General features: G+C 63.4%; 52 protein-coding genes and 1 pseudogene (1 of these 53 cut by a window edge). 20 read left to right on the top strand and 33 right to left on the bottom strand.

Annotated features, from left to right (window positions below; genetic code table 11):
• Positions 1-6: 6 nt before the first annotated feature.
• Genes rimP through infB form a run of 4 tightly spaced genes read left to right on the top strand, consistent with a single transcriptional unit; the run spans position 7 to position 5488 of the window.
• Positions 7-612: a ribosome maturation factor RimP gene (rimP, locus tag EI545_RS10575; RefSeq protein ID WP_125325443.1), complete on the top strand. Its 606-nt coding sequence runs from the start codon at positions 7-9 to the stop codon at positions 610-612.
• A gap of 17 nt (positions 613-629) precedes the next feature.
• Positions 630-2240, top strand: coding sequence for a transcription termination factor NusA (gene nusA, locus EI545_RS10570; protein WP_125325442.1), 1611 nt, complete (start codon positions 630-632; stop codon positions 2238-2240).
• A 24-nt stretch (positions 2241-2264) separates the two neighbouring features.
• Positions 2265-2894: an RNA-binding protein gene (locus EI545_RS10565; protein WP_125325441.1), complete on the top strand. Its 630-nt coding sequence runs from the start codon at positions 2265-2267 to the stop codon at positions 2892-2894.
• 5 nt (positions 2895-2899) lie between these two features.
• Complete coding sequence (gene infB, locus EI545_RS10560; RefSeq protein ID WP_125325440.1) at positions 2900-5488, top strand: translation initiation factor IF-2; 2589 nt, start codon at positions 2900-2902, stop codon at positions 5486-5488.
• Between the two features lie 83 nt (positions 5489-5571).
• Here infB and EI545_RS10555 read toward each other — a convergent pair whose 3' ends face one another.
• The 3 genes from EI545_RS10555 to EI545_RS10545 form a co-directional block, all read right to left on the bottom strand.
• Positions 5572-5970: a (deoxy)nucleoside triphosphate pyrophosphohydrolase gene (locus EI545_RS10555; protein WP_125325439.1), complete on the bottom strand. Its 399-nt coding sequence runs from the start codon at positions 5968-5970 to the stop codon at positions 5572-5574.
• A gap of 86 nt (positions 5971-6056) precedes the next feature.
• Complete coding sequence (gene argJ / locus EI545_RS10550) at positions 6057-7286, bottom strand: bifunctional glutamate N-acetyltransferase/amino-acid acetyltransferase ArgJ (protein ID WP_425471647.1); 1230 nt, start codon at positions 7284-7286, stop codon at positions 6057-6059.
• Positions 7287-7475: 189 nt separating this feature from the next.
• Positions 7476-8318 carry a peptidylprolyl isomerase gene (locus tag EI545_RS10545; RefSeq protein ID WP_125325437.1) on the bottom strand — a complete coding sequence of 281 codons (843 nt, stop codon included), beginning with the start codon at positions 8316-8318 and terminating at the stop codon, positions 7476-7478.
• A gap of 189 nt (positions 8319-8507) precedes the next feature.
• Between EI545_RS10545 and secA the strand changes: the two genes are divergently transcribed.
• The 3 genes from secA (at position 8508) to EI545_RS10530 (ending at position 13775) form a co-directional block, all read left to right on the top strand.
• A complete protein-coding gene (gene secA / locus EI545_RS10540; protein WP_125325436.1) occupies positions 8508-11237 on the top strand; it encodes a preprotein translocase subunit SecA in 2730 nt (909 codons plus the stop codon).
• 153 nt (positions 11238-11390) lie between these two features.
• Positions 11391-12236, top strand: coding sequence for a hypothetical protein (locus EI545_RS10535; RefSeq protein ID WP_125325435.1), 846 nt, complete (start codon positions 11391-11393; stop codon positions 12234-12236).
• An 18-nt stretch (positions 12237-12254) separates the two neighbouring features.
• Positions 12255-13775, top strand: a complete 1521-nt coding sequence (locus EI545_RS10530) for a phosphate ABC transporter substrate-binding/OmpA family protein (RefSeq protein ID WP_125325434.1) — start codon at positions 12255-12257, stop codon at positions 13773-13775.
• Here the strand turns inward: EI545_RS10530 and radC are convergent.
• Complete coding sequence (radC, locus tag EI545_RS10525; protein WP_174258175.1) at positions 13772-14542, bottom strand: RadC family protein; 771 nt, start codon at positions 14540-14542, stop codon at positions 13772-13774. The genes EI545_RS10530 and radC overlap by 4 nt on opposite strands.
• A 108-nt stretch (positions 14543-14650) precedes the next feature.
• Between radC and EI545_RS10520 the strand changes: the two genes are divergently transcribed.
• Positions 14651-15721: a DUF475 domain-containing protein gene (locus EI545_RS10520; RefSeq protein WP_125325433.1), complete on the top strand. Its 1071-nt coding sequence runs from the start codon at positions 14651-14653 to the stop codon at positions 15719-15721.
• Positions 15722-15769: 48 nt separating this feature from the next.
• Here EI545_RS10520 and dnaJ read toward each other — a convergent pair whose 3' ends face one another.
• The 4 genes from dnaJ to EI545_RS10500 form a co-directional block, all read right to left on the bottom strand.
• The gene (gene dnaJ, locus EI545_RS10515; RefSeq protein WP_125325432.1) at positions 15770-16927 is read right to left on the bottom strand and encodes a molecular chaperone DnaJ; all 1158 of its coding nucleotides are present in this window, start codon (positions 16925-16927) and stop codon (positions 15770-15772) included.
• Positions 16928-17001: 74 nt separating this feature from the next.
• Positions 17002-18909: a molecular chaperone DnaK gene (gene dnaK, locus EI545_RS10510; protein ID WP_125325431.1), complete on the bottom strand. Its 1908-nt coding sequence runs from the start codon at positions 18907-18909 to the stop codon at positions 17002-17004.
• 196 nt (positions 18910-19105) lie between these two features.
• Positions 19106-19702, bottom strand: a complete 597-nt coding sequence (locus EI545_RS10505) for a COG3650 family protein (RefSeq protein WP_125325430.1) — start codon at positions 19700-19702, stop codon at positions 19106-19108.
• The gene (locus EI545_RS10500) at positions 19699-20523 is read right to left on the bottom strand and encodes an ABC transporter permease (RefSeq protein WP_125325429.1); all 825 of its coding nucleotides are present in this window, start codon (positions 20521-20523) and stop codon (positions 19699-19701) included. Before EI545_RS10500 ends, EI545_RS10505 begins: the two co-directional genes overlap by 4 nt.
• 118 nt (positions 20524-20641) lie before the next feature.
• On the opposite strand from EI545_RS10500, the gene cysQ reads away from it, so the two are divergent.
• From cysQ to EI545_RS10465, 7 genes are all read left to right on the top strand, one after another.
• Positions 20642-21433 carry a 3'(2'),5'-bisphosphate nucleotidase CysQ gene (cysQ, locus tag EI545_RS10495; RefSeq protein WP_125325428.1) on the top strand — a complete coding sequence of 264 codons (792 nt, stop codon included), beginning with the start codon at positions 20642-20644 and terminating at the stop codon, positions 21431-21433.
• Entirely contained in the window at positions 21430-22239 is an 810-nt protein-coding gene (locus tag EI545_RS10490) for a 3-deoxy-manno-octulosonate cytidylyltransferase (RefSeq protein ID WP_125325427.1), read from the top strand. Before cysQ ends, EI545_RS10490 begins: the two co-directional genes overlap by 4 nt.
• A 176-nt stretch (positions 22240-22415) precedes the next feature.
• Positions 22416-23312 (top strand): UTP--glucose-1-phosphate uridylyltransferase GalU, encoded by an 897-nt coding sequence (gene galU, locus EI545_RS10485; protein WP_125325426.1) that lies wholly within the window; start codon positions 22416-22418, stop codon positions 23310-23312.
• Positions 23313-23384: 72 nt separating this feature from the next.
• Positions 23385-24407 carry a glycosyltransferase family 2 protein gene (locus tag EI545_RS10480; protein ID WP_125325425.1) on the top strand — a complete coding sequence of 341 codons (1023 nt, stop codon included), beginning with the start codon at positions 23385-23387 and terminating at the stop codon, positions 24405-24407.
• A gap of 13 nt (positions 24408-24420) precedes the next feature.
• A complete protein-coding gene (locus EI545_RS10475; protein ID WP_125325424.1) occupies positions 24421-25431 on the top strand; it encodes a glycosyltransferase family 2 protein in 1011 nt (336 codons plus the stop codon).
• The gene (locus tag EI545_RS10470) at positions 25428-27125 is read left to right on the top strand and encodes a DUF5927 domain-containing protein (protein ID WP_484421909.1); all 1698 of its coding nucleotides are present in this window, start codon (positions 25428-25430) and stop codon (positions 27123-27125) included. The genes EI545_RS10475 and EI545_RS10470 overlap by 4 nt, the downstream gene beginning before the upstream one ends.
• Position 27126: 1 nt before the next feature.
• Positions 27127-28524 carry a nodulation protein NodH gene (locus EI545_RS10465; RefSeq protein WP_125325423.1) on the top strand — a complete coding sequence of 466 codons (1398 nt, stop codon included), beginning with the start codon at positions 27127-27129 and terminating at the stop codon, positions 28522-28524.
• A gap of 66 nt (positions 28525-28590) precedes the next feature.
• Here EI545_RS10465 and EI545_RS10460 read toward each other — a convergent pair whose 3' ends face one another.
• The 7 genes and pseudogenes from EI545_RS10460 to EI545_RS10430 all read right to left on the bottom strand — a co-directional run bounded on the left by EI545_RS10460 (position 28591) and on the right by EI545_RS10430 (position 33316).
• Complete coding sequence (locus EI545_RS10460; protein WP_125325422.1) at positions 28591-29055, bottom strand: PTS sugar transporter subunit IIA; 465 nt, start codon at positions 29053-29055, stop codon at positions 28591-28593.
• 32 nt (positions 29056-29087) lie between these two features.
• A complete protein-coding gene (hpf, locus tag EI545_RS10455) occupies positions 29088-29663 on the bottom strand; it encodes a ribosome hibernation-promoting factor, HPF/YfiA family (RefSeq protein ID WP_125325421.1) in 576 nt (191 codons plus the stop codon).
• A 224-nt stretch (positions 29664-29887) separates the two neighbouring features.
• Positions 29888-30648 (bottom strand): annotated as a pseudogene (lptB, locus tag EI545_RS10450) (LPS export ABC transporter ATP-binding protein).
• Complete coding sequence (locus EI545_RS10445) at positions 30648-31142, bottom strand: LptA/OstA family protein (RefSeq protein WP_125325419.1); 495 nt, start codon at positions 31140-31142, stop codon at positions 30648-30650. The pseudogene lptB and the gene EI545_RS10445 overlap by 1 nt, the downstream one beginning before the upstream one ends.
• 19 nt (positions 31143-31161) lie before the next feature.
• A complete protein-coding gene (lptC, locus tag EI545_RS10440) occupies positions 31162-31755 on the bottom strand; it encodes an LPS export ABC transporter periplasmic protein LptC (RefSeq protein WP_245989940.1) in 594 nt (197 codons plus the stop codon).
• Between the two features lie 9 nt (positions 31756-31764).
• Entirely contained in the window at positions 31765-32721 is a 957-nt protein-coding gene (locus EI545_RS10435; RefSeq protein ID WP_125325417.1) for a KpsF/GutQ family sugar-phosphate isomerase, read from the bottom strand.
• On the bottom strand, positions 32702-33316 hold the full coding sequence (locus tag EI545_RS10430) for a ribonuclease D (RefSeq protein WP_125325416.1): 615 nt from the start codon (positions 33314-33316) through the stop codon (positions 32702-32704). The genes EI545_RS10435 and EI545_RS10430 overlap by 20 nt, the downstream gene beginning before the upstream one ends.
• Positions 33317-33867: 551 nt before the next feature.
• Between EI545_RS10430 and EI545_RS10425 the strand changes: the two genes are divergently transcribed.
• Positions 33868-34695 (top strand): VOC family protein, encoded by an 828-nt coding sequence (locus tag EI545_RS10425; protein WP_125325415.1) that lies wholly within the window; start codon positions 33868-33870, stop codon positions 34693-34695.
• Between the two features lie 6 nt (positions 34696-34701).
• On the opposite strand, the gene EI545_RS10420 is transcribed toward EI545_RS10425, so the two are convergent.
• The 14 genes from EI545_RS10420 to EI545_RS10355 form a co-directional block, all read right to left on the bottom strand.
• Positions 34702-35796, bottom strand: coding sequence for a flagellar basal body P-ring protein FlgI (locus EI545_RS10420; protein ID WP_125325414.1), 1095 nt, complete (start codon positions 35794-35796; stop codon positions 34702-34704).
• Positions 35793-36794 (bottom strand): flagellin, encoded by a 1002-nt coding sequence (locus EI545_RS10415; protein WP_125325413.1) that lies wholly within the window; start codon positions 36792-36794, stop codon positions 35793-35795. Before EI545_RS10415 ends, EI545_RS10420 begins: the two co-directional genes overlap by 4 nt.
• A complete protein-coding gene (flgK, locus tag EI545_RS10410; protein WP_125325412.1) occupies positions 36791-38254 on the bottom strand; it encodes a flagellar hook-associated protein FlgK in 1464 nt (487 codons plus the stop codon). The genes EI545_RS10415 and flgK overlap by 4 nt, the downstream gene beginning before the upstream one ends.
• Before the next feature lie 6 nt (positions 38255-38260).
• A complete protein-coding gene (locus EI545_RS10405) occupies positions 38261-39583 on the bottom strand; it encodes a flagellar hook protein FlgE (RefSeq protein WP_125325411.1) in 1323 nt (440 codons plus the stop codon).
• A 110-nt stretch (positions 39584-39693) separates the two neighbouring features.
• On the bottom strand, positions 39694-40536 hold the full coding sequence (locus EI545_RS10400) for a flagellar motor protein MotB (protein ID WP_125325410.1): 843 nt from the start codon (positions 40534-40536) through the stop codon (positions 39694-39696).
• 124 nt (positions 40537-40660) lie between these two features.
• Entirely contained in the window at positions 40661-41776 is a 1116-nt protein-coding gene (nagA, locus tag EI545_RS10395) for an N-acetylglucosamine-6-phosphate deacetylase (protein ID WP_125325409.1), read from the bottom strand.
• A gap of 126 nt (positions 41777-41902) precedes the next feature.
• Positions 41903-42853, bottom strand: a complete 951-nt coding sequence (locus EI545_RS10390) for a hypothetical protein (protein ID WP_125325408.1) — start codon at positions 42851-42853, stop codon at positions 41903-41905.
• A 33-nt stretch (positions 42854-42886) separates the two neighbouring features.
• Positions 42887-43258 (bottom strand): hypothetical protein, encoded by a 372-nt coding sequence (locus tag EI545_RS10385; RefSeq protein ID WP_125325407.1) that lies wholly within the window; start codon positions 43256-43258, stop codon positions 42887-42889.
• A gap of 28 nt (positions 43259-43286) precedes the next feature.
• Complete coding sequence (locus EI545_RS10380; protein ID WP_125325406.1) at positions 43287-44243, bottom strand: dynamin family protein; 957 nt, start codon at positions 44241-44243, stop codon at positions 43287-43289.
• A gap of 30 nt (positions 44244-44273) precedes the next feature.
• On the bottom strand, positions 44274-46346 hold the full coding sequence (locus tag EI545_RS10375) for a dynamin family protein (RefSeq protein ID WP_125325405.1): 2073 nt from the start codon (positions 46344-46346) through the stop codon (positions 44274-44276).
• Between the two features lie 134 nt (positions 46347-46480).
• A complete protein-coding gene (locus EI545_RS21545) occupies positions 46481-48691 on the bottom strand; it encodes a hypothetical protein (protein ID WP_125325404.1) in 2211 nt (736 codons plus the stop codon).
• Between the two features lie 18 nt (positions 48692-48709).
• Positions 48710-49762 carry a PP2C family protein-serine/threonine phosphatase gene (locus EI545_RS10365; RefSeq protein ID WP_245989938.1) on the bottom strand — a complete coding sequence of 351 codons (1053 nt, stop codon included), beginning with the start codon at positions 49760-49762 and terminating at the stop codon, positions 48710-48712.
• Positions 49743-50567 (bottom strand): FHA domain-containing protein, encoded by an 825-nt coding sequence (locus EI545_RS10360; protein WP_125325403.1) that lies wholly within the window; start codon positions 50565-50567, stop codon positions 49743-49745. Before EI545_RS10360 ends, EI545_RS10365 begins: the two co-directional genes overlap by 20 nt.
• 279 nt (positions 50568-50846) lie before the next feature.
• Complete coding sequence (locus tag EI545_RS10355) at positions 50847-51854, bottom strand: polyprenyl synthetase family protein (protein ID WP_125325402.1); 1008 nt, start codon at positions 51852-51854, stop codon at positions 50847-50849.
• 54 nt (positions 51855-51908) lie between these two features.
• Here EI545_RS10355 and EI545_RS10350 point away from each other — a divergent pair, with 54 nt between their 5' ends.
• The 3 genes from EI545_RS10350 (at position 51909) to EI545_RS10340 (ending at position 53146) form a co-directional block, all read left to right on the top strand.
• Positions 51909-52124: a putative signal transducing protein gene (locus EI545_RS10350; RefSeq protein WP_125325401.1), complete on the top strand. Its 216-nt coding sequence runs from the start codon at positions 51909-51911 to the stop codon at positions 52122-52124.
• Positions 52124-52882: a tRNA1(Val) (adenine(37)-N6)-methyltransferase gene (locus EI545_RS10345; RefSeq protein WP_125325400.1), complete on the top strand. Its 759-nt coding sequence runs from the start codon at positions 52124-52126 to the stop codon at positions 52880-52882. The genes EI545_RS10350 and EI545_RS10345 overlap by 1 nt, the downstream gene beginning before the upstream one ends.
• Before the next feature lie 96 nt (positions 52883-52978).
• The gene (locus EI545_RS10340; RefSeq protein WP_125325399.1) at positions 52979-53146 is read left to right on the top strand and encodes a YdcH family protein; all 168 of its coding nucleotides are present in this window, start codon (positions 52979-52981) and stop codon (positions 53144-53146) included.
• Here EI545_RS10340 and yddG read toward each other — a convergent pair.
• The 4 genes from yddG to EI545_RS10320 form a co-directional block, all read right to left on the bottom strand.
• Positions 53143-54000, bottom strand: a complete 858-nt coding sequence (yddG, locus tag EI545_RS10335; protein ID WP_125325398.1) for an aromatic amino acid exporter YddG — start codon at positions 53998-54000, stop codon at positions 53143-53145. The genes EI545_RS10340 and yddG overlap by 4 nt on opposite strands.
• Before the next feature lie 187 nt (positions 54001-54187).
• Positions 54188-54913, bottom strand: coding sequence for an acetoacetyl-CoA reductase (gene phbB, locus EI545_RS10330; protein ID WP_125325397.1), 726 nt, complete (start codon positions 54911-54913; stop codon positions 54188-54190).
• A gap of 113 nt (positions 54914-55026) precedes the next feature.
• A complete protein-coding gene (locus EI545_RS10325) occupies positions 55027-56202 on the bottom strand; it encodes an acetyl-CoA C-acetyltransferase (protein WP_125325396.1) in 1176 nt (391 codons plus the stop codon).
• A gap of 181 nt (positions 56203-56383) precedes the next feature.
• Positions 56384-57256: an EAL domain-containing protein gene (locus EI545_RS10320; RefSeq protein ID WP_125325395.1), complete on the bottom strand. Its 873-nt coding sequence runs from the start codon at positions 57254-57256 to the stop codon at positions 56384-56386.
• Positions 57257-57378: 122 nt separating this feature from the next.
• On the opposite strand from EI545_RS10320, the gene EI545_RS10315 reads away from it, so the two are divergent.
• Positions 57379-57671, top strand: partial view of a DNA-3-methyladenine glycosylase I gene (locus EI545_RS10315; RefSeq protein WP_125325394.1) — the 5' portion only. It continues 283 nt past the right edge of the window; 293 of the gene's 576 nt are visible here — the first part of the coding sequence; its start codon is at positions 57379-57381; its stop codon lies off the right edge, out of view.

The following is a 57671-nucleotide window of genomic DNA, read 5'->3' as shown; positions in this document are numbered from 1 at the left end:
ACCTGCATGTCCGACCTGATCGCCAAGTCTGCCATTGACCGCCGCCTGGCCGAGATCATCACCCCCGCCATCGAAGGGCTGGGGTTTGAACTTGTGCGCGTGCGGCTTATGGGCGGCAAGACCCGGGTGCTGCAGATCATGGCAGACCGGCCTGACGGCGGCATTGGCGTGGATGAATGCGGCGATATCTCGACCGCCGTTTCTGCCGTTCTGGACGTGGAAGACCCGATCGAGGAAAACTATGTGCTGGAAGTCTCCAGCCCCGGGATCGACCGGCCGCTGACCCGGCTGAAGGATTTCGAGATGTGGAAGGGCTGGGAAGCCCGGGTTGAAACATCTGAACTGATCGACGGCCGCCGCCGCTTCAAGGGCGCGCTTGCGGGGGTGGAGGGGGATGAAGTCCTGATCACCATCGAAGAGGCCGGGGCAGAGCTGACCATCGGGCTTAAATTCGACTGGCTTAGCGATGCCAAGCTGATCCTCACGGATGAGTTGATCAGCGAAATGCTGCGCCAGAAGAAAGTGGCCGAACCGCAGGACGGCCAGTTCGACGAAATCGAAGAAATTGACGGGGACGAGGACGATGCGCCCACCCCGGAAACGAAACACTAGGGCGGGAGTTACGACCCATGGCAATCACGTCAGCCAACCAGCTTGAGCTTCTGCAGACCGCCGAAGCGGTGGCGCGCGAAAAGATGATCGACCCGGAACTGGTGATCCAGGCGATGGAAGACAGCCTCGCCCGGGCCGCCAAGTCGCGCTACGGCGCGGAAATGGACATTCGCGTCAAGATCGACCGGAAGACCGGCCGCGCCTCCTTCACCCGCGTCCGCACGGTGGTTGAGGATGAGGCTGTGGAAAACCACCATGCCCAGGTGACGGTAAAGCAGGCCAAGGGCTTTCTTGCCGACCCGCAGATCGGCGACGAGATCGTGGATGAGGTTCCCCCGGTGGACCTTGGCCGTATCGCCGCGCAATCGGCCAAGCAGGTGATCCTGCAAAAGGTCCGCGAAGCCGAGCGTGACCGCCAGTTCGAGGAATTCAAGGACCGCAAGGGCACGATCATCAACGGCGCCGTCAAGCGCGAGGAATACGGCAACGTCATCGTCGACATCGGGCGCGGCGAAGGCATCCTGCGCCGGAATGAAAAGATCGGCCGCGAAGCCTACCGCATCGGCGACCGCATCCGCTGCTTCATCAAGGACGTCCGCCGCGAACCGCGCGGTCCGCAGGTCTTCCTGTCGCGGACCGACCCGCAGTTCATGGCCGAACTGTTCAAGATGGAAGTGCCGGAAATCTACGACGGCATCATCGAAATCAAGGCCGTCGCCCGTGATCCGGGGTCGCGCGCCAAGATCGCCGTGATCAGCTATGACAACTCCATCGATCCCGTGGGTGCCTGCGTCGGTATGCGCGGCAGCCGCGTGCAGGCCGTGGTGAACGAACTGCAGGGCGAAAAGATCGACATCATTCCGTGGAACCAGGATCAGGCGACGTTCCTTGTGAACGCGCTGCAGCCTGCCGAAGTCTCCAAGGTAGTGATCGACGAAGAGGCCGGCAAGATCGAAGTCGTGGTGCCGGATGAGCAACTCTCCCTGGCCATCGGCCGCCGTGGCCAGAACGTCCGTCTGGCCAGCCAGCTGACGGGCCTTGATATCGACATCATGACCGAGGCCGAAGAATCCGCCCGCCGTCAGGCCGAATTCGCCGAACGCACCAAGCTGTTCATGGACACGCTGGACGTTGACGAGATGATGGCGCAACTGCTGGTCGCCGAAGGCTTCACCAACCTGGAAGAAGTCGCTTACGTCGATCTGGACGAACTTCTGTCGATCGACGGCTTCGATGAAGGCACCGCCGGCGAGCTTCAGGCCCGGGCGCGCGACTACCTTGAGGCTGCCAACGCCAAGGCCATGGAAAACGCCCGCGCCTTGGGTGTGGAAGACAGCCTTGTCGGCTTTGAAGGCCTGACCCCCCAGATGCTTGAGGCGCTTGGCCATGACGGTATCAAGACGCTGGAAGACTTCGCCACCTGCGCCGACTGGGAACTGGCTGGCGGCTGGACCACCGAAAACGGCGCGCGCAAGAAGGACGAAGGCGTGCTCGAAAAGTTCGACATGACGCTGGAAGAAGCGCAGCACCTGATCATGACCGCCCGGGTCATGCTGGGCTGGGTTGACCCCGCCGATCTGGAACAGCCCGCCGAAGACGTGGCCGAAGACGAGGAGGCCGAGGTCTGATTTCAGACCTCGGAAACCCAGCGCATGACGCGCGGCGGCCGGGAAAAAGATCAGGACGAACCGGAACGCAAGTGCATTGCGACCGGGGAAAGCCAACCAAAAGCGGGATTGATCCGCTTTTGCGTTGGCCCTGATGGCATGATCGTGCCCGATATCATGGGCAAGCTCCCGGGGCGGGGCATCTATGTCGCGGCTGACCGGGCGGCTTTGGCGCTTGCGGCGAAGAAAAACCTCTTCTCGCGCGCTGCGCGGCAAGCGGTCAAAGTGCCGGACAACCTGCCCGAACTGGTCGAACAGCTGGTTCGCAAGCGGGTGATCGACACGCTTAGTTTGGCCCGCAAGGCCGGCGATGCGGTGATGGGATATGAGAAGGTCAAGGACTGGCTGGCCAAGGGCACGGCGGCAACGCTGATCCAGGCCAGTGACGGGTCGGAACGCGGCAAGACCAAGCTGCACGCGCCCGAAGGAAAGAACGGCTTTATCGGTGTGCTGACAGCTGGGGAAATCGGTTTGGCATTCGGGCGCGAACGTGCGATACACGCCGCGCTTGCCGCTGGTGGACTCAGGACGCGTGTTGTAGAGGAAGCGGCAAAGCTTGCCGGCCTTCGGGCTGGTGGGCAGGACGGCGGCACGACCGCCATGAAGGATACGTAGGACGCATGAGCGATACAGACGGCAAGAAACCTCTTGGCCTCGGGGGCGCCCCCCGTTCCGGACAGGTGAAGCAAAGCTTCAGCCATGGCCGTACCAAGAGCGTTGTGGTCGAAACCAAACGGAAGCGCGTGGTGGTTCCCACCGCCGCACCCAAGCCGGGCACCCCCGGCGCGGGCCAATCGGCCACGCCCACCAACTACGGTGATCCTTCCAAGCGCCCCGCCGGCATCTCGGATGCCGAAATGGACCGCCGCATGGCCGCCCTGCGCGCCGCCAAAGCGCGTGAAGCTGAAGACGCGGTCCGCCGCGCCGAGGAAGACCGCCTGCGCGAAGAAGACCGCGCTCGCCGCCGCGAAGAGATTGAGACGAAAGAGCGGGAAGACCGCGAACGGATCGAAGCGCTCCGCGCCAAGGCTGAAGAGGAAGATCGCGCCGCCAAGGCCGAAGCTGCCGCCCGCGTGGCCGCTGCCGAAGCCCGTCGCGCCGATGTTCTGGGCACCCGGCCACGGTCGAATACGCCTGCACCGGCGGCGACCGAGGCTGCGGCTGCAAAGCCTGCCGCGAACCCGTCCACCCCCGGTGGCGATCCGCGCGGTCCGGCCAGTGCCAAGCCCGGCCTTGCCCCGCGCAAGACCGAACGTGAGCGTGACGCCGAACGCGACCGTGGCGCCAAGCGCACCACCGGCGAAGACGCACGCCGCACCGGCAAGCTGACGCTGAACGACGCGCTGGCAGGTGAGGGCGGACGTACCCGCAGCCTTGCCGCGATGAAGCGCAAGCAGGAAAAGGCCCGCGCCAAGGCGCTGGGTCTGGGCCAGAAGGCCGAAAAGCAGGTGCGCGACGTGCAGCTGCCGGAAACCATCGTGGTCAGCGAACTGGCCAACCGGATGGCCGAACGCGCGGCTGACGTGGTCAAATCGCTCATGAAGATGGGCATGATGGTCACGATGAACCAGCCCATCGACGCCGATACCGCCGAACTGGTGATCGAGGAATTTGGCCACAAGGCTGTCCGCGTGTCGGATGCGGACGTGGAACAGGTCATCGACACGGTCAAGGACTCGGACGAAAACCTGCTGTCGCGCCCGCCGATCGTTACGATCATGGGTCACGTCGACCACGGCAAGACCAGCCTGCTGGACGCAATCCGCAAGGCCAACGTCGTCTCGGGCGAGGCGGGTGGGATCACCCAGCACATCGGCGCTTATCAGGTGAACACCGATGCTGGTGCCAAGATCACCTTCCTTGACACGCCCGGCCACGCTGCCTTTACCTCGATGCGGTCACGCGGGGCCTCGGTGACGGATATCGTCGTGCTGGTCGTCGCGGCTGATGACGCCGTGATGCCCCAGACGGTCGAGGCGATTGCCCACGCGAAAGCGGCCAAGGTGCCGATGATCGTGGCGATCAACAAGATCGACAAGTACGACGCCGATCCGCAAAAGGTCCGCACGGACCTGCTGCAGCACGAAGTCGTCGTGGAAGCGATGTCCGGTGATGTGCAGGACGTCGAGGTGTCTGCCAAGACCGGCAAGGGCCTTGATAACCTGCTGGAGGCGATTGCCCTGCAGGCCGAACTTCTGGAACTTCGCGCCAACCCGAAGCGGGCGGCAAGCGGTGCCGTAATCGAGGCCAAGCTGGATGTGGGCCGTGGCCCCGTCGCGACGGTTCTGGTCCAGAACGGCACACTGCGCAAAGGCGATATCTTTGTTGTCGGCGAACAGTGGGGCAAGGTTCGCGCGCTGATCAACGATCAGGGCGAAACGGTGATGGAGGCTGGTCCGTCGGTTCCGGTGGAAGTGCTGGGCCTGTCCGGCACGCCCTCGGCCGGTGACACGCTGAACGTGGTCGAGACCGAGGCTCAGGCGCGTGAAATCGCCGACTACCGGATCAAGACCGCCAAGGACAAGCGCGCCGCAGCCGGTGCCGCGACCACGCTGGAACAGTTGATGGCCAAGGCCAAGGCCGACCAGTCGGTTGCCGAACTGCCGATCCTGATCAAGGCTGACGTGCAGGGCTCTGCTGAAGCCATCGTTCAAGCGATGGAAAAGATCGGCAACGATGAAGTCCGCGTCCGCGTGCTGCATTCGGGCGTCGGTGCGATCACCGATACGGATGTGGGTCTGGCCGAGGCGTCGAAGGCCCCGATCATCGGCTTCAACGTGCGGGCCAATGCGTCCGCCCGCCAGTCCGCCAACCAGAAGGGGGTCGAGATCCGCTATTACTCGATCATCTACGATCTGGTGGATGACATCAAAGCCGCTGCCTCGGGCCTGCTGAAGGCCGAAGTGCGTGAGACGTTCATTGGTTATGCGACGATCAAGGAAGTCTTCAAGGTCACGGGCGTCGGTCAGGTGGCAGGTTGCCTTGTCACCGAAGGCGTTGCGCGCCGGTCGGCTGGGGTGCGCCTGCTGCGCGACAGCGTCGTGATCCACGAGGGCACGCTGAAGACGCTGAAGCGCTTCAAGGACGAAGTGAAGGAAGTCCAGTCCGGTCAGGAATGCGGCATGGCCTTCGAACGCTACGAAGATATCCGTCCCGGCGACGTGATCGAAATCTTCGAACGGGAAGAGGTCCAGCGCACGCTGGCCTGAGGCGGGAACGCTCGTCGAGCACTTCGTGCACTCCTCGCGGACGGCAAGCGAGGAGTGCACGAAGTGCTCGACGAGCGTCTGTTCTACAGCCAATCGCGCAGGATCGGGATCAGCGGCAGGTCAGCCGGCGGCATCGGATAGTCCCGCAATGCGCTGGGCTTAACCCAGGCCAGCGTCTGCCCTTCGGTCGGTCGCGCGGTTCCCTGCCAGCGGCGGCAGGCAAAAAGCGGCATCAACAGGTGGAAGTCAGGGTAGCTGTGGCTGGCAAATGTCAGCGGCGCAAGGCAGCTGGACCAAGTGTCGATGTCCAGTTCCTCTTTCAACTCACGGATCAGGGCGGCTTCCGGCGTTTCCCCCGGTTCAACCTTGCCGCCGGGAAATTCCCACAGGCCGGCGAGCGACTTGCCCTCGGGCCGCTGGGCCAGAAGCACGCGGCCGTCAGGATCAATCAGCGCGACGGCGGAAACGAGGATGATCTTCATAGGTTGGCCTTGTTGAAACCTCGGGGGGTTTCACACCCCCCGAGCCCCCCGTGGGATATTTTTGCAAGGGAAAACGCAGACGTGGGTCAGGACCGATAGTCTGCGTTGATCTCGACATAGCGGGCAGTGAGGTCGCAGGTCCAGACCGACCGTTTTGCACGGCCAAGGCCAAGGTCAACGTGGATCAGCAGCTCTGGCCGAAGCATGTACTCCGCCCCGTCTTCTTCCTTGTAGTCGGGCGCGCGCCAGCCCTTTTCGGCAACGAGAATGTCACCGAAGCGGATGGAAAGCCGGTCACGCTCCGCCATAGCACCAGATTTGCCGATGGCGGCGACGATGCGGCCCCAGTTCGGGTCCTGCCCAGCAACGGCGGTCTTCACCAATGGTGAGTTCGCGATGGCGAATGCGGCTTTGGCGGCGTCTTCATCCGTGGCGGCACCGGTAACGCGCACTTCCACCAGTTTCGTGGCCCCCTCACCATCGCGGACCACTTGCAACGCCAGATCGCGCATCACGCCGTGCAGCGCGGTCTCAAACGCCTTGGCGACCGGGCCTTTCACTTCAGCCGCGTCAGACTGGCCCGTGGCGGCGACAAGCAGCGTGTCAGACGTGGACGTGTCGCTGTCCACGGTGATGGAGTTGAAGGTGCTGTCCACGTTCCGCGACACCATCCGTTGCAGCGCGGCGGGCGCAATCTTGGCGTCCGTGAAGATATAGACCAGCATCGTCGCCATATCCGGTGCGATCATGCCCGACCCCTTGGCGATGCCGGCGATATGGATCGTGCCGCCATCGCCTTGCACAGTGGCACCGGCACCTTTGGGGAAGGTGTCGGTGGTCATCATCGCATGGGCGGCCATCTCGATGGCGTCTTCCCGCAGGTCCGCCACAAGATCAGGGACTTTCGCAGTGATCCGGTCATGGGGAAGCGGCTCACCGATCACCCCGGTGGATGAGGAAAACACCCGCGACGGCGGCATGGCCAAGCCATCGGCCACTGCGCTGGTGATGGCGGCCACCGCCTCATCGCCAAGCTTGCCGGTGAAAGCGTTGGAGTTGCCAGAGTTCACGATGATCGCGGCCCCCGCCGTTCCGGCCTTGAGCGCCAACTTCGCCTGGCAATCCCGCACGCAGGCCGACCGGGTGGTGGAGCGGGTAAAGACCCCCGCCATCGCCGTGCCGGGGGCAAGGCGGACCAGCATCACGTCCTTGCGGTTCTGGTAGCGGACCGCGGCCTCGACCGCGGCGAATTCCACGCCACGGATCGCCGGAAGCGCGGGAAAGCTGGCGGGCGCAAGCGGTGACACCGGCTTCATCGCCTTCTTGGCAGCGGCGATGACATCGCCGACCGCATCCCCCACCGCTTCGGCGACGGGGCCTGCTGCCGCTGTCAGTCCGTCTTTCAGCTTGCGGACCTTCTTCTTCAGCGCCTTGGCTTCTGCCTTCCAATCGGTCTTGCCCATGTCAGCCCCCTGTTCCTTGTCAGCCCACGGTATCCAAGCGCGTCAGTCGATCAAGGTAGAGTTCTTCAGGATCGCCGGATCAAGACCTTCGCCTTCGCGGGTGATCGTGGCTGCGTCGGTCAGTTCCTTGACCCGCGCTTCGATTGCCGCGTTCTCGATTTCGGCGGCCAGTTCGTCGCGAATCTGGTCCAGTGTCGGGTTCTCGGCGACGCGAGTTTCCTTCACAAGGATCAGGTGGTGGCCGAAATCGCTCTGGATTGGGCCCGCCACTTCGCCGACCTTGGCGGCAAGCACGCCGTCTTCGAAGGGCTTCACCATCACGCCAAGCCCGAACCAGCCCAGATCACCGCCATTCGCGCCTGACCCGGTATCGATGGAATTGGCCTTGGCGAGCTCCGCGAAATCCGCCCCAGCGGCAAGCTCGGCCTTCAGCGCCTCGGCCGCCTCGGCGGTTTCCACCAGGATATGTGCCGCATTGTATTCGGTCTGCGGGGCAGCATCCTTGAACCGCGCCTCGTATGCCGCTTGCAGCGCCTCGTCCGTGACGGCGTTCAGCACGACGGATTCGATCGCCACGCCCGAGATGTAGCCGCGCGTATCGTTTTCCAGCGTGGCCGCATGGCGCGGCGACAGATCGGTGACCGACTGGCGCAGAACTTCCTGCTGGATCAACTGCTCCATGATGCCGTTGTACAAAACGTCATCGGGCAGGGACTGGTACTGCTCGGGCAGGGTTTCGCGCAGGGCGACCATCTGCCCCAGCGTGATGTTCACCCCGTTCACGGTCGAAACAATCGTATCAGCCGTTTCACCTTCGGCCCAGACCGGGTTCGCAAGAGCGGTCATCAGCGCCAGCCCGGCACAAAGCCCTGCATATTTCATCATTTCACTGTCTCCTGATCGGGCTGCAAAGGCGTGCCACGTTGACTATACCCGGGCGACCCCTTACATCGCGACAGTCGCGTGAGGCGGGGCCGTCCGGCTCTCTTCTAGGTTCTTCTATGGAAGGCGTTGAGGGCGGGCAAGTCCGAGAGCCACACGTTGCTGTCAGGAACGTCGCCCCACGGAGAAAACATGCTGGGAATTGGTGCACTATCGCGGAAGGTGTTCGGCACCCCGAACGACCGCAAGGTGAAGTCCGTCCGTCCGCTGGTGGCGCAGATCAACGCGCTGGAGCCCGAGTTTCAGAAACTGACGGATGACGAGATCATCGCCCGAACCCGCGACCTGCAAAAGCGGGTGCAGGACGGCGGCGAAAGCCTTGAGGCCGTGCTGCCCGAAGCCTTCGCCAACTGCCGTGAGGCCGCGCGTCGGGCGCTTGGCCTGCGGGCGTTCGATGTGCAGCTGAAGGGCGGGATCTTCCTGCATCAGGGCAACATCAGCGAAATGAAGACGGGTGAGGGCAAGACCCTTGTCGCCACCTTCGCCGCCTACCTGAACGCGCTGACCGGTCGCGGTGTGCATGTCGTGACAGTGAACGACTATCTGGCCAAGCGCGACTCGGAATGGATGGGCAAGGTCTATGGCCAACTTGGGCTGACCACCGGTGTCGTCTATTCGCACCAGCCGGACGACGAAAAGCGCGCCGCCTATCGTGCCGACATCACCTACGCCACGAACAACGAACTCGGCTTCGACTACCTGCGCGACAACATGGCTTCGTCCATCGAAGACATGGCGCAGCGCGGCCACTACTACGCCATTGTCGATGAGGTCGATTCGATCCTGATCGACGAAGCGCGTACGCCGCTTATCATCTCAGGCCCAAGCCAGGACCGCAGCCCGCTGTATCAGGCGGTCGATGCCGTCATGCCGCAACTGCTGCCCGATCACTACAAGCTGGATGAAAAAGCCCGCAACGTGACCTTCACCGAAGAAGGCAACGAGGCGATCGAAGACATCCTGAGCAAGGCCGGCATCCTGCCCGAAGGTCAAAGCCTTTACGCCGCTGAAAGCACCACCATCGTCCACCACGTCAATCAGGCCTTGCGGGCCCACAAGCTGTTCCACAAGGACCAGCAATACATCGTCCGCGATGGCGAGGTGCTGCTGATCGACGAATTCACTGGCCGCATGATGAAGGGCCGTCGCCTGTCCGATGGCCTGCATCAGGCGATTGAGGCGAAAGAGGGCGTCTCGATCAAGCCCGAGAACGTGACCTACGCCAGCGTCACCTTCCAGAACTACTTCCGGCTTTACGAAAAGCTGGGCGGCATGACCGGCACCGCTTCGACCGAGGCCGAGGAATTCCGTGAAATCTACGGTCTGGGCGTTGTCGAGGTTCCGACGAACCGCCCCGTCGCCCGCGTGGACGAGCATGACCAAGTTTATCGCACCGCGCGCGAGAAATATGACGGCATCCTGAAATCCATCCAGGAGGCCCATGCCAAGGGCCAGCCGATCCTTGTCGGCACCACGTCGATTGAAAAGTCCGAACAGCTTTCCGCCCTGCTGAAAGGCGCGGGCATCGCGCACTCTGTGCTGAACGCCCGCCAGCATGAGCAGGAAGCCAAGATCGTCGCCGATGCCGGCAAGCTGGGCTCCGTGACCATCGCCACCAACATGGCCGGGCGTGGGACCGACATCAAACTTGGCGGCAACGTCGAGTTCAAGGTGCTGGAGGCCATCGCCGCCGATCCCGATGGCGATCACGTCGCCATCCGCGCCCGCATCGAAGCCGAACACAAGGATGAGGAAGAGGCGGTCAAGGCCGCCGGGGGGCTGTTCGTCCTTGCCACGGAACGCCACGAATCCCGCCGCATCGACAACCAGCTTCGCGGCCGGTCGGGCCGTCAGGGTGACCCGGGACGGTCGGCCTTCTTCCTGAGCCTTGAAGATGACCTGATGCGCATCTTCGGGTCCGAACGGCTGGACAAGATCCTGACCACGCTGGGCATGGTGGAAGGCGAAGCCATCGTTCACCCTTGGGTCAACAAGAGCCTTGAAAAAGCGCAAGCCAAGGTCGAAGGCCGCAACTTCGACATCCGCAAACAGTTGCTCAAGTTCGACGATGTGATGAACGACCAGCGCAAGGCGATCTTCAGCCAGCGCATGGAAATCATGCAGGCTGAACATGTGTCGGACATCGCCACCGACATGCGGCATCAGTTGGTTGAAGATCTGGTCAACGTGAACATGCCGCCGAAAACCTATCCCGACCAGTGGGATGTCGAAGGCCTGACAGCCGCCTGCCGCGAGATGTTGACCATGGACCTTCCCATCGCCGACTGGGCGGCAGAGGAAGGCGTGGATCAGGCTGGCGTGCTGGAACGGATCATCCAGGCCTCTGACAAGATGATGGAAGAAAAGGCCGAGGCGTTCGGTTCCTCCACGATGGACAACATCGAAAAGCAGGTTCTCTTGCAGGCCATCGATGGCAAGTGGCGTGAACACCTCTTGCGGCTGGAACATCTGCGGTCGGTCGTCAGCTTCCGGGGTTATGCCCAGCGCGACCCGCTGAACGAATACAAGACCGAGGCGTTCCAGCTGTTCGAGACCCTGCTGAATTCGCTGCGGGAACAGGTGACCCAGCAGCTTTCGCGCATCCGTCCGGTCACCAAGGAAGAACAGGAAGCGATGGTGCGGCAGATGATTGCCGCCCAGCAACCTGCGGCAGCAGCCCCAGCCCCAGCCGAGGCGCCAGCCCCGGCTGCAGCCGGCCCGGCGACGGCTCCGGAGCGTGCACCGGCTCTTGCCGGGTTTGACGAGGCTGATCCCTCGACCTGGGGCAATCCGGGCCGAAACGACCCGTGCCCCTGCGGTTCGGGTGAGAAGTTCAAGCACTGCCACGGCCGGTTGGTCTGACCGGACCATGACTTGCAGATGGCCTCGCCTTCCGGGCTTGGCCATCTTTGTCAAATTTGTGGCAAAAGTGGGATCTATTCCCTGAAACTGCCACCGCTTCGCCCGGATTCACCGCTAACACATTGAATGTGATTCTATTTTCGGGTGGCGGGAATGAACGGCCGAAAGCGGGCGTTGCGGGTTATTGCAGTTCTATCGGTCGCTTTGGCGGCCGGTCAGGTGGCCGAGACTCTGCGCCTTCCTGCCCAGACACCCACCCCTCTGGCCGCACAGGTTGCCAACGCCTCTGCGGCTGCTGGCCTTCCTGACGTCCGCGGCATCACATCCGTTGCGGCCACTACCGATAGCCCCGATTCCGCCCGCTGCACCCCATCGCTTGATCTGGCCGCGACCACATCGGCGATGATTGACCTTGCCCTCAGGGCCCCCTGCAACAAGGGCGAACGTGTCGTCATCCGGCATGCCGGTCTGTCCTTCGCCGCGCAGATCAGCCCCGACGGCGCCCTGCGGCTGCAAGTCCCCGCGCTTGAGCCTGAGGCCCTGGTTGCAGCCTACTTCGACGGCTCGCAGATCGCGCTGGCCAAGATTTCCGTGCCCGATGCCACCGACCATATCCGCTTTGCCGTGCAAATGGCCTATCCCGCCCAGTTCGACCTGCGTGCAGAAGAGGGTGGGCAGGTCTATGTCGGCAGCTATGGCCGAACCGTAGACAACCCGGCGCGCCGAATCCTGCCCTTGGGCAATAGCACGGTCGCTCAGCCGCTTATGGCGCAGGTCTACAGCTTTCCCGCGGATGACATGACCGCCAATCTGACGGTGGAACTGAAGATCACCCCCGATACCTGCGGCCGGACCTTGCCGGTGGAAACCCTTCTGGCCCGCGGTGGCAAGGTCACTTTGACCAAGCTGGCGGTCGCAGTGCCGCTTTGTGGCACCTCGGGTGATATTCTGCTGTTGAAGAATCTTCTCAGCGACCTGACACTCGCCGCTCCAAGGTAAGGGCCGAACAGGCAGGGAATGGGCGTGAAGGCGGGGGCCGCGGCGATCTTTGCCGCCATCATGTGTTTTGGTCCGGCCGTCGCGCAGGACGTGACCCTTGTCGCGCGTGAGGGCGGCATTGTCCTGACCGGGTCCCTGCAGGGCTATGACGGGGAATTCTACCGGATCAATACCTCCTATGGCTTGCTGACCGTCGACGGTCAGGGCGTGATCTGTGAAGGTCCAGCCTGCCCGGACCTTGCCGCGCCAAAGGCCGTGATTCGCCTGGTTGGCGCCGCTGACCCCGGTCTTGCCCTGCTTCCTGCGCTGTTTCAGGCCTTTGCCGACCGTCGCGGGCTGATCTATCGCCCCGGAACCGGCGACGGGTTCACCGCTGCGATCCTTGACCCCGAAAGCGGAAAGGACTTGGCCGAGATCAGCTTTCAACCCCTGCCCCCGGATGTTGCCACTGCCGCTTTGGTGGACGGCGACGCCGATCTGAAACTTGGCTATGCGCCAGAGCAAGGCCTGGGAACCCACAGCGTCGCGATGGATGCGCTGGTGGCCATCGTGGCACCGGACAACCCGACACCCGAGATTTCGACCCTGAACCTCGCCAAGGTGCTGGCGGGCGAGGTGACCAACTGGGGAGCCATCGGTGGCCCGGACATGCCGATCGTGCTGCACGCCCTGCAACCCGAGACAGCCATGCAGCGCGCGTTGTCAGACAGGCTGGGCATCCCGGTTGCGGCTGAAATCCTGCATCCCGACCAGGAAACCCTTGCCGCGGCCGTGGCGTTGGACCCCTGGGCCATTGCCGTCACCGGGCGGTCTTTTGTGGCACCAGCCCGCCGCATTCCGCTGACCGACAGTTGCGGCTTCCCCTTGCTGCCAACCCCGCTTGCCGTCAAGGCCGAGGATTACCCCCTTGCCCTGCCCGTCCTGCTGCTGGCCCCGCAGCGCCGCCTGCCCTTGATGACGCGGGAATTTCTGGATTTCCTGCGCACCCCCGCCGCGCAAGCGGTGATTGCCGCCAATGGCTATGTCGACCGTTCAGCCACCCGCCAGCCGATGACAGCCGACGGCCTCCGCCTGATCAACGCCATACAGGGCGCGGGTGACGACATCACGCTCGCCGACCTCAAGCGGCTGGTGAACCTGATGGACGGGGCGGACCGGCTGTCCTTGACCTTTCGGTTCGAGGATGGATCGTCAACCCTCGATGCTCAGTCGCGTGACAACCTTGCCGATCTGGCGCAGCTGATCGCCTCGGGCCAGTTCCGCAATGAACGGATGGTGCTGACCGGCTTTTCGGACGGGTCCGGCACGGCGGCCGCCAATCTGGCGCTGTCCATCGAACGTGCGGCACGGGTGGCACAGGAACTGGCCGCAGTCGCCCCAGACCTTGCCCCCGAAATCCTGCCCGCCATCGACGGCTTTGGTGAGGCGCTGCCCATGGCCTGCGATGAAACTGCCATCGGGCGTGACCTGAACCGGCGGGTTGAACTGTGGCTCGTGCCAGATTTCGGGGGCCCGGCCCCCGAGGTTGACCCGCTCTAAAGATAGCCCTGCGCCCGAAAGCTAAGCTCCCGCGATTTGCCGATGATCAGGTGGTCATGCAGGGTCAACCCAAGCGCCGCGCAGGCATCTTGCACCTGACGGGTCATCGACAGATCGGCCTCAGACGGCGTGGGGTCGCCCGAGGGGTGGTTGTGAACCAGGATCAGCGCGCTGGCGTTCAGCTCCAGCGCGCGCTTCACCACCTCACGCGGGTAGACGGGCACATGGTCGACAGTGCCCTTGCCCTGTTCTTCATCCGCGATCAGCACATTCTTGCGGTCAAGAAAGAGCACCCGGAACTGTTCGGTTTCGCGGTGGGCCATCGTCGTGTGGCAATAGTCCAGAAGCGCATCCCAACTGGACAACAGCGGCTTCTGGATCACCCGCGCCCGCATCATCCGCTGGGCCGCCGCTTCGACCAGCTTCAGCTCCAGCACCACGGTCGGGCCCGCACCCTTGACCATCTGCAGCCGTGCGGGCGTGGCGGTAATGACCCGGTTGAAGTCACCGAACGTGTCCAGCAGCCGCCGCGCCAAGGGCTTCACGTCCTGCCGGGGAATGGCGCGGAACAAGACAAGCTCCAACAGTTCATAGTCCGGCATGGCGGCGGCCCCGCCTTCGGTAAACCGTGCCCGCAGCCGCGTGCGATGGTCGACGATGTAGCTGGGCAGGCGGGAGGGGACCGGCATAGCAGCAGCCTCATCCCCATCCGCGACGGGGGAGAGGTCTGAGAACAGGGAATCGCTGAAGCCCGAAACTGGTGTCATGGCCAGATTCTGCCGTCAAAACGATGAATGATTGGTAAACGCCACCCGATTGCTTGCAGATGCAGGGGCGGCGTCCTAAAGCGATGCTCTGCCAACCGTGAGGATCCGATGTCGACAGCGTTGCACTACTTCCGCTGGGCCTTCCTTGTTACCGGGATCGGCCTGTTTCTGTCGGTCTGGCTGGGCTTCGCCTATACCGGCACGCTGACCGGGGCCCTTGGGTTCCTGTTCATTGGCGCAGTGCTGTCCGTCCTGGAAATCAGCCTGTCTTTCGACAACGCCATCGTGAACGCCAACAAGCTGCAGGAGATGACGCCGCTGTGGCAGCGCCGGTTCCTGACCTGGGGCATCCTGATCGCGGTCTTTGGCATGCGGATCGTCTTTCCGATCCTGATCGTGGTCTTCGCCGCAAAGATCGGCCCGATCGAGGCGCTGCGCCTTGCCGCCTCGGAACCCGCGGAATACTCGCGCATCGTGGGCGACGCGCATCTTTCCATCGCGGCCTTCGGCGGGGCCTTCCTGATGATGGTGGCGCTGAAATACTTCTTCGACGAAGGCAAGGACGTCCACTGGATCGCCTCGGTCGAAGGCGCCATGTCGCGGTTCTCCTCGGTGCAGGGGCTGGAGCTTGCCATCGTCCTCACGATCATCCTGATCTTCGCCACGATCATGCCCGAGGTTGAGCTTTCCACCTTCCTGTACTCGGCCGTGTCGGGACTGGTGACCTTCCTGGTCGTCGATGTCATCGGCCATATCCTTGACCACGCCGACAAGGCCGCAGACCTTGCGGTCAAGGGCGGGATCGGCGCGTTCCTGTACCTTGAGGTTCTGGATGCGTCCTTCAGCTTTGACGGTGTCATCGGCGCCTTCGCCCTGACGCAGAACCTGTTCCTGATTGCCATCGGCCTTGGCGTCGGCGCGATGTATGTCCGGTCGATGACCATCATGCTGGTCGAACGCCAGACCCTGTCAGAGTTCCGCTATCTGGAACACGGGGCCTTCTGGTCGATCTTCGTCCTGGCCTGCGTGATGTTTGGCCAGACCTTGGCCCATATCCCCGAGGTGATTACCGGTCTGCTGGGTGCCGGGTTCATCGCCGTGGCACTTTGGTCGTCGATCCGCTGGCGCCGGCTTCACGCGCATGATGCCGAAGTGCCGGTTCCCGATCAGGTCCCCTGAACGGCAAAGCCCGGATCCTGACCCGAAAGGGCAAGGATCCGGGGGGCCTTAGCCCTTCATGCCGTCCCAGAACCCCTTCACCTTCGAGAAGAAGGAGCTGGATTCAGGGTTGTTCTCTTCCGACAGATCCTCGAACTCGCGCAGCAATTCGCGCTGGCGGCTGGTCAGGTTGACCGGGGTTTCCACCGCAAGCTCGATCACCATGTCGCCGGTGTTGCCGCTGCGCAGGGCGGGCATGCCCTTCATCCGCAGGCGCATCTGCTTGCCGGTCTGGGCACCGGCAGGCACCTTGACCCGGGCCTTGCCGCCGTCGATCGTTGGCACCTCAACCTCACCACCCAAGGCTGCCGTGGGCATGGATACCGGAACGCGGCAGAACAGATGCACGCCGTCGCGCTGGAAGATCGCGTGTTCCTTCACCTCGATGAAGATGTAAAGGTCACCCTGCGGCCCGCCACGCAGACCGGCCTCACCTTCGCCCGCCAGACGGATGCGGGTGCCAGTCTCCACGCCTTGCGGGATGTTGACCGACAGCGTGCGTTCCTTCTGGACCCGGCCATGGCCACCGCAATTCTTGCAGGGGTTCTTGATGATCTGGCCCATGCCGTTACAGGTCGGGCAAGTGCGCTCCACCGTGAAAAAGCCCTGCTGCGCCCGGACCTTGCCCATGCCGGAACAGGTCGGGCAGGTGACGGGTTCTGCCCCACCTTCGGCGCCGGACCCGTGGCACACGTCGCAGGTGACGGATGTCGGAACGCTGATGGTCTTTTGGATGCCGCTATAGGCCTCCTCCAGCGTCACGCGCAGGTTATAGCGCAGGTCCGACCCGCGCTGCGCCCGGCTGCGAGCGCCGCCACCACCGCCGCCACGACCGCCCATGAAATCGCCGAACAGGTCTTCGAACACGTCCGAAAAGGCGCTGGCAAAGTCGCCTTGCTGGCCATAGCCCTGCCCCGGGCGCGGCCCGCCGCCCATGCCGCCTTCAAACGCCTGATGGCCAAAGCGGTCATAGGCCGCTTTCTTCTGTTCATCCTTCAGAACCTCATAGGCCTCGTTCACTTCCTTGAACTGGGCCTCGGCCTGCGGATTGTCTGAATTGCGGTCAGGATGCAGCTCTTTCGCCTTCTGGCGATAGGCCTTCTTCAGCTCATCCGCCGAAGCGCCTTTGCTGGCCCCAAGGACTTCGTAGTAATCGCGCTTTGCCACGGCAAAACCCCCAAACCGAACCGGAAGGGGGGCGGTCCGTTGCCAGACCGCCCCCTTTTCTGGTTCACGCGGCGTTACTTCCGCTTGCTGTTGCCAAGATCCTCGAAGTCGGCGTCGACGATGTCATCGTCATCCACCGGGCGCGGCTCATCATCACCGCTGCCACCTTCGGACTGGTTGGCCTTGTAGATCGCCTCGCCCAGCTTCATCGCGGCTTCGGTCAGGTTCTGGATGCCCGAGCGGATCTTGCCCGCATCCTCGCCTTTCAGCGCTTCTTCAAGCGGCTGCATGGCAAGTTCGATCGCCTCGACGGTCGAGGGGTCTACCTTGTCACCGTGGTCGGCCAAGGACTTCTTGGTCGAATGCAGCAGGCTTTCGCCCTGGTTCTTGGTTTCAACCAGCTCACGCCGTTCCTTGTCAGCCTCGGCATTCGCCTCGGCGTCGCGGACCATCTTCTCGATCTCTTCATCGGACAGACCGCCCGAAGCCTGGATCGTGATCGCCTGCTCTTTGTTCGTGCCCTTGTCCTTGGCTTTCACCGACACGATGCCGTTGGCGTCGATGTCGAAGGTCACCTCGATCTGCGGCACGCCACGCGGGGCGGGCGGGATCTGTTCCAGATTGAACTGGCCCAGCATCTTGTTGTCGGCAGCCATCTCACGCTCGCCCTGGAACACGCGGATCGTCACCGCGTTCTGGTTGTCCTCGGCGGTCGAGAAGACTTGGGACTTCTTGGTCGGGATCGTCGTGTTGCGGTCGATCAGGCGGGTGAAGACGCCACCGAGGGTTTCGATCCCCAGCGACAGCGGGGTCACGTCCAGCAGAACCACGTCCTTGACGTCGCCCTGCAGCACGCCGGCCTGGATGGCGGCACCAAGCGCCACGACTTCGTCAGGGTTCACGCCCTTGTGGGGTTCCTTGCCGAAGTACTTGGTCACTTCCTCGATCACGCGCGGCATGCGGGTCATACCGCCGACCAGAACGACCTCGTCAATGTCCTCCTTGGACACGCCGGCATCCTTCAGCGCCGCCATGCAAGGCTTGATCGACTTCTTGATCAGGTCCTCAACCAGGTTCTCCAGCTTGGCGCGGGTCAGCTTCATCACAAGGTGAAGCGGCTGGCCGGTATTGCGGTCCATGCTGATGAAGGGCTGGTTGATTTCGGTCTGGCTGGAGGACGACAGCTCGATCTTCGCCTTTTCCGCCGCTTCCTTCAGGCGCTGCAGCGCCATCTTGTCGTTCGACAGATCGACGCCGTGCTCTTTCTTGAACTCGTCGGCAAGGTAGTTGACGATCCGCATGTCGAAGTCTTCACCGCCAAGGAACGTATCCCCGTTGGTGGATTTCACTTCAAACAACCCGTCGTCGATTTCCAGGATGGTGATGTCAAACGTGCCGCCGCCAAGGTCATAGACCGCGATCGTCTTGGTCTCTTTCTTGTCGAGGCCGTAGGCGAGTGCCGCCGCCGTCGGTTCGTTGATGATGCGCAGCACCTCAAGACCCGCGATTTTCCCTGCGTCCTTGGTGGCCTGACGCTGGGCGTCGTTGAAATAGGCGGGCACCGTGATGACAGCCTGCGTGACCGTCTCACCCAGATAGCTTTCCGCCGTTTCCTTCATCTTCTGCAGGATGAAGGCCGACACCTGGCTTGGCGAATACTTCTCGCCCCGGGCTTCGACCCAGGCGTCGCCGTTGCCGCCGTTGACGATCTTGTACGGCATGTTCTTCTGGTCTTTGAGGATCACGGGATCATCAAACCGGCGCCCGATCAAGCGCTTGACCGCGAAGATGGTGTTCGAGGCGTTGGTGACGGCCTGCCGTTTGGCAGCCTGCCCGACCAGACGCTCCGAGTCGGTGAAACCGACGATGGAAGGCGTCGTGCGCGCGCCTTCCGAATTCTCGATGACGCGGGGTTGCGAACCATCCATGATGGCAACGCAAGAGTTCGTCGTCCCGAGGTCAATACCGATGACTTTGGCCATGTGTGTATCCCTTTACTTCAGGCGATGTTCCGGCAAGGACCCTTCCAATTCGGCATCCCCGCCATGGATGAGGCGACAGATCTGGCGGCCTGTCGTCGTGCCTGCCGTATATAGGGGGGTGCCAAAGCCCCTGCAACGGTTGGCACGCAGAGTCTTCTGCGAATCTTTCAGGATTTTTTCGAACCACCCCGGCGGGTCAGGGCGCGCCAAGCACACAGCAGCCGGAAAGACGCTGCCGGTCGCCCTGTGTCAGGAAGACGTCGATCGCGATGCCGAAGCTGCGGTCGGACATTCCGTCACTGCATTCGGCCGGTCGCAACACTGCCATCCCCTCGTCCATCGCAAGGGCTGCGGTAGGGGCCCAGGGTGCGCCCGGCCAGGTCTGGCCGATGGTGCCCTGCCGCGCCTCGTCCGGTTCCGGAGTGGAATAGTCGGTGACACCGGCAGTGGGATCAATCGCAAGCGACCAGAAGGGTTCCGTCCCGAAACAGGCCAGCGGCTGTTCCAAGGCATACCAGTCCGGCCCCTCCTCACGCGCAAGAAACTGCAGCGACGCGTAGCCCGATCCTTCACCCGTATTCACCAGCGCCCAGCCTTCGGTGACGCCAATCACCTCGACCCCCATCGCATTGGGCGCCAGCGTGCCGATGATGTCAGCCCCCGCATCAGGGGCCGTGCGGATGTTCAGAACGTCATCCTCAGCCACCCCGACAACGGCGTGGAAGGCGGGGTAAACCTCAGCGCCAACCGCACTGGCAGTCAGCCCAAGCAGCAGCACTGCCAGACGGATCATCGGCCCTTCCCCCAACTTGCAGACGCGTATTGCCGGGTGAAGAACTCCGCCATCAGGCCCAGCATCACACAGACCAGCGTGACGTAGATCGGATACTCGACCGACGTATAGCGCGGCTGATAGTTCAGGAACATGAACCCGCGGCCCTGATCGATGGTATGAAACAGCGGATTCCAGTCGAACATCGCCCGCATTTCCGGCTTGGCATTGTTGGCCACGATCATCTTGCCCGAGGCGATCATGTTGACCCGCATGATGATGGTGGTCAGGATTCCCATCAGCTCTGGCTGCCAGGGCTTGGCGGAAAGCAGCACCATGCCGATGCCCACGCCAGTCAGCCACGACAACAGGAACATCCCCAGCACGCCCACCGGTTCATCGATGCTGATCGGTGTGAACAGCGTGTGATAGCTGAACAGGATGACAGTCGCGGCCAATACCTGCTGATACAGCGATGCCAGCGCCGCCCCCGCGATCGAGATGATCGGGTTCATCGGTGAATGCATCATCATGCTGGACGTCGGCCCATCCGCGCCGGATACCGCGCCAATCGCCTTCACATGCGTCATGAACATGAAGACGCCTGACATGACGTAAAGCATGAAATCGCCGCGCACCGCGATCTTGCGCAGACCAAGGAACGAAAACAGGACATACATGATCACGACCATCAGCAGCGACTGCACGATGGACATCACAAGCCCCAGCACCGCATTCCCGTTCGACTTGCGCAGGTTGCGCACAGCCACGTGGAACATCAGCTCCAGCGTCTGGAACGCTTTGCCAATCGTGGATTGCTTGCGCCGTTGATAGCGGAACATCTGCGTGACCTCGTCAGGTTCGGCACCCTGCGCAGGGAAAACTTGCCGTTCCGTTACCGGCGCAGGATAAGGGCGCGCGACCACATGTTCAATTGCCTTGCGATACACAGGAGAAACGATGGATCTCGCCCGCCTTGTGCCCCTCATGCGCCGCCTTGCTCTGGATGCCGGAGACAGCATCATGGCCGTCTACGGGCGCCCTGATTTCGACGTGCGTGCCAAAGGCGACTCCAGCCCCGTGACCGAGGCGGATGAGGCTGCCGATGCCCTCATTTCCGCAGGTCTGCGCGCGGCATTTCCCGATGTCGTCCTGATCACCGAGGAACAGGCCGCCAGCCATGCGCTTGTCGCGCGGACATTTCTGATCGTCGACCCGCTGGATGGCACCAAGGAATTCGTCCAGCGCCGGGGCGATTTCACCGTGAACATCGCCTATGTGCAGGACGGCATTCCGGTCAGCGGCATCGTCTATGCCCCCGCGCAGGGGCGGCTGTTCTACACCCTGCCCGATGGTACCTCGGTCGAAGAGACGGGCACCTTTGACAAGGAAACTCCCGGCCCGACCCGGCCTTTGCGGGTCGCCACGCCGGACAATGCGGCGCTGATGGTGGTGGCGTCGAAATCCCACCGCGATCAGGCAACCGATGACTACATCAGCCGCTACGCCGTGCAGGACATGAAATCCGCCGGGTCCAGCCTGAAGTTCTGCCTTGTCGCCACGGGTGAGGCGGACCTTTATCCCCGGCTTGGCCGCACGATGGAGTGGGACACCGCAGCAGGCGATGCCGTGTTGCGCGGGGCAGGTGGCCATATCGTGCGCTTTGATGACCACACGCCCCTGGCCTATGGCAAGCCCGGCTGGGACAACCCGTTCTTCATCGCCCACGCGCCGGGGGTGGTGCTGAAATGAAGACCCTTGTGGCCATTCCCGCCCGCTATGCCTCAACCCGCTACCCCGGCAAGCCTTTGGTCACATTGCGCGGACCTGATGGTGCAAAGACCCTGATTCGCCGGAGCTGGGAGGCGGCAATGGCCGTTCGCGGCATCGACCGCGTGGTCGTGGCGACAGACGATGACCGCATCGCCACTCATGCGCGGGCCTTCGGGGCCGAGGTGGTGATGACCTCCTCCGCCGCCCGCAACGGCACCGAACGCTGCGCCGAAGTGGCGGCGATCCTGCCCGGCTTCGACGTTGTCGTGAACCTGCAGGGGGATGCTCCCCTGACCCCCGCGTGGTTTGTCGAAGACCTGGTCAAGGGGCTGGCCGCCGACCCCGCCGCCGACATTGCGACCCCCGTCCTGCGCTGCGATGGCCGGGCCGTTGCCGGGTTCCTCGCCGACCGCCGCGCCGGGCGCGTGGGTGGCACGACAGCCGTTTTCGGTGCCGGGGGCCGCGCGCTCTACTTCTCGAAAGAGGTCATCCCCTACACGGGGCGCGACTATGCACCCGAGGAACCCACCCCGGTCTTCCACCACGTCGGCGTCTACGCCTACCGCCCCGCTGCCCTTGCCGACTATCCCGCCTGGCCCATCGGCCCGCTTGAGGTGCTTGAGGGGCTTGAGCAGTTGCGCTTCCTCGAAAACAATCGCAACGTCCTATGTGTCGAAGTGAACGCCGAGGGCCGGGAGTTCTGGGAGTTGAACAACCCCTCGGACGTTGCGGTCATCGAAGCGATGCTGGTAAAGCAGGCAGCAGACCCTCAGCAGTCGTGCTGAACCTTGCTCACTGTCCCGCAAGTAGAAACTTTTTGTGTGCAACTGACGTTATGCCGTGCAAATTGGCGATAATGCCGCGCGACTGCCCGGATAAGGTCAAATTCATCTGCAATTAGGATCGTGAAGACAAAGTAGGGCCGCTCCCTTGGCCCTCAAGATGCAGAAACGGATCGAACATGAAGATCAATAAGATTACCAAGGCCGTTTTTCCGGTGGCGGGGCTTGGTACGCGGTTCCTTCCGGCGACCAAGTCGATCCCGAAAGAGATCATGACCCTCGTCGACCGGCCGCTCATCCAGTACGCCATTGACGAAGCGCGCGCTGCCGGGATCAAGGAATTCATTTTTGTCACCTCGCGCGGGAAATCCGCGCTTGAGGATTACTTCGACCACGCCCCCGAACTGGAAAGCACGCTGCGACGGTCGGGCAAGGAAGACCTGCTGGAAATCCTCAAGGACACCAACATGGACAGCGGCGCCATCGCCTATGTCCGGCAGAACCGGCCGATGGGCCTTGGTCATGCCGTCTGGTGCGCGCGTCGGCTGATCGGCAACGAACCCTTTGCCGTCGTTCTGCCCGATGACGTGATCGCCGCCGAACGCCCCTGCCTGCAACAGATGGTCGAAGCGCATGCCGAAACCGGTGGCTGCATGGTCGCCGCGATGGAAGTGCCGCCGTCCCGCATCTCATCCTACGGTGTGCTTGATATCGGGGAAGACAATGGCTCGATCGTCCGCGTCAAGGGCATGGTCGAAAAGCCCAAGGCGGCGGACGCCCCGTCGAACCTTGCCGTAATCGGCCGCTACATCCTGACGCCCAAAGTGCTGACAAACCTCAACCGGATGAAGCAGGGCGCCAATGGGGAAATCCAGCTGACCGACGCCATCGCCGAAGAAACCCGCAGCAAGGCCGGCGTTTTCGGCCTGCGCTTCCGGGGTCAACGCTACGACTGTGGCTCAAAGATCGGGTTCCTGCAGGCCACCGTCGCCTTCGGCCTGTCGCGCCCGGAATTCGGGGCCGAGTTTGGAGAGTTCCTGCATGACCTCATGGCCATGCAAAAAGCAGCTCAGTAAGCCTTGACCAAGGCCTCTACGCATGCGGGCAGGCCTTCAACGGCCTGCCCTATTGGCACCCTGCCAGACCGTGTGACCGGCCCCGCTGCGCTTTGGCAAGCCTATCGCCTGCGACTTCGCCGCCGCTTTCTTCTGGCCCGCGCCGTCCGTCGCCGTCGCCAGCTGACAGCCGTGGTGGATCGTACCGCTGCCATCACCCCCGGTGATGTGCTGTGTTTCCTGTGTATCCGCAACGAAGCGCCGCGATTGCCGTTCCTTCTGGACCACAACCGCCGCCTTGGCATCCGCCACTTCCTGATCGTCGACAACGCCAGCACCGATGGCACCGCTGACCTGCTGCGCGATCAACCGGACGTTTCGCTTTGGCAAACGGCGGCCAGCTACAAGGCCGCGCGCTTCGGGATGGACTGGCTGACCTGGCTGATGCTGCGCCATGGGCACGGCCATTGGTGCCTGACGCTGGATGCGGATGAAATCCTGATCTACCCCTATTGGCAGACCAGGCCCCTGTCGGCCCTGACCAACTGGCTTGACCGGCAGGGCCGCCGTTCATTCGGCGCGCTGACGGTGGACATGTATCCCGCCGGCCCCGTCTCGCAGACGGACCACCAGCCCGGCGACAACCCGTTGGATCACCTGCCGTTCTTCGACGGTGGCAATTATCAAGTCCAGGTGCAGCCCCGGATGGGCAATCTCTGGGTGCAGGGCGGTGCCCGCGCCCGCGCCTTCTTTGGCCAATCCCCCCGCCGCGCGCCGACGCTGAACAAGACCCCGCTGGTCCGCTGGCACTGGCGCTATGCCTATGTCACCTCGACCCACGCGCTTCTGCCGCCGCACCTGAACCGCGTCTATGACACGGAAGGGGGCGAGCTTACGTCTGGCGTCCTGCTGCACACCAAGTTCCTGCCGGAAATCATCGACCGCTCGGTTGAGGAAAAGGCCCGGGGCGAACACTTCAACGACGGCGCGCAATACGCCGCCTACTACGACCGTCTGACCGCCGACCCTGTTCTGCACTGCGCCGCATCCACCCGCTACACAGGTTGGCGCCAGATGGAGGCGCTGGGCCTTCTGTCGCGCGGGGGCTGGATATGACACGGGGGGTGGCATGTCGCTGATGTCGGCCTACCGTCTGCGGCTGCGGCGCCAGTATCTGTTGGCGCGTGCCTTTCGCCGCCGCCGCCAGTTGACCCAGGTGGCCAACCGGACCTCTCAGGTTCGCCCGCAGCCGATCCTTCTGTTTTCCACCATTCGCAACGAACGGGTGCGCCTGCCCTTCTTTCTGGAATACTACCGCAAGATCGGGGTCGATCACTTTTTGATCGTGGACAACGCGTCAGACGACGGCACCCGTGAGTATCTGGCAGAGCAGCCGGATGTGTCGCTTTGGACAACCGGGGCCGGCTACAAGCAATCCCGCTTCGGGATGGACTGGATGATGCACCTGCTGCGCCGCTATGGCACCGGCAACTGGTGCCTGACGGTCGATGTCGATGAATTTCTGGTCTACCCGTTTTGCGAAACCCGCCCCCTGCGCGCACTGACCGACTGGCTGGACAGTGCGGGCGCGCGCAGCTTTTCGGCCATGCTTCTGGACATGTACCCCAAGGGCGCGATGCACGCGCAGCCGTACCGCGAAGGTCAGAACCCGTTCGAAATCGCTCAGTACTTCGACAGCGGCAACTACACGGTCACTCGCAACCCCACCTTTCGCAACCTCTGGATCCAGGGTGGCCCCCGCGCCCGCGTCTTCTTTTCGGATCTCCCGAAGAAGGCCCCGGCGATGAACAAGGTTCCCTTGGTGAAATGGGCCCGCGGCTATGCCTATGTCAGTTCCACCCATATGATGCTGCCGCGCGGGCTGAACCTTGTGTACGAGGATAATGGCGGCGAAAAACCCTCGGGCTGCCTGCTGCATGCCAAGTTCCTCGACACCTTCGCCGCCAAGGCCGAGGAAGAGCTTGCCCGTGGCCAGCACTACGCCGAAAGCCACGAATACCGCGCCTATCGCGAAGGCATCGCGCAGGAGCGCGATCTGTGGTGCAATTGGAGCGAGAAGTATATCAACTGGCGCCAACTCGAAATTCTGGGGCTGATGTCGAAAGGGAACTGGGCGTGACGGTTGGCATCGTGATGCTGTGCCACACCGCGCTGTACCGTGCGGCGCAGGTCGCCCGGCATTGGGCCGAACACGGCTGCCCGGTCGTCATCCACCTTGACCGCCGCGTTGCGGAGAAGGATCGCGCCAAGCTTGCCGCTGATCTGGCTGACCTGCCCGATATCCGCTTTTCCGCCCGCATCGCTTGCGAATGGGGCACCTTCAGCCTTGTTCAGGCCTCATCAACCGCTGCCGCCCTGATGCTGCGCGACTTCCCGCAGGTCGGTCATGTCTTTCTGGCCTCTGGCTCCTGCCTGCCGATCCGCCCGGTGGCCGAGCTTCAGGACCATCTTGCCGCCCATCCCCAGACCGATTTCATCGAAAGCGTCACCACCGCCGATGTCGGCTGGACGGTTGGGGGCCTGAACCGGGAACGCTTTACCTTGCGCTTCCCCTTCTCGTGGAAACGGCAGCGCCGGTTGTTTGACGGCTATGTGAACCTGCAACGCCGCTTCGGGTTTCAACGCCGGATCCCCGATGGCCTTGTGCCGCATCTTGGCAGCCAGTGGTGGTGCCTGACCCGCCAGTCGCTGCGGGCCATCCTGACCCACCCCGACCGCGCGCGCCACGACCGCTATTTCCGGCGCGTCTGGATCCCCGATGAAAGCTATTTCCAGACCCTTGTCCGCCAGGTCTCGACCAATGTCGAAAGCCGGTCTCTGACCCTGTCAAAGTTCGACTTTCAGGGTCGCCCGCATGTGTTTTACGACGATCACATCCACCTCCTGCGCCGGACGGATGCTTTCGTTGCCCGCAAGATCTGGCCGCAGGCGGATCTGCTTTACGACACCTACCTGTCCCCCTCGGCTGATCTCGCCACCCGGCCCGAACCCAACCCCGGCAAGATCGACCGGCTTTTCGCAAAGGCGGTCGAGCGCAGGACCAAAGGCCGCCCCGGCCTTTACATGCAAAGCCGTTTTCCCACCAAGGCCCGCGGCGGCAACCGCTCGGCCGCGCCCTATGGCGTGTTCGAAGGCTTTGCCGACCTGTTCCCCGATTTCCACTCCTGGCTGACCCGCGTTGCCGATGCCCGGGTGCACGGCCACCTGTTCGCGCCAGACCGCGTGCAATTCGCCGGGGATGAGGCGGTGTTCAAGGGCGGCCTGTCTGACAGCGCCGCCTTGCGCGACTACAACCCGCGCAGTTTCCTGACCAGCCTGATCTGGAACAGCCGCGGCGAACGCCAATGCTTCCAGTTCGGCCCGGGTGACGCGCAGGACATCGCCCCGTTTCTGGCCGGGGACCCGAACGCCAGCATTCTGCTGGTGTCCGGCGCCTTCGCCATCCCGCTCTGGCGCTCGGGCCGGCCCTTCCCGGAAATCCGCGCCGAAGCGGCCCGCCTCCAGAAGATCGAGGCGGATTTCATCGCCCTGCTGAATGGCCCCGACACCAAGGCCCGCACCCGAATCTGGACCTTGGCCGATTTCATCGAAGACCCGGTCGAACCGCTCCATCAGATCGTCGATGACCTGAACCCCCGCGCGCCGCACCGGATGACCGAACTGCCGCATATGACCGATCTTTCCGGGTTCAGCGATTTCCTGCAGGAACTGCGCAATCAGGGCATGCAGCCCGTCCTGATGGGGGATGTCCCCGCCAGCATCGACATGGCCCGCATCGACCGCGGCCTGTCGCGCCCTCATATGGTCAAATAGCATGGCAGGCCCGTTCCACAGCTTCGTGATCTTCGCCGAAATGCGGACCGGGTCCAATTTTCTTGAAGCGAATCTGAACGCCCTGCCCGGCATCACCAGCTATGGCGAAGTGTTCAACCCGCATTTCATCGGCAAGAAAGACCAGATGGACCTGTTCGGCATCTCGCTTGCCGACCGTGAGGTGAACCCCAAGCCGCTGCTCCGCAAACTGCGGGCGGAAACCGATGGCCTGTCAGGCTTTCGCTACTTTCACGACCACGACCCGCGCGTGCTGGATCTGGTGATGGATGACCCCGGCTGCGCCAAGATCATCCTGACCCGCAACCCGTTGGAAAGCTATGTCAGCTGGAAAATCGCCCAAGCCACCGGGCAATGGAAGCTGACCGATGCCAAGCGCCTGAAATCCGCCAAGGTCGCCTTTGACCCGGTTGAGTTTCAGGATCACCTAGCCGCCCTGCAAGGCTTTCAAAGGCAGTTGCTCAACGCCCTGCAGACCAGCGGGCAGACGGCCTTCTATATCGACTACGAAGACCTCGCCTCGGTCGAGGTGCTGAACGGCCTTGCCGCCTTTCTTGGGGTGGATGGCCGGCTGAAGGCGCTGGATGACACGCTGAAGAAGCAGAACCCCGAACCCGTTCAGGACAAGCTGGAAAATCCGCAGGATCTGGCGGCTGCCCTGCCGGGGATCGACGTTTTCGCCCTGAACCGCACCCCGAACTTTGAACCCCGCCGCCCCGCCGCCATTCCCACGGCCATTGCCGCTGCAGCCGCGCCGCTCCTTTGGTTTCCGGTCCGGTCAGGCCCGGAAGATGCCGTACGCGATTGGCTTGCCAGCTTTGGGGGGCTCGTCGAAGGCTTCGAACAGAAAACCCTGCGCCAGTGGAAGCGCGCAAATCCGGGCCATCGCAGCTTTACCGTGATCCGCCACCCGCTGCTGCGCGCCCATGTGGCCTTTCGTGAAAAGATCGTCTCTGGCCAATTGGCCGACCATCGCCGCATCCTGATCCGCGCCTATAAGGCCCAACTGCCCGATCCGGGCCAGCCCTTCCCCGATGCCGCCAGCGAACGCAGCGCTTTCCTTGTGTTCCTGCACTACGCCCGGCTTGCCACCCTGGGCCAGACCGGGCAGCGGGTTGATCCGAACTGGGCCAGCCAGACCGCGATCCTGCAAGGCTTCTCCAGTTTTCAGCCGCTGGATCTGGTGATCCGCGAAGACCGCCTTGCCGAAGGCCTTGCCTTCCTCGCGGATGAGGTTGGGGTGACCTCGCCCTTTGCCCCCCCGCCTGATCCCGCGGCACAGGCCCTGTCCGCGATCTGTGATGACGCTGTCGAGGCGGCCGGGGCCGACGCCTATGCCCGTGACTACATGGGCTTCGGCTTCGGGCGCTGGCAAGGGTAACACAGCACCGCGCGGGCCCTACGCTTCAGGGCCGGCTCAGCGCAATTGTCCGGGTGGAACGTCCCGTCACGCCGCCTGCGGCGCCCGGCTTTCCGTCAGGATCGCGTGCAGCTTGGCCGGGTCGGTATTTGCCCGCAGCTTCGCCACCACGCCCGGGTCGCGCATCGTCCGGCTGACCAAGGCCAGCGCCTTCAGATGGTCCACCCCGGAATCCTTGGGCGCGAACAGCGCAAAGACCAGATCCACCGGCTGACGGTCCACGCTGTCATAATCCAGTGGCTTTTCCAGGCGCAGGAACACGCCAACGATTCCCTTCAGGTCCTCAAGCCGGGCATGGGGCAGGGCGATGCCATGCCCCACGCCGGTTGGCCCCAAAGTCTCGCGTTCCTGAAGGCTGTCGATGGCAACGGCGGCTGTCAGACCATAGGTCTGCGCCGCCATCTCGCCCAGCTCCTGAAACAGCCGCTTCTTGGACGTGAACTGACCGACAACCCGAACGGCACCCGGCGTGAGTAGCTTGGAAAGTTCCATAGGCAGACGTTGTTCCCGCGCCGATTTGGGCGCTACTTACTGTTGCGAGGGTCGATCCAACCGATGTTCCCGTCATCCCGACGGTACACCACATTCACGCCCCCATGGCCTTCATTCCGAAACACCAGCATGCGCTGCCCGGCCAACTCCAGCTGCATCACGGCCTCGCCGACGGTGATCGAAGGGATCTTCGTCTCCATCTCGGCGATCACGATGGGCTGGAGGCTTTCGGGCTCCACATCCTCGACTTCCTCGGACGAAGCGAGGATATACGAGGACGCCCCGCCGAATTCAACCGGAGTCGCACGATGGTTGTGGTGGTTGCGGATCCGGCGCTTGTAGCGGCGAAGCTGCTTGTCCATCTTTTCGCGGCAGGATTCAAAGGCGGCATAAACCTCGGCCGCGTGGCCCTTGGCCTGGGCGGTCAGGCCGGTGGACAGATGGATGGTCGCTTCGCAGACAAACTCATGCGCCACGCGGGAAAAGACCACGACACATTCGGTCGGGCGCTGGGCGTATTTCTCGACCACCTCGCCCATTTCGGCCTTCACATGGGTCTGAAGGGCCTCACCGACGTCGATCTGTTTCCCGCTGATCTGATAGCGCATGGCCTCTCCTCTCGCCTGCTGGCCGGGCGTGCCGGGTCATTCCGGACCGTCCTGCCCTTCCTTTGAATGTTGGAAAGAACGTGGCGTCACGCAAGGCCTGCCGGCCGATTTCTCCGCGGCGGAACGGATCAGAAAAGGGGCATGTGACACACGCATCAAGGGTATTTGGCGCTAGCCCATGCCCCCTTGTCAACCGAGTCGATTCCCCCCGGTCGCAGGCCCGCCTAGATGATCCGGAAGTTTTCGCCCAGATAGACGCGGCGGACGGTTTCGTCATGCACCACTTCTTCCGTCGTGCCCGACATGAGCACCTTGCCGTCATGCAGGATGTAGGCCCGATCCACGATATCCAACGTCTCGCGCACGTTGTGATCGGTGATCAGCACGCCGATCCCCCGGCTTTTCAGATCATGCACCAGATGGCGGATTTCCCCCACCGCAATGGGGTCAACCCCGGCAAAGGGTTCGTCCAGCAGCAGATATTTCGGGTCCGCCGCCAGACAGCGCGCAATCTCCACCCGCCGCCGCTCCCCACCGGACAGCGCCAGCGCCGGCGTGCGGCGCAGGTGGGTGATGGAAAACTCGCTCAGCAGCTCCTCCAGCCGCTCACGCCGCTTGTGGCGGTCAGACTCGGTGATCTCCAGCACCGCAAGGATGTTGTCCTCAACCGACAAACCCCTGAAAATGCTGACTTCCTGCGGCAGATACCCAATCCCCAACCGCGCGCGGCGGTACATCGGCAGGGCGGTCACATCCTTGCCGTCGATCAGCACCTGCCCGCCTTCCGGCGTCACCAGCCCGGCGATGGAGTAGAAACACGTCGTCTTGCCCGACCCGTTCGGCCCCAAGAGCGCCACCACTTCGCCCCGGCGCAGATCAAGGCTGACATCCCGGATCACCGGCCGCTTCTTATAGCTTTTGCGCAAGGACCGGACCTGCAGCCCCCCGCGCCTTCCGTGATCGTCAACTCTGGCTTCACCGCCATCAGTTTTCGCCTGGCACGAAGGTCGTCGTCACGCGGCCTTCCATGATGCCCGACCCGTCCGTCAGGTTGATCGTCAGCTTCTGCCCCTGCATCGACGACGGTCCCTGCGTCAGCAGCACATTCCCCGACATCACGATCTGGCCGCTCTTGATCGTATAGACCGCGCCGTCGGCCTTGGCCGCATCGCCAAGGTTGGTCACGCTGACCCCCCCACTGGCCAGCAACTGATCAATCTCACCGGGTTCCGACCCGTATTTGACCTCAACCTCGCCCGCAGTCAGCGTCATGTCGCCCTGCACGACCTTCACATTGCCGCTGAACAGCGCCGTTCCATCGGCATTGTTCACCGCAAGCTGGTCGGCGGTGACCTCAACCGGCTGGGTCGTGTCCTGCTCCAGATCGCCGAAGGCGATGGTCGCCTGCTGCGCGACAGCCGCCGTCGACAGCAGCGCCACACTCGCGGCGAGCGCCAAAGACCATTGCTTCAATGCCATTCGTCGAACCCCTTGGGCCTTAGCCACCTGGAAGATATACCAGCCGGACGCCCCCATTGAAAACCAGAAGATACCCACCGGGGGTGCGGTTGTCCTGACCAAGGGTCATGCCGCCTGCAGAAAGGTCACCCGCCGGGCCTGTCGCCGTAACCGGCGTCTGCGATTGCAGGCCTGACCGGTCAAGCTTTGCCGTCATCTCGGCCGTTTCAACGCGATACCCGGTTGAGGTGGTGATCACCACCCCGCCCGACAGCACGATTTCGCGCGCGACATTGTCCAGCACGGCCTCTGCAGCAGTCAGGTTGGTTGCCGCACCATCCGGCGTGTCCAGTTGCAGCCGCAGCGTTTGCGCCCGGGCCGGCGCGCCCTCCGCCGATGGGCGCGCCTCATCTGCCGACAGGGTCAGCGCGCCGCCGTCACTGGTGGTGCCGGCATAGGTGGGCGCGGTCATCCGGGGTTCGCGCGCCAGATCTTCGACATCGACCTCGGCATAGGGCAAGGCCGCCTCGGGGTCGATCCGGTCGGCCAGCAGGAACAGCGTCGCAAGGATCGCCAGCGCCATCAGCGGCAAGGTGACCTTCAGCCACCCGACAACCCGTGTGTGCCGATCCATCGCCATCGCCTAGACAACCCCTGCGCGCAGGCAATCATGAACATGCAAAATCCCAATCGCCGTTGGGCCGTCAGTCACCAACAGGCAGGTGATCTTGCCATCATTCATCAGGGCCAGCGCCTCGCCCGCCAGCGCCTCGGTTCCGATGGTGCGGGGGTTGTGGGTCATCACCTCGCCCGCCGTGTGGGACATCAGCCCCTCAAGATGCCGCCGCAGGTCACCGTCCGTGATGATCCCGGCCAGATGGCCCTTGCTGTCGGTGACGCCAACCACCCCGAAACCGCTGCGGGTGATGGCCAGCAGAACCTCGCCCATGCCCAAGCTTTCGGGCACCAAAGGCGGGTTTTCGTGCATCAGGTCGCGCACCCGCAACAGCCGCGCGCCCAGCTTGCCGCCGGGGTGGAACATGCGGAAATGGTCGGGCGTGAAGGCGCGGTGTTCCATCAGCGCAATCGCCAGCGCATCGCCCAAGGCAAGGGTCATCGTGGTTGATGTTGTCGGCACAATCCCCGTCTCACAGGCCTCGGGCACTTGCGGCAACAGGATGCCCACATCCGCCTGCCGCATCAGGGTGGACCCCTCCCGCCCCGCCACCCCGATCAGCGTGATGCCAAAGCGTTTTGCATGGGCCAGGATATCCGCCAGTTCCGACGTCTCACCCGAGTTGGAAAGCACGATCAGCACATCGCCCTCGGCCACCATGCCAAGGTCGCCATGGCTTGCCTCGGCCGGATGCACGAAATGCGCAGGCGTGCCGGTGCTGGCAAAGGTCGCTGCGATCTTCCGCGCGATATGCCCCGACTTGCCCATGCCAGAGACGATCACCCGCCCCTTCGCCGCCATCAAAAGGCTGACGGCCGCAGAAAAGCTTTCCCCCAGCGCATCCGCCAAGGCGTCCAGCGCCCCGGCCTCGCGCCGGATCACCCGGCGTCCAGTTGCCAGCGGGTCAGTGGAGGAAGATGTCATGCGTCTCGTCCCAACCCAGAAGGTCCAACTCGGCCCGCGTTGGCAGGAAATCAAAGCACCGCTGGGCCAATTCCATCCGACCCTCGCGCTTCAGCCGCGCCTCAAGCTCGGCCTTCAGGGCGTGCAGGTACAGCACATCCGACGCCGCATAGTCCTTTTGCGCCTCGGTCAGCACCTCTGACCCCCAGTCGCTGGTCTGCTGTTGCTTTGACACGTCGACGCCTACCAGATCGGCCAACAGGTACTTCAACCCATGCCGATCGGTGAATGTCCGCACCAGCTTCGACGCTATCTTGGTGCACCATACCGGCGCAGTCGTCACCCCAAAGGCCTGTTTCAGCATCGCGACGTCGAACCGCCCATAGTGGAACAGCTTCAGCACCGCCGGATCAGCCAGCATCCGCTCCAAATTCGGGGCGCGGGTCTGGCCCTTGGCGATCTGCACCAGATGGGCATCTCCAGACCCATCGGAAAGCTGCACGACGCAAAGCCGGTCACGGCGCGGGTCAAGCCCCATCGTTTCGGTGTCAATCGCCACCACCGGGCCAAGGGTCAGCCCATCGGGAAGGTCGGTCTGGTGCAGGTGAATGGCCACGGGTCTCGCTCCTGATTGCGTCCCACGGATTACGCCCGGCACTCCTTGGGGTCAACCATGGGGGACTGGCATGGGCTGCAGCACGCGTGGCGTGGTTCGTGTCCTGTGATGGGCGTTCGGCCTCCGTGTCGTTGGCGAAACCCGACCCGTTTCCTTTTGGCCGACCAAGGGCGGGTTGCGGCCCCCTTTTGCTTGGGTTGCCCTGCCTGCGACCGTCGTCACGAACGCGGCCCGTTTTCCCCGGGAACTGACCCTTTGAGTGCGGGGCAGTGCTGGTCCTTCGTCCGGGTGAAAGTGGCCTATCCGTTGTCGTCCGACGCCGATACCTGACTGAGGCCCCGCGAAGAATGTACCTGTCAAAGCCTTAAGGCTTGGTAAATGCTTACCGACAAGCCATTGAAATGATTGAAAACGAACGCTGTCCCTGCCCGGGACACCCCAAACCCTTGGCGGATTTCAAGAGACTCACTGTTTGCCCACGTCCCTTGTCCCACCCCCCCATCAGGCGCAACATTCACACACGAATTCCCTTGCCCGACAAAGGCCACCCTATGTCCAGCCCTCCCCCCTCCACTGCCTCCGCGCCGGTCGAGATTTCCCGGATCGCCCTCACCGTCCACGATCTCGAGGGCATGGCCGCCTTCTACAGGCAGGCGTTGGGTCTGGCTGACCTGTCGTCCGAACCCGGCCTCCGCCGACTGGGGGTTGACGGTCGCACCTTGATCGAACTTCGGGCCGACGCCGCTGCCGCCCGCTCCTCCCGGCATGATGCAGGGCTGTTCCACACCGCATTCCTCATGCCCAACCGCCCCGCCTTGGCGCGCTGGCTTCGTCATGCCGCCGACACCGGACTACGCCTGCAAGGCGCATCGGACCATCTGGTCAGCGAGGCGATCTATCTGGCCGATCCCGAAGGCAACGGGATCGAGGTCTACGTCGACCGCCCGCGTTCCGCCTGGCACGACGCGACCGGTGCCGTGAAGATGGCGACCGAGGCGCTGGATCTGAACGCTCTGGTCCGGGCCGCAGACGGCCCCTGGACAACCGCCCCCGACGGGCTGGTCGTCGGCCATGTTCACCTGCAGGTCGGCGCCCTTCCGGAAGCGGAGGCCTTCTACTCCGGCACCCTTGGTCTGCCCGTCATGGCCCGCTATCCGGGGGCGGCCTTCTATGGCGCGGGTGGCTATCACCACCACATCGCGACAAATGTCTGGAACAGCCGCAGCGCCGGTCGCCGCAGCTATCCGTCCACCGGGCTTGCCGAACTGGTACTGGCGACTGACCCTTCGGTCGAGGCAGGGATAATTGCGCGCGGCGGGGCAGACCGTATGGAGGACCCCTGGGGCACACTCATTGCGCTTGAACCAAAGGCCGCCTGAGCCGCGTCAGTTCACCAGGAATTCGGCATGCAGGGCACCAGCGGCGTTGATGCTTTTCAGGATGTCGATCATGTCATGCGGCGCGACGCCAAGTGCGTTCAACCCGGCCACGACCTCTGCCAGATCTGTGCCGCCGCGCACCTCGGCAAGGCCGGTCCCGTCCTTGGTGATTTCAGCGGTTGACCGTGGCACGACCACGGTTTCCCCCTCGCTGAACGGGTTCGGCTGCACGACCAAAGGGCTTTCCTCGACCCGCAGCGTCAGGTTGCCCTGTGCCACGGCCACCCGGCTGATCCGCACATCGGCCCCCATGACGATGGTCCCGGACCGCTGATCCACCACCACCCGCGCGCGGGTCTCTGGCTGCACGAGGATCCCCTCGATCCGGCTGAGGACATGGGCGGGTGACCTCATCCCGGCGGCTGCAATATCAAGCGCAACAGTGCCCGCATCCTGCATCACCGCGATGCGGCGGCCAAATTCGGCGTTGATCGCGCGCTCAATCCGTTCGGCGGTCGTGAAATCCGCCGATTTCAACGCAAGCCGCAGGGTCGGTAGCCCTGCAAAGTCAAACTCCACCTCACGCTCAACCCTTGCGCCCGAGGGGATGCCGCCCGCCGTCGTCGGGACACCTTGCACCACGCGGGCCGCGTCCCCTTCGGCCGATACCCCACCCGCGATGATCGTGCCTTGCGCCACGGCATAGATCTGCCCGTCTGCCCCGTTCATCGGTGTCATGATCAGCGTGCCGCCAAGCAGACTTTTCGCGTCACCAATGGCCGAGACCGTCACATCAATCCGCGTGCCCGCCCGCGCGAATGGTGGCAACTGCGCCGTCACGAAAACGGCCGCGACGTTCCGTGGGCGGATCGCCTCGCCCGTGACATTGGCGCCCAGGCGTTCCAGGAGGTTTGCCATGATTTCTTCGGTAAAGGGGGCGTTGCGGATGCCGTCACCGGTGCCGTTCAGACCGACCACCAGGCCATAGCCCACCAGATCATTGCCACGCACGCCGTCGAATTCGACCAGATCCTTGATCCGGATCGGTTCAGCCAGTGCTGATGAGGCGATCAGAAAAAGGGCGGCAATCAATCGGATCATCTGAGGAAATCCACCAAGTTGAGCCGCGATACGCGGGCGGTGACAAGGTACAGCGATTCAAGCTGCACACGGGCCGTTTCCAACCGTGTCGCGGCCTCATACGGGTCAGCGGACCCGATGTCCGACCGCAGGATGCCAAGCGCAGTACCCTCGGCCGCATTGCGGGTTCGAGCAGATTCGATCTGAGCCTCAACCGTGCCGATCTTTGCGGTAAGGGCGATGCGGCTGTCTTCGCTGGTCAACAGCACTTGCCCGGCACGCTGGGCCAAGCGTGACCGTTCCACTGCGTTCCCGGAAAGCATCCCCCGGTCAAGCAGTGCAGCCATGGCAAAGCCTGCCAGCGTGTCGCGGATCGTTGGATCAAGCGCGGTCGTGGACAGGTCTGCGCTTTCACCTGGGGCGATGGGCGCGGGGGCCAAAGGGTCACCGCCTTGGTAGAATGTCCCGTAACCCAAAGGATCGGCGAACCAGTTGACCACGGCTCCAGCCACGGCGGCCGCAGTGGTGGCCCCGGTTGCGGCGGTTTCCAGTGCCGCCAGAAGATCGTCAGACGCGCCAAGCGGTGCGGTATCGGTGGCAGCGCCCGAAAACACCGAACGACCCGAAGCCTGGGCATTCAGCAGGCCGATCACGCTTTCCAGCCTGGCGCGGGCATCGGCGGCGACAGCATTCACCTGTGCCGTTGTGGGAAAATCGATAGCGCCAAGCAGCGTCGTGGTAATCCCGGCCGCCAGCGAGGAGAGGCCAGACAGCGTGGTCTGCTGAGTGCTTGCCTGAAAGGCTGCGTCGGTTGTCGTGGTCTTGAAGGCCGCCAGCCGCGACAGGCTGGCGTCAATCGCAAGAACGGGGGTGAGGTCGCCCCGAAGGACAAGCGCGATGTCGTCATGGCGACCGGTCGCCACTTCGTTCGAGGCGCGTTGGACCTGACCACGCAGGTCAGCACCCTGGCGCGCGAGGATGTTGGTCATGCTGGCATCGCCGACGGAAATGCGGGTCATGCGCCCAACCGGAGCAGAGTATCGATCATATCGCTTACCGTCTGGATGACTCGTGCGTTGGCGGAATAGTTCTTTTCGATGATCAAAAGCTGCTGCATCTCTTGATCTGTATCGATGCCGTTCTGCGCCTCGACATCTGTCAGCGCAGTCAAGCGGCCCGAGGCGAAGGATTGTTCCGACTGCGCCGAAAGCCGCAACGTCGCGGTATCGGCAAGGATGTCCGCCGTCAGGGTGGCAAAATCGCGACTGCCGGCGATGAAACCGGTCGAGGCCAGCGGCTTTTCGACCGTCAGCGCTTGATGAAGCGAATTCAGGAAGGCGCCATTGCCGGGTGGCCCTGCGGTGGCAGCGCCAAGGCCATCCCGCAGCCGGAAGAGAGCGCCGCCTTGCGTGGGATCGGCGGCGGCGTTCATTTTCAGACGCCCGGCAAGGCCGATTTCATCGGAGGGCAGAAAGGCGGCACCACTGTCGGTGAAAAGCCCGGGCGCACCGGGGCCAAGAGTGGCGTCAAGACCGGGGGCCGAAAACCGCTCCACCAGGTCGCGGGCTACGGCATCAAGCTTGCCTTGGGCGGAAACTGCCAGGTCATCGCGGACGGCAAATTGCGCGGCCAAAGTGCCGCCAAGGATGGGGCTGCCGGTACCTGCGGTGTCATAGGGATAGTCGTTGATCGTGAGACCAGACAGACCACCTGACGCCTGGGTCATCTGGGGTGTGATCAAGAGGGTGGGTGTGAAGGCAAACACGGACGGTTTGCCATCCAGCAACGGTGCGCCGCCAGTCGTGTAGAGCGCGATCTGGTTCATGTCGCGCGGAACTTCCCGGATCGGCACGATGCTGGAGAGCGTGTCGACCAGTCGCTGGCGTTCGTCCAGCAAAGCCGAGACGTCACGTCCCGCGCCGGTGAAGGCAAGAAGCGAATCGTTCAGCCGCTCCAGTTGGGCGAGAGTGCTGTTCAGGGTGCCTACCTGCGCGGCAATCTGGCGGTCGGCGGAGGTGCGGGCGTCCTGGATGTCATCGGTGGCGCTGGCAAGGCCGGAGATCAGGCTGCGGGCAGCGTTCGCGACGGTTGCAAGCCGCGCTTCAGATTCCGGGCGGCCAGCGGCGGCGATCAACGCCTGGTCAAGACTGTCAACACGTGCGGCCAGTGATCCGGCGCTGTCGGGTGTGCCGACAGCGCGTTCGACGCTGGCCAGAAAATCGGCCCGGACCGTGCGGTCACCGTCGGCAGCCTGCGCAAGGCGGCGTTCGGCGAGAAGCTGGCGGTCCACGTCGCGGGTGATGCCGGTGATGGCCACACCTTGACCTCTGTCAGTCAGAATGGCGGCGCGCAGGCCCACCTCCCGCCGGGCGTAGCCGGGTGTGGTCGCGTTGGCCACGTTCGATGACAGGATTTCCGCCTGGCGCGAAGTGGCTGAGAGGCCGGTCAGTGCCGAGCCGAGGGCTGCTGTGATGCTCATCGCCTGTTACCGTTTGATATTGGTGGTTTCCTGCAGCATTTCGTCGACCGTCTGGATGACCTTGGCATTGGAGGAATAAGCGCGCTGGGTCTGGATCAGGTTGGTCAGCTCTGCCGCGACATCGGTCTTCGAGCTTTCGCGTGAGAAGCCTTCGATCGTGCCGGTGGGGCCTGACCCCGCGTCCCACAACAGGAACGCACCCGAGTTGGGCGAGACCTGATAGGTCTGGTTGTTCAGCGACAGAAGGCCGTTCGGGTTCGGCACGTCGACCAGTGGCACCTGATACAGACGCCGGGTCAGGCCGGTATCGTATGTGGCGTTCACATAGCCGGACTGGTCAATCTCCACCTTGGTCAGGGTGCCGACGGGCGAGCCGTTCTTGGTGATGGCCAGCGGGACGAAAGTATCAGACAGCTGGGTGATGCCGTTTGGTTCCCCCGGGCTTCCGCTTGATCCCCCCGGGCTTCCGATCGTGACTGTCATCGGGCCGCCTGCCACCGCCAGGGACACCGTGCCAGCGACCGGGTCGTAAGCACCGCCGGAAACGACAGCGACCGAGGCAAGCGTACCGCCCGCGCCGCTGGTATCGTCAAAGGTCAGGGTGTATTCGCCGATCAGCGCGCCGCCAGATGCGGAATCACGGATCTCCATCGTCCATTGGTTCGAGGCGCCGGTGGCGGGCACAATCGGCTCGAAAGTAACTTCAAGCGCTTCCGACGTGCCCAGATTGCCGAAGTATTCCACGGACAGCGGTGGAACATCGGCTGTTGACCCCGCAACAGTGTAGGTGGCGGGCAGATTGACCCCCAGGCCGATCTGACTGGTCGGATTGGCGACCATCTGATTGGTGTTGACCACGATCGGCACCATGCCCGAGATGCTGTCGCGCGGGGCAGGCGGGATTGTCCCATCCGGATTGGCAGCCCATCCCATCAGCACAAGGCCAGAGTCGGTCTTCAGAACGCCGTCAGGATCGGGTCGGAAGCTGCCGGTGCGGGTCATCAGCAAGGGGGCGTTGCCATCTTCCAGCGCAACTTGCTGCGCGACGGGCAGCATTCCCCGCCCGGCAATCGCAAGGTCCAGCGCGTTCGAGGTGCCGACAAGATCGCCCCGTTCGTCAATCAACCGTGTTGTCGACGCGCGAACGCCGCCTGCGGAATAGGACCCGGACCCGCTTGATCCGGTGATCACCAGACTGGCAAATTCGGTCTGCACACGTTTGTAGCCATAGGTTCCCGAGTTCGCGATGTTGTCCGAGATTGCCGCAAGCCGCGTTGCGTTTGCGTTCAGACCGGCCACGCCGGCGCTAAGCGAGGAAGAGATCGTCATGGGAAAGCGTCTTTCTGCTGCTTCGAACCCTGCTGGGCCCAAACTGCACTTTGGCAACTTAACGCTGACCTAACGGTTGTGGCTAAACACCTAAAATTTGACCGAACACCTCAGCGGTCGCGGCGGAGCAAGGTCACCTCGATCCGGTTGTTCCGGATGGCTGTGGGCACTGCCACGGCAGGTTTTCGGTCTGCAAAACCTGAAATCCGTTGCATTCGCCCAGCATCCAGCCCGGCGCTTTCCAGCAAGCCGCGGGTAACTTGCGCGCGTTGGGTGGACAAGGCCCAGACCGGATTGTCGATCAACGTCACCGGATGCGATCGCAGAAAGCCGCTGACGGCGATTTCGTTGCTGGTAAGGTTCAGCACCTCGGCAAGAAGGTCAATAATTGCAAGGGTGACGGGCAAAGCTTCGGCCGTTTCGGCAGCGAACAGGGGCGCGTCGGGCAGATCGAAAATCTCGATCACCAACCCCTCATCAGTGACGCGGGTGACGACATGGCGCAACAGGCGTTCCATCGTGTTGCTTTCGCCGCCCCGGGCGATCAGAGCCTTTTCGACATCTTCAAGTTCAGACTGTGCCCGACCTTCGCCTGCCGTCCCATGGCCCGGCTCTGCCCCGGCCTGACCACTGGCGGCGGCCGACGTCTTCCTGTCCAGCGCGCCCGTACCGGAATTCGCCATGGTGTCTTCGGAAAACACACTGTCGCCGCCAAAGGCACCGTCACCCCCGCCCGAAATGCGGTTCACCGGGATCGTCGGATTGAAGTAATCCGAAATCCCCTTGCGTTGCTTTTCCGTTGTCGCGTTCAGCAGCCACATCAACAGAAAGAAGGCCATCATGGCGGTCACAAAGTCGGCGTATGCCACTTTCCAGGCCCCGCCGTGGTGACCGCCGCCCTGAACGACCTTCTTTCGCTTGATGATGACTGGCGCGTTGCCTTGCGCTGCCATCAGATTCACCCGTATTCACACCCGGAACAAGCGATAGCAAAGCAGCCTTTACCAAGCCTTAACCCGCTGGTTTTTAGGGAAAAGCCGCTCTTGCGCCACAGTCAGGCCTGGGCGTTGGCCATGGCTAAACGCGGCGCTCTCCGCCCTGCCAGACGCCAAGCAGGGTGCCGTCAGCCGCCAGATGCACCATGTCGGCGGCCCGGCCCGGTTGGAGGTGCCCAAGGCTGTCTGACCGTCCGATACAGTCCGCCGGGCGGGCGCTGGCCATGGCAAGCGCCACATTGGTGGAGGTGCCAAGGCCGATCATCACGGATACGGCGCGGGGCAGGGTCAGGTCGGCCCCTGCCAGAGTGCCGTCTTCCAGGGTCAGCCGTCCACCTTGCCGCAGGATGCGCCTGCCGTTCAGGCGAAACTCGGTCAGGTCGCTACCAGCCGCGGCCATTGCGTCCGAGACAAGGAACAGCCGGTCGGGCGCTGCGGCCATCGCGATCCGGATGGCTTCGGGTGCGACATGGATGCCATCCGCGATCAGCCCGGCGTGAACCGGACCGGTCAGTGCCGCACCGACAAGGCCGGGTTCACGGGGGGCAAGCTGGCTCATCGCGTTGAAGAGATGCGTCACGCAGCGGGCGCCAGCGGCGATGGCGGCACTTGCTTGGGCGTGGCTGCAATCGCTGTGCCCAAGGCTGACGATCACCCCGGCGCGGGCCAACCGGGCGATCTGGTCGGGCGTTGCTGCCTCAGGCGCAAGTGTGACCATAAGGGTGGGCAGCTTTCCTGCAGCATCCAGCAATTGCGTCAGGTCGGACTCTGTCATCGGACGGATCAACGCCGGATCATGCGCACCCTTGCGCCGTGGGTCGAGATGCGGCCCTTCCAGATGCAGGCCAAGAAAGCCGGGGGTCTGCCGTTGCGCCGCAGTGATCCCGGCGGCAATGACGCGGGCCGTCGCTTCGGGCGTGTCGGTGATCAGCGTCGGCAAGATGCCGGTCGCGCCAAGGCGGGCGTGGGTGGCGCACATCTCTGCCAGCATCTCGGGGGTGCTGGTGGCATCGACCATGCGCCCACCTGCACCATTCACCTGCAGGTCCAGAAAGCCGGGGGCAAGGATGCCGCCGTTCAGCCGGACCTCAGCTCCCGGGCCGGGACCTGCGATGCACCCATCGACCACGCGCAAGGTGGCGGACCGGTGCAGGGTGGTTCCGTCAAAGACATCTGCCCCGGTGAAGATCTGTGGCATCAGACCACGCACCCAGTTGGGTTGCCATGTTTGCAGGGCAGCATGGACGGGCGGAGGAGCGATGGGTTCGTGTGTCGCATCGGCAGACCTTTCGGCAAGACTTGCGGACGGAAAGAGCCCCGAGGGTCAGCCGCGCAGCGCGCTGGCCCAGCCCCGCAGCACCGTTCCGGTGGCATCCCCATCAATCACGCCCAGAAGGATGCCGTCCTTCATGCGGGCGCAAAGAATGCTGTGACCTTCGATCAGCGAGGCACCCAGCACGATGCAGACCGGACCTTGGGGCTGGGTCGCAACCTGATCAAGCTGCTGGTTCAGCGCTTCGCCCTCGTCATCAAGGAAGCCCTGCAGGTGCGACACCATCTCTTCCGGGCCATCCGTGGCGCCGTCATCTTCGCCGCCGACGACAAGCCAGGCCATGAGTTCCGGCCCGATTGCGCGGGCAAGGGTGCCAAGGAACGATCCGCCCGCAGGCATGTCGGCGGGTGGCTGGACTGGTGGCGCCGGGCTTTCGGCTTCGGGCTCGGGCTCCGGTTCTGGCGGTGCGGCTTTGGTCCGGCGGGTCGGCGGGTTGGCGGGATCGTCTGCCGGGATGGTTCTGACGACGGGGTCGGCGGGGGTTGAGCCTTCCAGCGGGTTGAGGTCGATCAGCAAGAGGTCCGCCAGCAGCGCCACTGGCAACCCCACGCTGACGCCATCCACCTCACGCGTCATGGGCAGGGCCCAGACCCGCAGTTCCTGTCGGGGAACCGCAACGGCCTGCATAAGCTTGATCAGCTCGTCCTTGTGGTCGTCATCAAGCACTGCGTCCGCAAGGGTGTTTTCCGCGCCGGGCAAGCCGTTCGCGGCGGTGACACGCAGGACCCGGCGGCCCGACACCTCAAGCGACAGGCTTGATCCGCCGCTGGATTCGAACGTCAATGTGCGGCCCAGCACGGTTTCGTTCACTTCGCACAGCAGGGCGGCAAGCGGATTCGCGTCGGATATCGCCGCAATCACCCGTGCCCCACCCGGGGCGATGCGGGCGGCTGTCTGCAAGGCATGCAGACGGGCAATGATCGGAAGGGTGCCCCTGTTCACTGGTTCGCCTGACTTAGGCTGGATGTTCCCATGTCACGCACCGGCAGAAATCTTGTCCAAGGTTTCGCGGATCTTCGTCACAAACCCCGCAAGGTCAATACCGTGATCGCAGATGCAGCACATCGCGTCGGCTGGTTCGCTTTCCGACCGCAGATAGACGCGCAGGCTTTCGGGACCCATGACCACAGCGGCATGCGGTTCGCCAAACGCTTCGACCGAAAGGGAAAACAGCGGGTCATCAAAGCTTGACCGCGCCTGTTGGCACAGCTGGTCAAGATGTTCCTGCGTGATGTCATCCTTGCCCATGCTGGCCAGAATCATGCTGGCCGACAGGTCGGCAAAGGCCACCACACGCGTTTGCGGATAGGCCTTGATCACCGCGCCAAGGCTTTCATTGATCCCCACTTATCCGCCCCCAACCGTTCCTGCCGACCTACTGGCCCTGTGACCGACCGGCCGCGCGTGGCTCGGCCCCTGCGTTCAAGGCGCGGTCCGAGAAGGACACCACTGCCGGTCCCGTTTCTTCGGTCGGGCGTTCGGTGCGCAACAGGCGTTCCCCCGCCGCAACGCGACGCGGCATCACCTTGATCACCGGAGTATTGCGAATGACGGTCAACCGTTCGAACGACCGGGCGATCAGGCTTTTCCCGCTTTCACCTGGGTCAGCCGGGTCGGGGGTGATTGGCGGCATCGCCTCTTCCCCCGGTTCGGGAAAGCCTTCGTCGATCAGGCGGTGGACCAGATCAAACAGCGCGCTGGCAAAGGCCTGCGCCCCACTGTCGATCCATTTGGTCTCGTCCTCCCCCGCCGTCATCGCCTTGAGGAGAGAGACGGGGAACACGTCCGCGAACAAGCCATCCACTTCGGACACGACGCGCTTTTGCACCTTGGCCTTGTCCTTGTCGCCAAGGATCTTGTCGAACCTTGTGATCAGCAGCAGGCTGTTCTTCCGCATTTCGGCCGGGAATGTCGACCAGACGCCGGATTCCGATTGCCGCCAGGCCTGGGTTGCATGGGTGCACCACAGCACACCATCCGCCAGATGGGCCATCCGTTCCCATACTTCCGGCGACATCGACGGGTCCGAGATTCCGGGCATGTCGATCAGGTCACAATACCGCAGGATATCGCTTTTCATGAAGATACGGACATGTTCCGTCGTCTCAAGCGACACGTTGACCAGATCGGCCACGTCCAGATCATAGGCAACGCCATCCAGACCCATCGTATAGGCGTCATCCGGCCCGTAAGACAGCCAGACCGGGGGCAGTTGCGTGGCCGTCACCTTTTCCAGCAGCGGCCTTGCCCCCATCAGCACGTTGCAGAGCGTACTTTTGCCCGAGCTGAATTCGCCCATGATGGCGATTCGGGGTTTGCGGGTCATCGGCATTCGTATCGTCCTTTCCTGCGCGGCCAGGGCTTACTCGGCGTAGATGCCAAGTTCGTCCATGATCGACGCCAGGCATTCCTGCCGGTCTTCCCAGGCATTCACGCCGAACAGTTCTTTCATTTCGTCCATCGAGATTTCCGAGCTGGCCAGCGCGCTCATCAGCAATTCGCGCTGTTCCTGCAGGAAGTCGCGCAGCGTGGTCTGGGTGCGTTCCCGGAACAGGCCGATCTGGATGGTTTTCAGGTCATTGATGATCGGGTCAGTCTCGGCCCGGATCAGGTTGTAGAAGTCCTGCGCAAAGGCCTTGTAGCCGCGACGGCGCTGCCACCAGCCCTTCCACCAGCTGACCTGAAGGTCCAGCGCAATCGTCTGGCCAAGGTTGATCGGCGGCGGAATGTAGGACACGACCGGCGTCTCGATCTTGAAGCCTTCCACGGTGATCGAGAAGGTCTTGCCGTAAAGGTCGGCAATCTTGACGGCGGTTTCGTTGTTCACCTCGGACGCGATGGCGTGCATCTTCTTCAGCACAACCTGATAGCTGGACGACAGCAGCATCCGCAGACCCAAGGGGCTGTAATGCCAGGTCGCATCCTCACCATTGGCCTGCAGATGTTCGATCAGGCTGTTGGTCGCGCGCTCCAGAAACCGCTCATAGCTTTGGTCGATGCGGTTGGTGAAATCCTTGCAGACGTTGTTGGTCAGATGCGTCAGCTTTTCTTCGGCAGCCGCCTCGATATGGCGCAGTTCTGCGTCCAATTGCTGGGGCGTCATCGTCCGGTTCAGCTGGCCATCGGATTCCAGGATGCGGACCTGATCGACGACGTCCAGCGACTGCGCCAGGTTCAGCGCCTGCCGCGCGGATTTCTGCAGCGCCTCATGCACCGGGCCTTCGTACATCCGCTGGCCCAGCGCATCCAGCAGCGCCGGCACCCCGGACGCGTGCCAGACCAGCTGTTCCGCCGTCCAGTCGTTCATCTTGTCGGCAAAGGCGGCGCGGGTCCAGTTGATCGCCGACTCGGTCGAGTCGTCGGTCATCTCGTCGATCTGGCCCAGCAGCACGGCGTTCGCCCAATGGGCCGAGCCGTAGATGATGTCGATATCCTGCGGCGCGTTGTTCTTTTCCAGCGTTTCCAGAATCGACTTGTGGATTTCGGGGACTTGCGCCCCCGGGTCGGGCAGTTCGTCGATCCGGTTGACGAAAATGATGATCTCACGCGACTGGCGATGCGCGATCAGGCGGATCAGCGCCATGTCCATCGTCGTCAGCGCCTGATGAGCCGACAGGACAACGATACAAGACCGGCTGTCGCGCACGGCGTTGATCGTGATCTGTTCGCGCATCATGAATGTGTCGTTCACGCCGGGCGTGTCGCGCACACATAGCAGGACGGGAATGTCCTCCCGCTCAATGTAAAGGTCGGCGGATTTGGTGATGTCGGTGAAACGGCCCTGGTCGGCGCTGCCAAGCTCTTCATCGCCCACGCAGACATAGCGGCGCAGCAGCGCGTCATCGACCGCGCCATAGCGGTGTTCGGTGCCCAGCAGCATCTCGAACTTGCGGCCAAGCCGGGCCTGCGCCTTTTCGCGCATCGCCACGACCTGCAGCCGCAGCTTTTCAAGCTCGTCATCAGCGCCAGCGCGGGCCGCCAGCTGGCCGATCCGGCCGCCGTTCGACACCAGCTTGTCCCATTCCGCGCCGTCGAAGAACTTGAACTTCGCCTTGACGTTCAGTTCCGGGCTGGGGGTGTTGATGTGCAGCGACGTCACCACTGACGTCCATGGGTTCACGTCCGTCGGCAGCAGCCCCGGCTCTCCGATCATGGCGTTGATCAGCGAGGTCTTGCCCGCCTTGATCTGCCCGATCACCGTGACCGAGGGTTCAACCTCACGCACCTGTTGCAGGATCCGCGTCACCTTCTTCGAGGTGTCGGCATCCGCCATCGTCACGAAATCGCGCAAAACATCTTCAAATTGCTGATTTGCTTCAGCAATGCGGCCAAGGCCCGGAAAGCTGCGCTTCAGCGCAACGTCCGGCGCGACTCCGGCAGGCACAGCTGCCTCAAGAGCCGGTTCATCGTCCTGAACTATGGCGCCAAGTCCCATGATATCCTCACAACTTCCGCCCCAAACCACTTATATGGCACACAGAACGGCGCAAGTCCCCGCAATCATGACATAAGTTGGGAAAGTGGTCCGAATTGGGCAGGTTTCTGTCGATTCTTCGGCTTGTAATGCTATCAAGCCGCGCGCAATGTTTCCAGATCACGACGAATTTGCAGCAGTAGCGTTACCGTGTCGTCAGCGGGCGCATGCCCTTTTTCCAGCTGCATCAGCATGATCAGATCAAGCACCTCGCCCAGATCGCCGTTGATTCGCCGCAACGCCGCCGAACCGCCGCGCGACAAAAGGTCGATGACCTGTTCCGTCGTTTCGCGCCCGTGTTCAAGAATCATGTCGATCGGCCGCTTTTCATCGGGGTCGAGCATCTCGGTCAAGGCAGCCGACCGGCTGATGATAAGGTCGATCGCCTGATCCAGCAGGCTTTGCTCGCTTGCCGGGATCGGCCCGGCCACGGCGGCCGCAGCAAGGGGCGCAACCGGGGCTGACGCCACGCGCGCCGCAATGCGGGGGCGCTCTCGCCGCTCGGTCCGTTCGGGGCTGGGATCTGGCCTACGGTCACGAAGCACGGCAACCCGGGGCGCAGGCATCGGCTCGGCAGGTTCGGCGGGCTGCACGGCGGGCGACCGCACGCCGGGGGTGGCGCGGATCCGGACGACCGGCTCGGCCACGCGCGGCTGACGGGCTGGAGTTTCGGATGGAGGCGCGTCTGTTTCAGCGACCGGGGCACCGTCGCCGCGTTCGCGCAGGGCAGACAGATCGACCGGAGCCTCGGCCGCAGGCTTGCGTGCCCCGAACAATTGCGGACCCGCGGATCGTTCCGCCGGGGCTGGGGCGGCAACAGGTGCTTTTGCGGCAACGCTGTCACGGGCAGGCCGCTCACGCGCCACGCGCGTCTGGGACGGCGCAGCGGCGGCCGCCAGCATCGCGGCAATCACCGCATCATCCGGCCCGGTTCCGGCATTCTCCGTTTCCACCGCTGGCTTCGCCACGGATACGGGTGGCGTTGGCGGGGCCGATTCGGCAGCCGATTTCGGTTTGGCACTGGCAGGGTCATTCCGCGACTTCCAGGTCGTGCGCAGCGGAACCTTCTCGTTTGCGGGTGCATCCTCTGGCAAAGGAAGCTGCTTGATCCGATCCGAAAACCGCTTGCCGCCAAGCGATACCACCGGTTCCGCGGCTTTCACGGATTCATCGACAACCTCAGGCTTGACCCGACGGTCAATTTTGGCAACCGGCTCTGGCGCAGTTTCCAGCTGGGGTTCAAGCTCTGGTTCTGGTTCTGGCTCTGGCTCTGCTGCCGGTACGGGCTCCGGCTCAAGCTCGGCTTCCGACGCCGCCGCATCCTGTACCATCATCTCGGCCACCATGTCCGGCAGCTCTGGCTCGGGCTCTGGCAGATCCGCGACACGGGGCGCTGGCGCCTCTTCGGGTGGCGGGGTCCATGTTGGTGCGTTGGTCTCGTCAGGCTCCGGGTCGGCAAAGCGCTTCGCGACGATCGAGCTTGCCTCGACATGGCGCGCCAGAAGCAGTTCCGCCATGTCCGTGTCGGCGCGTCGGGCCATCTGCACCCGCGTCTTGATCGTGCTGATCACCGCCGCAGCCCCGCTGTCGCGGAACATGTCGCGGTCCAGACCCCCAGCGGCCTGCAATGCCGACCGCGCCTGTTTGGCCGAGATCGAGAGCACCTGCCGGAATTCTTCACCCGCGCGCAGTTCAACCCGTTCCAGCATCCCTGCCGCGGCTTCCCGGCTGCCAAGCAGGTCAACCTTGGTCAGGAACAGAAAGCCGTTATCCTTGACGGAATCCGGCATGCCTTCCCAGACCATCTGTTCTTTCGGCAGGTAGGATGTCGTGCACCAGATCACAATATCAGCCCGCTTGCTGGCCCAGATGGCCGCACGGCGCTGTTCGGCCTCCATCGGCCCCGCCGACACTTCCAGCAGACTGATCACCTTCAGCGCCGCCAGATCCATCTCCAGCGTCACCAGGGCCGGGTTCAGAGCCATCACCTTGGACAGATCGCTGCCCGGCACAGTTTCGGTCCGGCCGTCAGCAAGCGTGCACAGCATCCGCGCGTCGGCCCCGTGCTGCACGATGACGGTCGGCAGCCGCAGCATTTCTGGAACGACCATGGTCCCTGCGAGAAGGTTCAGAATGGCCGACTTTCCCGACCCGGGCAGCCCCAGCAGAGCGATCCGGGCAGGACGTTCCAGTCGCTCGATCAGGCGCTCGGCAGCCTCGGCCGGCCCGCCGGCAGGCAGAAGTCCTCGGTCCAAAAGGTGACCAAGCCGTTGGGCAACCGTCATTTCGCCGGTTTCGTCAGCCATTGCTCACTTCTAGACGCCTCACTTCACGACGATCACGCGGCGCGGCCGCATGCGCATATCGGACAGATCGTCCATCTTCACTTCCACGACGCGCGGGCGCTGCGGTGGCACTGGTGCCGCAGCAGCATGATCCTCCGGTGCCGGGGTCAGGTTGACCGGCTGCACCGGGGGCGCATTTGTCGCCATCAGCATCGGCTCGGCGACGACGGTCGTCAAGCGTTTGGGTCTGGTGACGGTCATTGCGGGTCGGGCGGGGCGCATTTCGCGGGGACGGACGCTGGCGTCGTTGACCTTGATGATGGTGAAGCTGATGTTGTCCTGGTCAGGATCGTCCAGCCGGGTCAGTTCTTCGAGCAGACGCTCGGCAATCTCGGTCGAGCGTTTCTTGCTGTATTTGCCCACCAGCTTTTCGATCTGCGCGTTGGTCAGGAACTGCAACCCGTCCGAGGCGCAGATCACGATGTCGCCCGCCTGCAGCTCCACCGGCTTGACCGGGCAGTCCACCTTCGGGATCCGCGTGCCCATCAGGACCGAGATCAGGCAGTTGCGGTCCGGGTGGTTCGCCGCAACCTCGGCATCCATCAGGCCCGACTTCACCATGAAGTCGATCTGCGGCGCCATCGAATGGTCCTCGTTCAGCTGGCTCAGCTTGCCATTGCGGAACAGAAACAGTGGCGAATCGCCGACCGATATCCACCACAGCCGGTTCTCCACCAGCGCGGGCACCACCAGCGTGGCCCCCATCCCGTCCGTCTCCGGGTGGGTGCGCGTGTGCTGGCGCAGCGTGTCATTGGCCAGTTCTGCCACCCCGCGCAGGATTTCCGGCGCGCGGGATTCGAACGCCTGAACATCGGCGAAGTGGAACTTCAGTTCCGAATAAACCTCGGTCAGCACGATCTTCGAGGCCACGTCGCCCGCCGCATGGCCACCCATGCCATCGGCCAGCACCACAAAGCCCGCCTCCGAGCCAACCGGGAAATCGGCAGTGATCGCGTCTTCCTGATAGTCGCGCGCGCCCTGGCTTATGCCGGAAGCCACGTCATAGCGCGGCTCACGCGATCGCCATATCATGCCCGTCTCCCCCGGCCTCGGCCGCCGACCAGTTGAACGCGGGCGTGCAGAGCACCTTCAGCAAAAGCGTCGTCTCGCCAATCTGGATCTCGTCACCGTCGACCAGGGGTTCGGTCGACAAGAGGGGCTTGCCGTTCAGCCGGACAAGGTTCGACTTGCCGCCATGGCCGACGTGAAACTGATGCGTCGCCGCGTCATAGGCGATCGCCGCATGGTTCTGCCGCGAAATCGCCATGTCGCCAAAATCCAGCGCAACCGTCTGGTCCGTCCCGCGGCCAATCTGCGACACGCCTTGCGCAAGCGGAAACACCGCCCCGCGCCCGGCGCCGGCCTTGATGATCAGCCAGCCCGTCGGGAACATGACCATGTTGGCCTTGCTTCCCGGTTGGCCTTCTTCTTCCATCCGGCCTTCGTCGAACAGCGGCACGACTGACGCGGGTTGCGGCTCGAAGCCCAGAACGCGCGTCTTGGTCCGGGTCGGGCGCCTGCGCGGGCTGCCTTCAATTCCTGCGCCACGCTGTATGGGGGCTGGGGCGGCCTCAGGCTCTGCCTCCATGTCCCAGATATTCACGGCGGGCACTGGCCCATCCTTGGCCACGACCGCGCTGGTCGGCGTCTGGGTCAGCACCTCGGGGGCACTGTCGGTGAGTTTCGGGAACCGCCCGGCAGCCGGACCGTCACCAACTGCCACCGTTTCGATGGCCGCCTTTGTTGCCATGATCTGCTCGGACTCGGACCCACGGAACTGCGCGTTCCGCGGACGACCTTTTGGCTTTCGGCGCAAGAGCCAGTCGAAAAAGCTCATTCTGCTACACTCCCTCCCTGCCTCACGCGCAGGGTTTACTACGAATCACACACCACCACGAAAACCTGGAAGCTCCACCTCCAGGCTATTGGGACTTTGCTTGCGGCAAAAGCCCGATGCTCCGGTATCCATCCACAATTCCCGTCCCGGATCACCTGATTTGCAACAGCACCCCGGACGGCAATAAAACATCGATCCTGTCTAAAAATCTACACATAGACTTTGGCTAAAAAGTGATCCGATTTCGGTCATTTCACGATTCAGCTGCGTTGAATCTGTTCACGAAACCCGTTCGACGACGAAATCCGCAAGTTCAGATAGCATATCGCGCAGGTCACTCGCCGGGAGGTTGTCTAGTGCTGCCTTGGCGCGCGCTGCCCAGGCCACCGCCTCGTCACGGGCGGCTTCGATCGCCCCGTGGCGGCGCAGAATCGCCAGCGCTTCTTCAAGGTCACCCTCGCGCTGGTCACCTTTTTCGATCACCCGGACCCAGAAGGCCCGCTCGTCAGCCGAGGCGGCAGCCACGGCACGGATCACGGGCAACGTCAGCTTGCGTTCGCGGAAATCGTCACCGGTATTCTTGCCAATGACTGCCGCCGTCCCGCCGTAATCCAGAACGTCGTCGACAATCTGGAAGGCAATCCCCAGAGCATCCCCATAGTCGAACAGCGCGCGCACCTGTGCCTCAGACGCGTCAGCGATCACGCCGCCCACTTCGGTCGCAGCCGAGAACAGGGCCGCCGTCTTGCCGCGCACGACCTGCAGATAGATCCGCTCATCCGTCCGCAGGTCCTGTGCTGCGGTCAGCTGCAACACCTCACCCTCGGCAATCGTGGCGCTGGCATTGGCAAGAATGTCCAGCACCTGCAGATTTCCGGTTTCCACCATAAGCTGAAAGCTGCGGGAAAACAGGTAGTCCCCGACCAGAACCGAAGACTTGTTGTCCCACAGAAGATTGGCCGTGGGTCGCCCGCGCCGGCGTTGGCTTTCATCCACCACGTCATCGTGCAGCAGCGTCGCGGTGTGAATGAACTCCACGGTGGCTGCCAGCTTCTGGTGGTCGGTCCCCGCGTAGCCCAGCATCCGCGCAGCCGCCAAGGTCAGCATCGGCCGCAGTCGTTTGCCCCCGGCCTCGACCAGATGGGCGGTGACCTCGGGGATGCGAGGCGCGTGTTCCGAGGCCATTCGTTCCCGGATCAGCCGGTTCACGGCCGCCATGTCTTCGGCCAGCCAGTCGGCCAGCCGGTCCTGCGGCGGTTTTGCCTTTGCTTCGCCTGACCCGTCCATACCCGCCCTTCGCCGCTCTTGCCCCAACCGCAAGGGCGGGGTTAACTCCGTTCCATGAAGGAAATTCTACGCACGACGGACCCTACGATGATCGCCTTCGCCACGCACCTTCTGGAAGGCGAGGGTATAGCCACCTTTCCGCTGGACGTCCACATGAGCATCCTCGACGGAAGCCTTGGAATTCTGCCTCAGCGACTGATGGTCGCGGACCGTGACCATTTCCGCGCCACAGCAGTCCTGCGCGACAATGACATCGCGACCAGCGCCTGATGTTTGCGGCGCATGAGCTATCGGATGACAAGTTGTTATGCGGTGGCCTGCGCCTGCTCCAGCCGCTGAAAGGCTACCGCGCGGCGACCGATCCGGTCCTGCTGGCCGCCGCCTGCCCGGCCCAATCCGGCGACAGTGTGCTTGACCTTGGCTGCGGGGCGGGGGCAGCAGCCCTTTGCCTTGGCCGGCGGGTGCCCGGTCTTCACCTTGCGGGGCTGGAGATTCAGCCAGACTATGCCGCACTGGCCCGCCAGAACGCCGACCGCAACGAACTTGCGCTTGAGGTGCATGACGGCGACCTTGCCCGGATGCCCACGGCCCTGAGGCGCGATTTCGACCATGTCATTGCGAACCCGCCCTACTACGCGACCGGAGGCTCGCCATCGCCCATCCCGGGTCGGGCGCGGGCCATGCAGGTGGCAACGCCCCTATCGGATTGGGTCAGCGCCGCCAGCCGCCGCCTGCGCCCGGGGGGGTGGCTGACGATGATCTGCGGTGCCGACGGGTTGCCGCAGATTCTGTCGGCCATGGGCACGAAGCTGGGCTCGGTGGCCGTCCTGCCGCTTGCGGCGCGGGAAGGCCGCCCCGCGCTGCGCATCATCCTGCAGGCGCGCAAGGGTGGCCGTGCCGCCTTTCGGTTACTGGCACCCTTCGTCATCCACGCAGGCCCCGCGCATGATGGCGATCGTGAAAGCTATACCCCGCTGGCCAACGCCGTTCTGCGTGAGGGCGCCGATCTTCTGGCGTCTTTTCGCTGAATCCTCTGCATCATTCCGTCACAGCCTTGTAACAAGGGATGACACGACTCGGCTTTCGTGGTGCACTCAACTTATAGGCAACCAAGGAGGACGACCATGACGATCGCATCGCATCTGGTGGAACTGCGCAGGAAGCACGACACACTTTCCGAAATGGTGGAACAGGCCCAGCGCAGCCCAGGCTCGGATGCCTTGAAGATTGCCGAACTGAAGAAGCAGAAACTGCGCCTGAAGGAAGAAATTTCGCGCCTTAGCCAGCACTAGGGCCTTTTGGCGCTGGCCCGCGCGGCCAGCGCCGCACCCGCCGTGATCAGAACCGCGGCCACTGCGATGGCCCAGCTTGGCGGCGTGATGCCGGCTGCGACCAGAACCAATGTAGACAGCAACGGCGCGGCATAGGACGCGACGCCCAAAAGCTGGATGTCCCCCTTCTTCATCCCGATATCCCAGGTGAAGAAGGCAGCCCCCACCGGCCCCAACCCAAGCGCCAGCACCGCGCCCCAGCCAAGGGCGCCGACGGGCCAGACCGTTTCCTCAAGTGCCAGATGCGCAAGCCCTGACAACAGCGCCGTCGCCAGGCAGAACACCGTCACGCTTTCGGTTGGCACATCGCCCAGCCGCCGCGACAGGACCGAGTACCCCGCCCAGGTCAGCGCACAACAAAACGCCAGCACCAGCCCCAAGGCCGATCCTTCGCCACCGCCGCGCCCCAGCACGATCACCGCCGCACCGGCAAAGGCAATGACCGCCCCCATCACATGCGGCGCCCGCAGCCGTTCCCCCGGCAACAGGCCGGACAGCAACACGATGAACAGGGGCCAAAGGTATGCGATCAGCCCGGTCTCGGCGCTGGGCGAAAGGCGAAAGGCGGTGAAATATAGCAGATGATAGCCGAAAAGCCCCGCCGTTCCAAAGGCATAGACCTTCCAGCCAACCCCGCGCAGCACGCCAAAGCCCTGGCGCAAGGTCCAGAACAGCCCGATCAGCCCACCGATCCCGAAGCAGATCGCGTTCAACAGCAAGGGCGGCACCGGGGCCGATCCAATAGTGAACAAAGCCAGCAGCGACCACATCAGAACCGCCGTGAAGCCGATGGCGGTCGCCTTGCCCTGTGTCATCGCCTGCCCCTGCAAGATCTTGCCCCGGCCCGTTCCTGCATCAACCCGCGGGCAACGTCCAGCCGACCGCGATGCCCCGCACGCAGAAATCACGCCCGCAGAAGATGACGTATGGAAGCAAACCGATGCGATGGGCAAAACTCGCCAGTGAAGGGCCCGCCCGGCGGTCGGGCCCTTGTGGCGCAGGTCAGACGAAGAATTGGCCGCCGTTCGCCGAAATCGTCGAGCCCGTGATGAACCCGGCGTCATCCGAAGCCAGGAACGTCACGATCCGGGCAATCTCGTCTGGCTCACCCAGTCGACCCACCGGGATCTGCGGGATGATCCGTTCGGCCAGCACCTTCTCATCAATCGCGCGCACCATTTCCGTGCCGATATAGCCCGGGCAGATCGCGTTCACCGTGATCCCGGCCCGCGCGCCCTCTTGTGCCAGCGCCTTGGTGAACCCAAGGTCCCCGGACTTGGCGGCGGAATAGTTTGCCTGCCCCGCCTGCCCCTTCTGCCCGTTGATCGAGGAAATGTTGATCACGCGCCCGAACTTCCGGTCCCGCATCCCGCCCCACAGAGGGTGGGTCATGTTGAACAGACCCGTCAGGTTGGTGTCGATCACCTCTTTCCACTGGCCGGGCGTCATCTTGTGGAACATCGCGTCGCGCGTGATCCCGGCGTTGTTGACCAGCACGTCAACCGGGCCCACCTCTGCCTCGACCTTCGCGAGTCCGGCCACGCAGGCATCATATTCGGCGACCGACCATTTGAAGGTCGGGATGCCGGTTTCCTTGGTGAAGGCCGCCGCCGCCTCGTCATTGCCGGCATAGTTCGCCGCAACCTTGTAGCCCGCCGCCTTCAAGGCCACCGAGATCGCTGCGCCGATGCCGCGCGTTCCACCTGTGACCAGTGCTACCCTTGCCATTCTGTCCTCCTCCTGACGTATGCTTTGGTATGCCGTTGAAATCCTGTTACCGAAACGAAAGCGGGCGCGCAAGATTATTGCGCGCCCGAGATCATTCCAGCAGTTGAAAAGGCTCAGGCGCGCTCAAGACACATGGCGACACCCATGCCGCCGCCGATGCAAAGCGTGGCCAGACCCTTCTTCGCATCGCGCCGCGCCATTTCGTGGATCAGCGTGTTCAGGATGCGGCAACCGCTGGCGCCGATGGGGTGCCCGATGGCAATCGCGCCGCCGTTCACGTTCACGACCGCCGGGTCCCAGCCCATGTCCTTGTTCACCGCACAGGCTTGGGCGGCAAAAGCCTCATTCGCCTCGACCAGATCAAGGTCGCCAACCTTCCAGCCCGCCTTGGTCAGGGCTTTGCGGCTGGCATGGATCGGGCCGACGCCCATGATCGACGGGTCAAGCCCCGCCGTCGCATAGGATGCGATCCGCGCCAGAATTTTCAGGCCGCGCTTGGCAGCCTCTTCCTCGGTCATCAGCAGGACCGCCGCCGCGCCATCGTTCAGACCACTTGCATTGGCCGCAGTAACCGAGCCGTCCTTGGTGAACGCCGGGCGCAGTTTCTGCATGCTTTCCAAGGTGGCGCCATGGCGGATGTATTCGTCCTGATCCACCACGATGTCGCCTTTGCGGGTCTTGACCGTGAAGCCGACAATCTCATCCTTGAACTTGCCGGCTTTCTGCGCGGCTTCAGCCTTGTGCTGGCTGGACAGGGCGAATTCATCCTGCATGTCGCGGCTGATCTGCCACTGGTTGGCGACGTTTTCGGCCGTCTGGCCCATGTGATAGCCGTTGAAGGCATCCCACAGACCATCCTTGATCATGCTGTCGATGAAGTTGAGGTCGCCCATCTTCTGCCCCGCGCGCAGATGCGCGACATGGGGGGAAAGCGACATGCTTTCCTGACCGCCGGCAACGACAATCCGCGCGTCACCCAGCTGCACATGCTGCGCGCCAAGCGCCACCGCTCGGAGCCCTGACCCACAGACCTGGTTCAGCGACCAGGCACTGGCCTCTTTCGGCAGACCCGCCTTGATATGGGCCTGACGGGCGGGGTTCTGGCCCTGCCCTGCGGTCAGCACCTGACCCAGAATCGTCTCTTCGACCTCGGCCTTGTCGATGCCTGCGCGGGCCACCACAGCCTCGATCACCGCGGCACCCAGGTCATGCGCGGGGGTGCTGGCGAAGGCGCCGTTGAAGCTGCCGACGGCAGTCCGGCCGGCCGCCACGATTACGACATTGGTCATCTGAGCTCTCTCCCGTTTCGCCCGTAGAATTGCGTTGCGGCACGAAGGGCTCGCGCCGAGTCACCCCGCCGTAAACCGGTGGGACCACAAGCGCAAGAATGTTGGCGCAACCATCGGATTGCAACGCAAATCGGCTTGGCAGCCGGCGGGGATTGGCCGGAAAGCGCCCGCAACAGACAGGTCAGGGTGAACGGCCACCTGCCTTTCCACGCTCGGCCGGAAGGTTGGGCCTGCCGTGTCGAAACGCCCGGAAATCCGGTGTCACCGTCGGCGCGCCGAACAGATAGCCTTGCAGGCAGCCCACACCCGCGTCGCGCAGCCAGTTGGCCTCAGCTTCGGTTTCCACGGCTTCGGCGACAAGGTACATCCCCATCTGCTGTGCCAAAGCGATGGCGGCGCGTGCCATCATCTGCTGGTCCGCCACGCGGTCAACGTCACGCACCAGCGCGCCATCGATTTTCGCGATCTCGAACCGCAGGTCACGCAGCTGGCGAAGCGATGTCATCCCGGCGCCGAAGTCATCCAGCGCAAAGACAATGCCGTGGTCCCGCATTTCCGCCATGAAGGGTTTCAGCACGTCAGGCACCTGCAGGGCCGACGCTTCGTTGATTTCAAGGATCAGGCTGTGTCCAAGCCGGGGCGTTTCCCGCAACGCCTTGCGCAGGATCTTCACCCAGGGCTGGTATCCGACCGACCGCGCCGACATGTTCACCGAAACCCGGATCTGCGGGTTTCTTTGCAGAACCATCAGGCCCATCTGCAACGCGGCGCAGTCGATTTCGCGCCCGAGTTCCTGTTGTTCGACTGCACCCATGAAATCCCGCGCCGGGATCACCTGATCGCGCGGGTTCAGCAGGCGGATATAGCCTTCGAAGAACCCGATCACCGAAGGGTCAGCCGCATAGACCACGGGCTGAAACGCCAACCGCATCCGCCTTTCCCGCAGCGCGCTGGCGACCATGGCCAGCGTTTCACGATCCTGCGCTGACATCGCCACGTCCAGCGGGCTGGCCAGATCGGGGTCCCGATCGAACTTCGATGTCTTGTCTTTCATGAAACTCATGCGCGTGCCCCGGACCATGATTTCCTGATCGACAAGTTACGGGGGCAACGGTAAACGCCCCCCTAAAATTCGCATTTTGTTCTAAATGTCTGCATCCAACCTCAGGCCCTCCGATGACCCTTGAAGACCGTTGTCCATGGTGCGGTACGGACCCGCTTTATGTTGCATATCACGACCACGAATGGGGCCGCCCCGAACGTGACCCGCGCCGCTTGTTCGAACTTCTTTGCCTTGAAAGCTTTCAGGCCGGCCTCTCGTGGATCACCATCCTGCGCAAGCGCACGGAATTCCGCGCGGCTTTCGCTGGCTTCCACCCCGAAACGCTCGCCACCTGGGGCGAGCCGGAGATAACCCGCCTGCTTGCCAACCCCGGCATCGTCCGGCATCGCGGCAAGATCGAAGGCAC

The organism is Tabrizicola piscis (assembly GCF_003940805.1).
Classification (GTDB): domain Bacteria; phylum Pseudomonadota; class Alphaproteobacteria; order Rhodobacterales; family Rhodobacteraceae; genus Tabrizicola; species Tabrizicola piscis.
Note: the sequence above shows the minus strand (reverse complement) of the source record. Positions and strands in the feature narration are given on the sequence as shown.

Bases quoted from the DNA above. Each gene is read 5' to 3' on its own strand.
- rimP (WP_125325443.1), top strand. From the start codon at position 7: ATGTCCGACCTGATCGCCAAGTCTGCCATTGACCGCCGCCTGGCCGAG.
- nusA (WP_125325442.1), top strand. From the start codon at position 630: ATGGCAATCACGTCAGCCAACCAGCTTGAGCTTCTGCAGACCGCCGAA.
- EI545_RS10565 (WP_125325441.1), top strand. From the start codon at position 2,265: ATGACGCGCGGCGGCCGGGAAAAAGATCAGGACGAACCGGAACGCAAG.
- infB (WP_125325440.1), top strand. From the start codon at position 2,900: ATGAGCGATACAGACGGCAAGAAACCTCTTGGCCTCGGGGGCGCCCCC.
- EI545_RS10555 (WP_125325439.1), bottom strand. From the start codon at position 5,970: ATGAAGATCATCCTCGTTTCCGCCGTCGCGCTGATTGATCCTGACGGC.
- argJ (WP_425471647.1), bottom strand. From the start codon at position 7,286: ATGAAGCCGGTGTCACCGCTTGCGCCCGCCAGCTTTCCCGCGCTTCCG.
- EI545_RS10545 (WP_125325437.1), bottom strand. From the start codon at position 8,318: ATGATGAAATATGCAGGGCTTTGTGCCGGGCTGGCGCTGATGACCGCT.
- secA (WP_125325436.1), top strand. From the start codon at position 8,508: ATGCTGGGAATTGGTGCACTATCGCGGAAGGTGTTCGGCACCCCGAAC.
- EI545_RS10535 (WP_125325435.1), top strand. From the start codon at position 11,391: ATGAACGGCCGAAAGCGGGCGTTGCGGGTTATTGCAGTTCTATCGGTC.
- EI545_RS10530 (WP_125325434.1), top strand. From the start codon at position 12,255: ATGGGCGTGAAGGCGGGGGCCGCGGCGATCTTTGCCGCCATCATGTGT.
- radC (WP_174258175.1), bottom strand. From the start codon at position 14,542: ATGACACCAGTTTCGGGCTTCAGCGATTCCCTGTTCTCAGACCTCTCC.
- EI545_RS10520 (WP_125325433.1), top strand. From the start codon at position 14,651: ATGTCGACAGCGTTGCACTACTTCCGCTGGGCCTTCCTTGTTACCGGG.
- dnaK (WP_125325431.1), bottom strand. From the start codon at position 18,909: ATGGCCAAAGTCATCGGTATTGACCTCGGGACGACGAACTCTTGCGTT.
- EI545_RS10505 (WP_125325430.1), bottom strand. From the start codon at position 19,702: ATGATCCGTCTGGCAGTGCTGCTGCTTGGGCTGACTGCCAGTGCGGTT.
- EI545_RS10500 (WP_125325429.1), bottom strand. From the start codon at position 20,523: ATGTTCCGCTATCAACGGCGCAAGCAATCCACGATTGGCAAAGCGTTC.
- cysQ (WP_125325428.1), top strand. From the start codon at position 20,642: ATGGATCTCGCCCGCCTTGTGCCCCTCATGCGCCGCCTTGCTCTGGAT.
- EI545_RS10490 (WP_125325427.1), top strand. From the start codon at position 21,430: ATGAAGACCCTTGTGGCCATTCCCGCCCGCTATGCCTCAACCCGCTAC.
- galU (WP_125325426.1), top strand. From the start codon at position 22,416: ATGAAGATCAATAAGATTACCAAGGCCGTTTTTCCGGTGGCGGGGCTT.
- EI545_RS10475 (WP_125325424.1), top strand. From the start codon at position 24,421: ATGTCGCTGATGTCGGCCTACCGTCTGCGGCTGCGGCGCCAGTATCTG.
- EI545_RS10465 (WP_125325423.1), top strand. From the start codon at position 27,127: ATGGCAGGCCCGTTCCACAGCTTCGTGATCTTCGCCGAAATGCGGACC.
- EI545_RS10460 (WP_125325422.1), bottom strand. From the start codon at position 29,055: ATGGAACTTTCCAAGCTACTCACGCCGGGTGCCGTTCGGGTTGTCGGT.
- hpf (WP_125325421.1), bottom strand. From the start codon at position 29,663: ATGCGCTATCAGATCAGCGGGAAACAGATCGACGTCGGTGAGGCCCTT.
- EI545_RS10445 (WP_125325419.1), bottom strand. From the start codon at position 31,142: ATGGCATTGAAGCAATGGTCTTTGGCGCTCGCCGCGAGTGTGGCGCTG.
- lptC (WP_245989940.1), bottom strand. From the start codon at position 31,755: ATGGATCGGCACACACGGGTTGTCGGGTGGCTGAAGGTCACCTTGCCG.
- EI545_RS10435 (WP_125325417.1), bottom strand. From the start codon at position 32,721: ATGACATCTTCCTCCACTGACCCGCTGGCAACTGGACGCCGGGTGATC.
- EI545_RS10425 (WP_125325415.1), top strand. From the start codon at position 33,868: ATGTCCAGCCCTCCCCCCTCCACTGCCTCCGCGCCGGTCGAGATTTCC.
- EI545_RS10420 (WP_125325414.1), bottom strand. From the start codon at position 35,796: ATGATCCGATTGATTGCCGCCCTTTTTCTGATCGCCTCATCAGCACTG.
- EI545_RS10415 (WP_125325413.1), bottom strand. From the start codon at position 36,794: ATGACCCGCATTTCCGTCGGCGATGCCAGCATGACCAACATCCTCGCG.
- flgK (WP_125325412.1), bottom strand. From the start codon at position 38,254: ATGAGCATCACAGCAGCCCTCGGCTCGGCACTGACCGGCCTCTCAGCC.
- EI545_RS10405 (WP_125325411.1), bottom strand. From the start codon at position 39,583: ATGACGATCTCTTCCTCGCTTAGCGCCGGCGTGGCCGGTCTGAACGCA.
- EI545_RS10400 (WP_125325410.1), bottom strand. From the start codon at position 40,536: ATGGCAGCGCAAGGCAACGCGCCAGTCATCATCAAGCGAAAGAAGGTC.
- nagA (WP_125325409.1), bottom strand. From the start codon at position 41,776: ATGCCACAGATCTTCACCGGGGCAGATGTCTTTGACGGAACCACCCTG.
- EI545_RS10380 (WP_125325406.1), bottom strand. From the start codon at position 44,243: ATGCCGATGACCCGCAAACCCCGAATCGCCATCATGGGCGAATTCAGC.
- EI545_RS10375 (WP_125325405.1), bottom strand. From the start codon at position 46,346: ATGGGACTTGGCGCCATAGTTCAGGACGATGAACCGGCTCTTGAGGCA.
- EI545_RS21545 (WP_125325404.1), bottom strand. From the start codon at position 48,691: ATGGCTGACGAAACCGGCGAAATGACGGTTGCCCAACGGCTTGGTCAC.
- EI545_RS10365 (WP_245989938.1), bottom strand. From the start codon at position 49,762: ATGATATGGCGATCGCGTGAGCCGCGCTATGACGTGGCTTCCGGCATA.
- EI545_RS10360 (WP_125325403.1), bottom strand. From the start codon at position 50,567: ATGAGCTTTTTCGACTGGCTCTTGCGCCGAAAGCCAAAAGGTCGTCCG.
- EI545_RS10355 (WP_125325402.1), bottom strand. From the start codon at position 51,854: ATGGACGGGTCAGGCGAAGCAAAGGCAAAACCGCCGCAGGACCGGCTG.
- EI545_RS10350 (WP_125325401.1), top strand. From the start codon at position 51,909: ATGAAGGAAATTCTACGCACGACGGACCCTACGATGATCGCCTTCGCC.
- EI545_RS10345 (WP_125325400.1), top strand. From the start codon at position 52,124: ATGTTTGCGGCGCATGAGCTATCGGATGACAAGTTGTTATGCGGTGGC.
- EI545_RS10340 (WP_125325399.1), top strand. From the start codon at position 52,979: ATGACGATCGCATCGCATCTGGTGGAACTGCGCAGGAAGCACGACACA.
- yddG (WP_125325398.1), bottom strand. From the start codon at position 54,000: ATGACACAGGGCAAGGCGACCGCCATCGGCTTCACGGCGGTTCTGATG.
- phbB (WP_125325397.1), bottom strand. From the start codon at position 54,913: ATGGCAAGGGTAGCACTGGTCACAGGTGGAACGCGCGGCATCGGCGCA.
- EI545_RS10325 (WP_125325396.1), bottom strand. From the start codon at position 56,202: ATGACCAATGTCGTAATCGTGGCGGCCGGCCGGACTGCCGTCGGCAGC.
- EI545_RS10320 (WP_125325395.1), bottom strand. From the start codon at position 57,256: ATGAAAGACAAGACATCGAAGTTCGATCGGGACCCCGATCTGGCCAGC.